The sequence below is a fragment of the Streptomyces spinosus genome, from assembly GCF_020400655.1.
GTDB classification, from domain to species: Bacteria; Actinomycetota; Actinomycetes; order Streptomycetales; family Streptomycetaceae; genus Streptomyces; species Streptomyces argyrophylli.
Window position 1 is genome coordinate 1 of record NZ_JAINRC010000033.1, and the last position, 57,671, is coordinate 57,671.

Genomic DNA, 57,671 nt, shown 5'->3' on the forward strand with positions numbered 1-57,671 from the left:
GCTGTCCACGCTGGCCGTGGCGGCCGGCGTGGCGATCGACAACGCCCGCCTGTACCAGGAGTCCCGGCTGCGGGAGCGGTGGCTGCGGGCGAACGCCGAGATCACGCACTGCCTGATGTCCGGCAGCGAACGCGCCGAGGCGCTGAGACTGATCGCGGAACGGGCCCGCGAGATCATGGGATCGGCGCTGGCGGCGGTCGCCCTGCCCATGCGGGACACCAAGTCACTCACGGTGGAGATCGCCGTGGGTGTGGACGCTTCGGTGCACCAGGGACTGGTGCTGCCCCTGTCGGGGACGCTGACGGGTCTCGCCTTCTCCGCAGCCGCTCCGGTCATCAGCGACGACGTGCGCCAGGACCAGCGGATCTCCCCCGAACCTCAGCGCTTCCACGGACTCGGCCCCGCCGTGGCCGTCCCGATCGGCACCGGGGAGGGCGGCGTACGGGGCGCGGTGCTGGTGGCCCGTGAAGCCGGCCGACCGGTGTTCACGGAACACGAGGCGGACATGCTGGGCGGATTCGCCGCCCAGGCCGCCATCGCCATGGAACTGGCCGAGCGCCGCGAGGACGCCGAACGCATCGCGGTGCTCCAGGACCGCGACCGGATCGCCCGCGACCTGCACGACCTGGCCATCCAGCGGCTCTTCGCCACCGGAATGACGCTGCAGAGCGCGGGCCGCTTCATCGAGCACCCGGAGGCGTCCGAGCGCGTCCTGCGGGCCGTGGACGACCTGGACGAGGCCATCCGGATCATCCGTGCTGCCATTTTCGGGCTGCGAGCGCACGAGGGCAGCGCCAAAGCCGGTCTGCGATCCCGGGTCGTGCGCATGGTCGGAGAGGAGGCCCCGGTGCTCGGATTCGCGCCCAGCGTGCGTATGGAAGGCCTCGTCGACACGGACGTGCCGCACGAGATCGCCGACCAGGTCGTGGCCGTCCTCTCCGAGGCACTCACCAACATCGCCCGGCACGCCCGCGCCGACCGGGCACAGGTCGTCCTGACGACCGACGGCCGCGAGGTCTCCCTGACGGTCTCGGACAACGGCGTCGGTATCCCGCCCTCCGGCCGGCGCAGCGGTCTGCGCGACATCGCCGAGAGGGCGGAACAGCTGGGAGGGCACCTCGATGTGTCCAGCCCTGACGAAGGCGGCTCCCTGGTGCGCTGGTGGGTGCCCCTTCCCCGTTCGTAGGCGACGGAACGGCGTGGCCGGGGGGCTCGGCAACGGGCCACTCGGCCCATGTCCGAACAGCGCTCTACGGTGCAGCCTAAAGGTGTCCCACTACGGCACCGTGCCCTGGAGGACGCCATGAGCGGCACTCACACCGTCGTGAACGACGTGATGACCCGCAGGGTCGTCGCCCTGCGCGCGGGAGCGGCCTTCAAGGACATCGTGCGGACCATGCAGGAGTGGCGGGTCAGCGCCCTGCCCGTACTGGACGACAGCGGACGCGTCGTCGGCATCGTCTCCGAGGCCGACCTGCTGCCCCAGGAGGAGTACGGCGAAGGCGGTCCGGATCGCGGGCTGATGCGGCACGCCCCCGACGTCGTCGAGGGTGATGCGGTGACCGCCGGCGACCTGATGACCGCTCCGGCCGTCACCGTGGCACCCGACGCCCCTCTCGCCCACGCCGCGCGCGTCATGGCCCACACCAGGGTCAAGCGGCTGCCGGTCGTCGGGCACGACGGCATCCTTGAGGGCATCGTCAGCCGGTCCGACCTGCTGAAGGTCTATCTCCGGGACGACGCGGACATCGCCGAAGAAGTACGGTGCGAGGTCGTCGCGCCGCTCATCGGCACGCACGCCGAAACCGTCCGGATCCAGGTCCGGGACGGCGTCGTGACTCTCACCGGCCGAGTGCGCGAGACGGCCGTGATACCGCTCGCCACCCGTCTCGCGCGCGCGGTGCCGGGCGTGGTGGACGTGCGCTGCGCCCTCACCGGCCCGCCACGCCATCCGGATCTCGACCCCGACCTGCCGGACTCCCGGCCGACGGCCCGCGCCTGAGGCTTGCTGCCGAGGACGTTACCCGGCGTCGGAGCCGGCGGCGGCAATCCGGCAGTCCACGCCCACGACCCCTTCCACGCCTCTGACCAGGCGTGCGGCCAGTGGAATCCGTGCGGCGTCCGCGACGCGGCCCGTCAGGGTCGCGACGCCGTCGCTGACGATGATGTGCACCGGCTCGACCGGCGCCGGGAAGAGCACGTCGATGATGTCCCGGCGGATCTCGTCCGCCAGATCGTTGTCGGGACGCAGGAACACCTTCAGCAGATCCCCGCGACTGACCACGCCTTCGAGGACGCCCTCGGCATTCACCACGGGCAGCCGCTTGACGTGCCGCAAGGCCATGATCCGTGCCGCCTCGGGGAGCGCGGCGTCGCCATGGACAGTGACGGCCGGGGTGCTCATCAGCTCCTCCGCGCGCACCGCCCCGGCCTTCGCCAGGTCGGGCAGCCGACGCAGTTGGGTGAACCGGTCGGGGTCGCTGTCCCGGAACTCCTCCTTCGGCAGCAGATCGGCCTCGGACACCACGCCGATCACCCGCCCGTCGCCCTCCAGCACGGGAAGGGCACTGACCTTCCACTTCTCCATGCGTTCGACGATGTCCTTGAACAGGGCCTTGCGGCCCACCGCCACGACGGCCCGCGTCATCACGTCACTCACCCGGTGCGGGCTGGTGTCCATGTTCTCCTCCCTCGGCCGTTCGGCCGGACGGAGCGGGTGCGCGGTCACACCAGGTCACCGCTGCCGTAGGGGGCGTACAGGTCGAGCAGCCGGACCCGGGTGGCGTGCAGCCGCTGGGCGACCACACATCCCACCCACACCGCCAGGGCCCGCCCGAACGCGGGGTCCTCGGCGCACATCGCGCGCACCGCCTCGGCGTCGAACTCCCAGGCCCGTACCGGAGTCATCGCCTCGGCGCCCAGGTGCCAGAAGTACGGCGGGAAGTGCCAGGACCAGCCGACCAGCTCGCCGTGCCCGAGCGACTCGACCACGGCCGGGCGTCGGCCGGGCACGTGCAGATCGAGGGCGACGGTTCCAGTGCGCACGATCCAGAAGCGGTCGGCATGCCGGCCTTCCTCGAACATGCGGGTCCCGGCCGCGAAGGAGACCTCGCGGGCGAGGCGCATCAGCCGTTCACGGTGCACGGGCTCAAGCGCCGTGCTCATGGTGGTCGCGGAACTCATCGCACCGGCTCCCTTCCTGGGCTGTCGATCCCAGCGTGCGCTCCCTCGGGGAGCCGGCGCCACGGGCCGCCGGACCCCGGACGTGGGCCTTTCGGCTCATACCGCGCCGGCGTTTCGCCGCGGCGGTGTCCGCAGACCCGATCCGTGCCGGCGCCACACACCGCAAGGAGCCGCCCCCGCGTATCGCCGTCGCCGTGGTCGGCGAGCGGTGCCGGTACGACGAGGGGGGCGGCCGGGGGTGCGTCCCGCCCGCGCGTGCGGGCGCGGAGAGGCGTCGCATCCGTGCTCCAGACCCCTCCCAGCCCCCGCTTCGCCGTGAGCGCCCGCGCCCCGGTGCCGCCCGCCCCTCCCACCGCTTCCGGGCCCCGACCTCCACAGACGATCCGAGGCGGCCATCGGCACGTCGTACCCGGACAGGTTCGCCGAACCGGGGAGCGCCGGCGGCGATCCGCTCGACAGCTCAAAGGGGGAACACCGGGCGAGCACGGCACGACGGGCGCCGAGGAGATCACCGAGACAGTCAGCTCCGAGGACCTGGACCCCCGGCCGCGCCTAGACCCCGGAGCCCCTCGCCGCACCTTCGCCCTGGAACGGGCGCGCCCGCCGTCCCGGCGCGGGACGAGGGTGCGGCCCAGATACGGCGCCCAGTGAACAAGGGGGACAGGGTGAACGCGCCCTGCTGGAAGTGATGGTGACGCCCACTCACGACAGCTGCCCGCACGATTGCCACCGGGGACCTCGCCGTCCGCGTGCCGTTCGCGCGCACCTGGTGTGGCTCGCCCAGCCCATCGCCGAGGCCCGCACCACGGTCCAGACCGCCCTCCTACCTGCCGGCGACGGGCGCCGCTCGTGCGCCTGGCCGGACGGCTTCGGCCGCCGTCCCGGCTCGCCCGTCTGCGCACGGCGCCGGAGGCCCCGGTATGACCGGGGTGCTCTGCGGTCTCGTGCGGGGGCGTTCTCCTGCCGGGGCCCGTCGGCGGGTTCCGGGGGTGGTCTCGTCTAGCACGGCTGGACTGGTGGTGTCCGCAGCGACGCGCCGTGGTCCCGGCAATGAGGAGGCGTCAGAATGTCACCTGAAAGGCCTAATAGTATGTCAATCCGCTTTTTGCCTGGCCCATATGACATGCCATCAGCTGACAGTGAAGGGGCGAAGAATACCCTGTTCGGAGCTGGAACCCGATCTACCGATATGCCCGCCATGTCGGAAGTAGGTAAGTTCATTCACGAGCCGGCCGAGGGGCCGGCGTCTCTCTGCGCGACAGGAGATAGTGAGATGAAGGTTCGTTCGACCGTAGTCACCGCCGTCGTGTCGGCTGCCGCCGCCGTGGCCGCGACCGGCATCACCTACGCCTCGGCCGCCTCCGCATCGGTGCCCCAGGAAGCCCCCGCCGCTGTCGCGGCCGTGACCGGCGGCAACGGCAACGGCAACGGCAACGGCAACGGTAACGGCAACGGCAAGGGCAACGAGGGCAACAACAGCAAGGGCAACGAGGGCCGCAACGAAGGCCGCGGCAACGAGGGCCGGGGCAACGACAACGACGAGGACAACGAGGGAGGACGCGGCGGGGAGGAGGGCCGTATCCAGGTCAACGAGCGCTCCTACTCCACCCACCCCGGTGACTGCATCACCGTGGTCAGCGGCCTGGGCGCCAAGACCCTGAACGTCCGCAACGAAAGCCGCAAGACCGTCGAGGTCTTCCGCGGCGCCGTCTGCGACAACGGCGCCCCCATCGCCACCGTCGGCCCGCACAGCTCCAGCTACGGCGTCAAGCCCGACTGCACCGAGGGCATCGACGTCGAGGACGGCGTCGTCGCCAGCTTCCGCGTCATCAAGCGTCACCACGACGAGTACTAGACCACGGCCCACCACACACACAGAGTGGAGCCCCGGCCCGCCGGAATCGGGCCGGGGTCCCATTTTGACCCATCCACGTGACACCCACCCCGCCCACCGACCCGCCGGGCGCGGATCCCGGGCGAGCCGCAGCCACCGCCCACACGGCCGCCCCTTCCCGTCCCCGGCCGCCCCACCAGCACCTTCGTGCCCACCGCTGTGCCCACAGCCCGCCACCCAGCAGCTGTCCGACCCGCGCTTTCCCGGCTCGCAAACGGGTGAGGAGTGACATGAGCATCCGCCTGGTCGAAGACAGGAGCGACGACACCTACATCCTGCACAGCCTCACCCTCACCCTCACCCCCGCGCTGCCCTGGCTCGGACACCAAGCCCGCTGGCAGATGCACGGCCACCTCAAAGAACCCGTCGACCTGACCCGGGTCACCTGCAACGTGATCACGAAATACGGGCCGGTCAAACTCCTCGAGCAGAACTACACACTGCCCGACCTCCTCAAAACCCTGGGCGCAACACTCTCCGGCAACCCCACACCACCCGCCGGACCATGGCAGCAGACCTGGCACCTCACACTCCCCGAAGCCATCCCCCTCGCCGAACTCCGCATCCTGCTCCGCGCCCGCACCCACACCGGACACAACTTCCTCGCCCTCGACATCGCCCTCAACTTCAGCCACAAATACCGCCCCACCACCACCAGCACAGCACGCTCACACCTACTCCAGGACTCACACCAACGCTGACCGAGATCAAGCGGATCGGCTGGCCCCGCAGGAGGCACAGAACCGGAGTCGGGCGGGCCAGATGCCACCCGAACGGCCTACACGCTCTCGCGCCGAACGAGCGCCGTTACCCCGTTCGGACCAAGCTTGATGAGAAGGCACGCCACCGCGTTCCCGTGACCTGTGCTCCACCGGGAGGCGTCATGGTCGTGATTGCTCTGCTCCTGCCGGTGCTGGTCGTGCTCATGCTGTTCGGGCTGGACGCCCTGGAGAACCTGTTGTTCCCCCGGCACACGGAACGGTCCCAGACCGACGCGGAAGAACACTGAAACCGCTTCGACCTGCCACACCGTCCAGGGCCCCCTGCCGTCGGCCGCCGCTGTCCCATCCGTCCCGCCGGCTCGGTCATCGCCCGCCGGCGGCGCGGTGTGCTCACACCGCCGTCGCCGTCCGGCCGTCGGGCTGTGCCGGTCCCGTCTGGTCCGTGCCGCACGCCGTGTCGTGGTCCCGCCGGAGCGCCGGTCTCCTCCCGTTCCCCGCCCGGGGCCGGCCGGGCGGTCAGCCCAGTGCGGTGCGGCGTGCGGTGTGTGCGGGCCGCCCGACTGCGGCGTACCAGACCAGGGCCGCACATATGAAGCCCGACGCCGCGGAGACCAGTGACCTTGTGAGGCTGTCGTTCCGTGCGCCGGAAACGAGCGCGACGGCCAGTGCCAGCGTCAGGGTGATGACGGACAGCGCTCGGGGGCTCCCTGTGGCGCCCGGCGCGGCGGCCGGAGGCAGCAGCCAGGTTGCGAGGCCGTACCAGGCACAGGCCAATAGTGTGGCCCCCAGCACTTCGCTGGGCCGGTGGCCGCCGTTGGTCGCGCTGTAGGCGGCGATGCAGGCGAGCCACAGGACACCGGCCGTGGCGACGTACGGGCGGACGCGGGGGGACACCACGAGGACGGCGGCGAGGGTCAGCGCGGCGGGGATGGCCGTGTGCCCGCTGGGGAAACCCTGATCAAGGAGATTCTCGGGTGCGCCCACCAGATCGGGGCGGGGCAGGTTCGATTTGAGCACCTCCTTGCCTCCGGTCGTGAGAATGACGACCCCGAGTGCCGCGCACCCCTGCCACCAGCACCGCCGCGCCAGGGTGAGGACCACGATGACGGCCAGGCCCACCATCAGGGTGGGCTTGGCGCTCAGTTCCAGCGGCGGCAGGGGCGTCGAGCCGTAGGCCGCTCCTGACAGGGGGTAGAGCCATGCTTCTTCGCCGCCCTGGTTACCGAGACCGAACAGGGCGTTCTCAGCTCGTTGCCCCCACGGGGTGCAGATGGCGAGCAGGTAGACCGTCAGGAACCCCAGGGCGTACAGCAGAGTCGGCACCCATGGCCGTGTCGTACGCGACAGGCTGGGGGCGTCCGGGGCCTGTCCTGAGGCGCCTGGTCGGTGCGCGGCCAGGGTCGGAGGATCGTGCTGAGTCATCGCTCTGTTTCCTCCGTTGAGGGGAGTGAGGTCACGCACGCCTGGTGGCACGACATGGACCGCCGGGCTCGGCCGGCCCACCGGGTGTCCGCTCCTATTCGGGGAGGGCCTGCCCCTGTCGGCGCTGGGCCGTGATCGCCAGGGCGGGGAGGGGCGCGATCAGCAGGAGGAGAACGACCAGGTCCGGAAAGGACTGCGTGAACGCGTCCGGCTGGACGACGATCGCCTGCGTGCGGACGATCGCGACCGCCGCGACGGGGATCAGCCACCGGTGGTCGCCGGTGGCCGCCGTCGCCACCCACGCGCCGAGCAGCGCGGCGGCCTCGATGACGAACAGGCCGCGCTGGAAAGTCGGACTGACGGAGATGATGTGCAGGCCCCCGGCCACGAACATGGCGAGCACGACGGGGGCCAGCCAGCGGTATGAGCGGCGTCGCAGACGGCCGGGTCGGCAGAGCGCCAGCACCGCGCACGCGGCGCACAGTGTCCCCGAGAGCGCCAGGTCACGGGCCGTTATCGGGGCGCCCAGCCCGTAGTAGCTCAAGCCCGCCTTGCCCTCGTCGCCGAAGACGGTGCGGCCGTGGGTCGTGGCGCCGGCCCAGATCATGGCTGCCGCGGCCGGCAGCGCGATCCACGCTCTGCCACGCAGCAGAGCGATCAGGCAGCCCAGCGGGAGCAGCCCGTAGGGCAGCAGCCGTATCCGCGTGGGACCCCCGGCCCACGGATACCAGCCGGAGAAGCGGAAGGCGATGGCGTGCTGTCCGGGGTCGATGTGCAGAGCCCAGTGCCACACATCCTGCAAGTACGGAACCAGAGCCAGCGCGGCGAGGGCCAGGGCGGCCAGATGGATTCCGTCCAGCCACCACGGCCGAGAGGCGTCGTCGACGGTGGCACGGGCGCGGGCCTGCACCCCGGCCCGCACCAAGGCGGCAACTTCCCGCGGCGGGGGCCAGGAGCGGCCGGGATACGCCTCGGCCAGGCAGGCCAGCACCTCCTTGCCCTGCCGGGAACGGTAGGACTCGGGATAGGCCGCAAGCAGCAGACGATTCATGCCGGGGCCGCCCCGGCGTTCCGTGAGCGTCCGATGACGACGGCCGCCGCCTGCTGCATCCTGAGCGCCTCCCGGCCGAGTGCCTCGGTGCCCTCCTCGGTGAGCCGGTAGTAGCGCCGCGCCCGCCCGTCCACGATCTCCTCATGGCCGGCGGCCACCAGCCCGGCCCGCTCCATCCGCTCCAGCGCGCCGTAGAGCGTGCCGACAGCGATCCGCAGCCGCCCGTGGGTGGCCTGCTCGGCAGCCTTGATGATGCCGTAACCGTGCAACGGGCCATCCATGAGCGCGGCCAGGATGAAGTACTGCGGTTCCGTCAAGGGCAGGTTCCGTCTGGTCATGGGACGAGCATATATCGAGGCGCGAAATATATCTGCCAGTCTCGAGTGATCACTCGCGTCCGAAGCCGGCGCGAGTCAGGTGGACGGATACTCCCGGCGGGGTCGGGCAGGGCCTGCACGACCAGGCGCGGGCACCGCTTCATGCCGGCGCCGTGCCGGGGCGTGAACGAGCGAGCCCGGCGGCCACCACGGGTTCGGCGGCCGCCCTGGCGTCGCTGACCGGCACCGGCCGGGCCCGGCAGCCGACCGGGCACGAGTGACCAGCGGCCTGTCCCGCCAGTAGAGCAGCGCCTTGACCGGGGGCCGCCGCGCCTGAGCGCTCCGCCTGGCCAACTGCTGCTCGGCGTTCAGGGTGTGGCCGCAAGCCGGGGGTGGCGCCGGCACCACCCCGCGATCGGGGGCTGGGTCGACTGCTTCCCGGGCGACCGCGGAGGAGAGTTGCCTTCATCACCAGGAGCCCGGCCGCAAGAGCCGAGGCCGGCGGCGGAACGGGGAGGCATGATGGGCAGTCGTACACGGCGGGAACTTCTCGGGGGTGCAGCGGCCGCTGCGGCGGGCAGTGTGGTCGGCAGTGGCCTTGGGCCCGGATACTCCACGGCCGCGGCACAGGCGAGCCGCTCGGCCGGCAAGGGCGGCGCGAGCGGGGCGACACCGTTCCTGACGGGGGCCTTCGCACCGGTCACCGAGGAGCTGACCGCCTTCGCCCTTGAGGTGACCGGCCGCATCCCGAAGGACCTGGACGGCCGCTACCTGCGCAACGGCCCGAACGCGCTGGGCCTCGAGGACGTCCGCGCCCACCACTGGATGCTCGGTGACGGAATGGTGCACGGAGTTCGGCTGCGCGGCGGACGAGCGGAGTGGTACCGCAACCGCTGGGTGCGCTCCTCGCAGGTGAGGGCGAAGCTGGGGGAGTCCGGTCCGGGCCAGGCACCGCCGGACGACTTCGCCTGCAACACGCACGTCATCCCGTACAAGGGGCGCATCCTGACGATGCAGGAAGGCGGGCCGCTGCCGTACGAGCTGGACGGTGAGCTCAACACCGTCCGCCCGTACGACTTCCGCTCCACGCTCGAGGGCGCCTTCACCGCGCACACCAAGTACGACACCGCGGCCGACGAGTTGCACGCGGTCGCGTACCACCCCACGTGGGACCATGTGCGGCACATCATGATCGACCGGACCGGCGAGGTGGCGCGGGCCACACGGATCCCCGTCGCGGACGCTCCGATGATGCACGACTTCGCGCTCACCGGGAAGTACGTGATCATCGTGGACGTACCGATCACCTTCGACGGTGCCGCCGCGGAAGCCGGCGCGGTGGTGCCGTACGTGTGGAACGACGGGCACCCCATGCGCATCGGTCTGTTGCCGCGCGCCGGCGGTACCACGCGCTGGTTCGACGTCGACCCGGTCTACTACTCGCACACCCTCAACGCCTACGACCAAGGCGATACCGTCGTGGTGGAGTACACCTCGTTCCCCGCCCCGTTCCACGTCGCCGGGCGGGGCACGGGCGGACCCTCAGCGACCGGTGCCCCGACGCTCGACCGCTGGGTGATCGACCTGCGAGCGAGCCGGGTACACAGCAGCAGGCTGGACGACCGTCCGCAGGAGTTCCCCCGCATCAACGAGACTCTGGTCTCGCACCGTCACCGCTACGCCTACACAGCGAGCACGGCCGAGATGTGGCGTGCGTACGAGACCGTCGACGGGCTGCTGCCGGACGAGAAGTTCACCAACTACCTGATGAAGCACGACATGCTGCGCGGCAGCAGGCAGGTCCATCGCTTTCCCGCGGACGCGGCGGTCAGCGAGCCGGTGTTCGTTCCGCGGCGCGGCGCGCGGGACGAGGACGACGGCTACGTCCTGTCGTACGTGAACGACCCCGAGCGTGGCGCGACCGACCTGTTCATCCTCGCGGCCCAGGACTTCGGCGGCCACCCGCTGGCCCGCGTCCACCTCCCCGGCCGTGTGCCGCTGGGCTTCCACGGAAGCTGGGTCGCGGACGCGTAGAAGGCCTCATCACGGCGAGGACGTCGCCTTCGAGTGCCGGACCGCGGAGTTCGCCTGCCGGGTCCCGCCCGTCCCGCGCCGCTCGTCACACGACGGCCCACTGCTTCGGCACCACTGGTTCGTGAGCTACCCGTCGAGCGGCCGAACCGGAGCCTTCGGCAGGTGTGTCCACCCGTCCCACGCCCCCGGTATCGGATCGGGATCGCGTCGGGAACCCGCTCCGGCACTCTCAAGTCATCGGAAGGCGGGGCCCGATGGGGAACCGTCCGAAGGACAGGGAGACCGTGGTGACCAGGATCGTACTGATGTCGGGCAGTCTGCGGCGCGGCTCGGTGAACAGCACCGCCGTCGCGACGATCGGCCGACTGCTGGCGCGTCGGGGCGCGCAGGTGCGCACTCCGCTGCTGGATCTGCGGACTCTGCCGTACTACGACCAGGACCTCGACACCGCCGACGGCCCGGCCGCGGTGGCACGGGCGCGGCGGCTGCTCGGATCGGCGGACGCCCTGGTGATCAGCACCCCCTCCTACAACGGAGGCGCTCCGGGTGTCCTGAAGAACGCCCTGGACTGGCTCTCCCGGCCGTGGGGCGACAGCGCCCTCACCGGCTTGCCGACGGCGCTGATGAGTGCGTCACCCGGGCCCCGCGGTGCGGCGGACGCCCAGCCGGGACTGCGGGTGAACCTCGAACGCTCCGGAGCGGTCCTCATCGACCACCGGCCCCTCGCGCTCGGAGACGCGGAAGCCCTGCCGCGTACGGACCAGGGGTTCACCGATCCGTCGGTCCTCGCCCTGCTGGAGGAACTGGCCGAGGCCGTATGGGAGGCCCGGCGCGGAGCGGCCGACGCCGAGGTGATCCGCCCGGCCGGTGACGGTGGGCTGCACCCCGCGGTCGTCGCCTGAGACCGCCGCTCCCGGCGCGGCGCCGTGACACGCCGCGCCCCTCACAGACTTGCCCCCTGCATGGCGCCCACAAGGCACGTGCCGGTGGCAGGAACGTCCGTCCGGCCATGGACGGCACTTCGCTTCGGCACCACGTCACGTGGAGCCCGGATTCAGGAAGGGGGGTGCCCCGCATGACGAAGCTCGTCCGCCGCGTGACCCGCGCCGCCATCTGAGGCGCCCTGTCAGTTCCCTTGCCACGAGGTAAGAATGCGAAGGAGGTGCAGTCCCATGACGAAGCTCGTCCGCCGCGTGACCCGCGCCGCCATCTGATGCGTCCTCACCCTGTAGCGCAGTGAGGATTCGCCCCCTGGGGCCGGGTCACCCCAGCCCCGGGGGGCACGTCCACGTTCGCGCGGCGCGGCTCGTAACCCGCAGGCGCGGCCATCTTTGTTGCTTCTCATTCCCTTGCTCACTTTTTTGTTGCCGCTTCAGCCCGTCCGACAGGAGTGGAGTCTCACCATGGAGATCCCCGAGATCCCCGAACGGGTCACACGGATCGTCAGCCTGCCCGGCCGCGGGCTCTTGGCCTGTGACGTCCGCGGTGGCCTGCACCGCCTCGACCACGACCTGACCCTGCGCCGGTCGTCCGGTCTGCCCGCCGTGGCGCAGGACCCGGCCGGCTGCCCGGTGTACGGTGTCGCCCTCGTCGGCGACTGGATCATCACCCGGGACAAGACCGGCACCATCTGCCGCTGGCACGCCGACACGCTGCGCCTGGCCGACCGCCTGGACGCCCGCGCCACCGCCGACCGCTCCCTGCTGCTGGAGGGCGAACAGCCGTCTCCCACGATGCTGCGCGGCATCGGCGTGTGGAACGGCAAGGCGTACGTGGACAACGGGTACTTCCAGGTCGTCGTACTGGACGTCGAGACCTTCGCCGTGGAGCGCATCGTCCCCTGGCCCCACGGCTACGACATGCTCGAATGGTTCTGCACCGACGCCCCGGGCGTACACGCCGTCGCCGACCGGCACGGGTGCGTGCACCTCGGCTCGCTGGAGGAGTGGTCGTTCCCCACCACGGTGCGCATCGACACCTCCAACGTGCACCGCGTCGTCTACGACGCCCGGCACCACCGCTTCTGGGCCATCGGCGACGCCGGCATCGGCGACACCCACAACGTCTCCAACGGCGTGGTCACCATCGGGCTCGACGGCACGGTCGACCAGCGCATGCACTTCGCCCGCAACGACGTCGAAGGACTCGTCTTCTCACCGGACTTCACCACCGCCTACATCGGCGGCTTCGACGGGGAACTGCTCCTGTTCGACAACACCACCCCCGAACTGACCGTCCGCAAGCGGGTCACCGGCTTCAGCCACCAGATCATCGACGTCACCATCGACGAGGAGGGGCGCGTCTACACCCTCACCCAGGACGGCGAGATCACGGCGCTGTCCCCCGAGGGCGAGATGCTGCACCGGCTCGGCTACTCCCGCCAGTGCGTATGGGACCTGCGTCCGCTGCCCGGCGACCCCACCACCGTCCTGGCCGCCACCGACGACGGAACCGCCGTGGTGCGCCTCGACACCCGCGGCGAGCACGCCCGGCTGGACCTGGTCGACGAGTATCACGGCGCGCCGGGCTTCGCCCGCCGGGCCGAGCCGTGTGGCGACGACCGGGTGGCGATCTTCTGGCCCGACACGGTGCGCCGGTTCACCGCCGACGGCACCACCGTGTGGGAGGCCCGCCTGCCCGGCATCGTCCACACCGTCTCGGTCTCGCCGGACCACGGCCGCGTCCTGGTGGCCTGCAACGCCGGCGGCTTCGAGTTCGACGCGGCCACCGGCCGGCAGCTGCTGCACGTGGACGATCTGCCCGCGAGCGCGTGGGCGTCGGCCTATCTGCCGGACGGCCGACGGGTGCTGGGCTGCCGTACCGGCCGGCTCGCGGCCTACGACGGGAGCGGTTCCGTCTCCTGGGAGACGGAACTGGAGAGCTACCCCAAGCGGCTGCTGGTCGACGGCGACCGGCTGTGCGTCACCGGGGGCGGCGGTGTCAAGGAACTGGTCGTCGGCGAGGACAAGCCGCGGCGGCAGTTCGTGGAACTGCTCGACAACACGGCCGAGAACTGCGCGCTGATCGACGGCACGATGTGCGTGGTCACCTACGGCATGCAGATCGCCGCCTACGATCACGGCAGCGGCGAACTGCTCGCCCTGCACGAGGACTTGCCCGACTTCCCCAAGGGGATGACCGCACTGCGCGGCGACGACGGCCGGGCGTACGTGGTGGTCGGCGGCCGGGGCGGCTACCTGCGCCTGTACCGGCTGGACCGCAGCGGCGAGGGTCCGGTGCTGACCGTACTGCGCGACCTGTGGCTGCCGCGCTCCTCCGGCGCCCGTCCCTTCCCCGCCGCGGCCGGCCCCGCCCAGCTGTGACCACGGCCGGCCGGACGCGCACCGGGCACGGCACCGCCCGCGGCGACGAGGTGGTGGAGCCCTCCCCGTTCACCGAGCGTCCCTTCCTCGTCTTCGCCGCCGGGAACGCCGTCAACAACGTCGGCGAGGCCCTCTACGCGACCGCGCTGCCGCTGCTGGCGTACCGGCTGACCGGCTCGCTGACGGTGATGGCGTGGCTGGCCGCCGCCGTGCCGATGAGCATGCTCCTCGCCCCCTGGTTCGGTTCGGTGGCCGACCGGCGCGGCACGTCCGGCCTCGTCCTGTACGGGCTGCTCGCGCAGGCGTCGGCGGCCCTGGCGATGAACCTGATGCTGTGGAAGGGCCATCCGCAGACCTGGACGCTGTTCGTGTGCGCCCTGGTGGTGGCGGCCGGCGGGGTCGCCTACCGGACCGGCTGGATGACGGACGTGCCAGTGATGTTCCCGCGCTGCCCGGCGCGGGCCCGCGGCACCCTCAACAGCCTGTTCCTCGCCACCACCCTGGCCGGGCCGGTCCTGGTCGCGGCGACCCTGCCGTGGCTCGGCTACCTGGGCGTGCTGTGGCTGAACCTGCCGACGTTCTTCGCACCGCTGGCGGTGTGGGCGGCGGGCGTGCGCCCGCCGCGCCGCGCCGCCGGGGGCGCCGGGCGGCGCGAGCCGGCGCGGCTGCGCAAGGTCTGGCACGACGTCACCGCCGACCGGCGCATCGCCGTCACGCTCGTCCTGCAGATGGTGCTGGAGGCCGTTTGCGGCACCGGCCTGACGTCCCTGGTCCTCTTCGAACTGCGCCACTCGTGGCGGCTGTCCGGGCAGCAGGCCGGCTGGGTCGTCGCCGCAGTCAACCTGAGCCTGCTGACCGGCAACCTGCTCGTCTCGCAGCGCCGACGGCTGCGCCCCAGGACGCTGCTGCCCGTGGCCCTCGCCGCCCGCGCGGTGTCCCTGGCCCTGCTGGCGTTGCCGGTGTGGCCGTTGTTCCTCACCGCACTGGTCCTCGGAGCCGTCGCCCAGGGCGCGCTGCTGGCCGCCGTGGTGATGCTGCGGGTGCGCTACCTGCCGCAGGCCGTCATGGGCCGCGCCTCGGGCCTGATGTGGCTGCTGACCGGATCCGCCGCGCTGCTGTCCCCTGTTGTGATCCCCCCGCTCGACCATGTTGCGGGCCCGCACGCCACGTTCCTGGCGCTCGGCGCCGTCTCGTCGGTGGTGATGGTCCACCTGCACCGCGCCCGCACCGCCTGGACCCCGACGAACCCGGCGACGACCGAGCCGGCCTAGGAGGAGGAAGACATGCCCCACATATCCGGCGACACCCGCACCACTGGCCTCCGGTCCCCCTCCGTGTCCGGGCCTCGGCACCGCGACGGCGCCGGTGACCCGCCGCCGCGGGCGGAGGTGCGCCAGAGCGTGCGTATCCCCCTCTACCCGGCGACCGGAGAGCCGATCACCGCCCGGGTCATGACCTTCCGCGGACTGGTGGACGGGCGTGAGCACCTGGCGCTGCGCCTGGGGACCGTCCAGGACGGCGTGCCGCTGGTGCGGGTGCACTCCGAGTGCCTGACCGGCGACGTGTTCGGCTCCGCCCGCTGCGACTGCGGCCCCCAGCTGCGCGAGGCCCTGCGCATGATCGACACCGCCGGCGGGCTGCTGCTGTACCTGCGACAGGAAGGGCGCGGCATCGGTCTGTACAACAAGCTCGACGCGTACGGGTTGCAGGACCGCGGCCTGGACACCTACGAGGCCAACCGGGCCCTGGGACTGGGCGAGGACATGCGCGACTACGCGGCGGCCGCGCAGATGCTGTTCGCCCTCGGCCACGAAGAGATCGACCTGCTCACCAACAACCCCAACAAGTGCGAGCAGCTGCGCCGTTACGGCATCCGGGTGCGGCGCACCGTCGCCACGGGCGTCTTCGTCAATCCGCACAACACCGGCTACCTGACGGCGAAGGTCGCCCGCACCTCGCACACCATCCGACTGGAGGAGTCAGCGTGATACGCCATCACGGGCCGATCAGCGGCGTCGCGGCCTTCGGCGGCGCGTACGTGGCCACGGCCGGCTACGACAACCAGGTCATCCTGTGGGACGCGGCGGCGCGTGCGCCGCTCGCCCGCGCGGTCCACGACCACCTGGCCAACCAGGTCGCCTTCAGCCCCGACGGGACGCTGCTGCTGACCTCGTCGAGCGACTACACCGCCCGGCTGTGGTCGGTGCCCGACCTGAAGCTGCGGGCCGTCCTGAGCGACCACAAGGACGACGTGGAGATGTCCGTCTTCCACCCCACCCGGGACCTGGTCGCCACCGCCTCCCGGGACCACCTGGTGCGGGTGTACGACCTCACCGGCACGCTGGTGGCCCGGTTCGAGGGACACACGGCCGACGTCATCTCCGTCGCCTGGCTGGGGGAGGGCGACGAACTGCTGACCTCCAGCGACGACGGCACCGTCAAGCGCTGGTCCCTGGCGGCCGGCGGCATGGTCGGCGAGGTCGACCTCGGTGGTGTGGAGACCGACACCATCGCGATCACCCGGGCCGGCGTGGTGTACGCGGGCAACGACGACGGCGAGATCATCACCATCGCCGACGGCCGCACCGGCAAGGCCCCCGCCCACGAGGCCGGCATCAAGCGACTGGTGTACAACGCGGCCACGGAGTCCCTGGTCAGCCTCAGCTACGACCGCACTCTGCGGGTGTGGGACGCCTCCGACGCGGACGCCGGGCTCCGGCTCACGCACACCGCCGAGTTCCCCGCCGAGGTGTGGGCCCGCTCATGCGCCTTCCTCGACGACTCCACGCTCGTCTTCGGCACCTTCGGCTCGTCCTACGCCGTGTACCGCGTCACCGACGGCACGTGGGACCTGACGGGAGTGGAGCCCACCGCGTGCGTCAACGCCGTCGTCACCACCGCCGACGGCGCGGTCTGGACGACCGGCGACGCCGGGATCGTATGGGTCGACGGACAGCAGCGCGCCGCCACCGGAAGCCTGTGCAACTTCCTCGTGGAGGTCGGCGGCCGTGTCCTGACCGGCGGCCAGCTCGGCCGGGTCTTCGACGCCCGCGACGGCCGCGTCCTGCACCAGCACCGCTCACCGCTGAACTGCGCGGCCGCGTTCACCCGCGACGGTGTGCCGCACGTGGTGGTCGGCGCCTACACGGGAGAGGGCCTGGTGTTCGCCGTCCGCGAGGGCGAGGACCCCGAGCACGTCGCGACGCTGCCGCTGCACACCAACGCGGTCAAGGGTGTCGCGGTCTCCGGTGACACGCTGTTCGCCGTGTGCGCGGACGCCTCGGTGTCCTGGTTCTCCCTGGAGACGTTCACCGAGACCGGCCGCGTCGACGAGGCCCACGCGCGCATCGCGAACGGCTGCGCCCCGCTGCCCGGCGGCCGCTTCGCCAGCGTCAGCCGGGACCTGACCCTGCGGATCTGGGACGGCCGCACCAGCCGCACCGTGCCCACGCCGCACGACCACTCCGTCAAGTGCGTCGCCGCCTCCACGGACGGCCGCCTGGTGGCGACGGGATCGTACGCGGGCGCGGTGGCCGTGTACGACGTGACCACCGGGGACTGGCCGCACGTATGGCGGCCCACCACGGCGGGCATCTCCAGCCTGCACTACGACGCCGCCCGCGGCCGGTTCCTCGCCTCCTCCTACGACGGCCGGGTCTACCCGCTCCAGCCGCAGCCGGAGCCGGCCCCATGACCACGGCCGACACCCTCGCGGTCAACCCCAACGAACTGGACGATCGCACGGCGATGGGGCTGCCCGCGGCCTTCACCGACCGCGTCGACCAGGACCGGCTGCGGCAGCTGACCCGCTCGCTCGCGGGCAAGGACCCGCGGGAGCTGGCCGCGCGGGTGGCCGACCCGGAGGCCGACTGGCTGCTCCGGCTGGCCGCGGGCCGACTCCTCGCACTGCTGGGCGATCCCCGCATCGACCCGGAGGCACCGGCGATGGCGGACGTCCCGGCCGCCCGGGTGCGGTTGGGTCTGGCGGCCGACCGGGTCGACGCCGTCGCCGCCGCCTGGCGGCACGTGGGCGTCACGCGCGCGTGGATCGCGAAGGAGGCACCGGAGTACGACGCCGACATCGCCGCCTTCCGCATCGCCCGCTACCCCGTCACCAACGAGGAGTACCGGCTGTTCCTGACCGAGAACCCGCAGGCCGGGCTGCCCACCTCCTGGCGCTTCGGCGTGTACCCCGCCCACCTGGCCAACCACCCGGTGTGGAGCGTGTCCCCGCAGGACGCCGACGCGTACGCGGCCTGGCTCGCCCGTCGCACCGGGCGGCTTTTCAGGCTGCCGACCGAGGCGGAATGGGAGTACGCGGCCTCGGGCGGTGACGGGCGGGCCTACCCGTGGGGCGAGGAGCCCGGCGAGGACCTGGCCAACACCGTGGAGTACGGGCCCCTGGCCACCACCCCGGTCGGAATGTACCCGGCAGGACGCAGCCCGTTCGGCGCGTACGACATGGCCGGCAACGTCGAGGAGTACGTCGCCGACGACTACCGTCCCTACCCGGGCGGTCAGTACGTCGACGACGACCTGCACGCGGACACCGACACCACCTACCGGGTGGCCCGCGGTGGCAGCTTCACCCGGTACGCGGACCTCGCCCGCTGCCGCCGCCGGCACGGCTGGTACCGGCGCGACATCTACGCCATGGGCTTCCGCCTCGCCGAAACCCCGCCCGCCCCGGGCGTCGCGGCGGGGTGAGGGTGGTGAGCCGCCATCCGTGCCCGGTGCCGCGCAGGGCGGCGGTGCGCAGGGGGCCGCCGTGACCGGCAGCCGGACGGGGAGAGGGTGAGCGGGGATGCCTCTGCCGTTACGCCGGGGCGCCGCCCCGCTGGTCGTGACCGGTGATCCGGTGGAGCAGCTGACCGACCCGGCGCCGGCCGCGCTCAGACAGCGGCTCGTCGACGCCGTCGCCGCACTCGACGGGGTCCGCACGGGTCCCTCGTACGTCTGCGTACGGGGGACCTGCGCGTTCCATCTCGCGCCGGTCCTCGCCCATGGGCCGGCCGAGGCGTTCCTGGCCGGTTCGGAGTTCGGGCACGTGCATCCGCCGTACGACGGGAGCGTCCACCTGATGCTGCCCGGCCGGTGGGCGCGGTGGGCCGTCGCGGCGGGGTGGGGCGTGACCGTCGTACCGCACGGTTCGCTGCTGCTCTACGGCCCGCGAGACGATGAGGAGACGGCCGTCGTCGAACTCCTTCTGACGCAGGCGTACTCGTACGCGCGCGGGGGAGCGTGCCACCTGCCGCCCTGACCCGGCTCCGGTGGTGGGGCAGAGCCCGGTTGCCGGTCATCCCGGCGCGTTCGACCGCGCAGACGGGCAGGAGTGCGGCGGCGCAGGCACCGGACATCCGCGCGGAAGGCTCAGGGAAGCCGTCCTCGTCGGTGACGGCGCCGAGGATGCGGCCGTCCTCAGCGTGCCACAGACCGCGCCGTGGACGTACGGCCAGGTGATCGCTCTGATGGCTGACCGTGCCCTCCGTGCCGGTGCGGGAACCGTGTTCGTCGCGGTCGGACACCAGGGCCGGCAGCTCCGACCTGCCGGGTAACCGGGCGGTATCGGACCGGGATGCCGACGGGATCAGCCGGTTGCACGGTGGTGGCACATCGAGAACGGGAAGCTGAAAGGAACGCGACATGCGGTGGTTGGGACGTGGAGCACTGGCCGTGGTCATGGTGGCGGTGATCGGCTGGGCAGGTGCCACGGCGGAATCCGCCGGCGCGCACACCGTCGACGGACGCAGCCTTGTCCTGGCCACCGATGTCGGCCCCACTCGCTGACAGCCGTAGCGCCCAGAGCCGGGAGGAGACCGTGATGACGGTGCACCAAGACCGGTTTCCGCTGGTTCTCCTGCCGGGACCGGACACCCCGGTGGCGGAGGTGAGCGGTCTGGCCCGTGCCCTGCCCGCCGCCCTGCGGCTGGTCGTGCTGCGCCCCGGCACAGAGGCGTCCACCCCGCCCGGCCCGCCTGAGGTCCTCGCCCGTCAGGTACGCGACGCGGGCGTGAGCGGCCCCTTCGCGGTGCACGGCTGGGGAACCGGCGCCCATCTGGGCCTCGCGCTGGCAGGAGTGTTCGAGCGGGCGCTCGGGCGCGCCGTCTGCACCACCCTGTTCGTGTCGGACGCGGTCGCCCCCGGTCGTACCACGACGTCGCCGGCCCCGGCCGACGTGCGCCGCACGGTCACCGAGAGCCGGCTCGTGGTCTGCACCGACCGGACGTCGGCGGGCTCCGACGGGGCCGGTCTGCGAGCGTGGTGCCGCCACTCCACGTCCGGCACGGAGTTCGTCACGCTGCCGTCGGGCCCGCGGGCGGCCCGTGCGGCAGCCCTGTCCCGGCTGATCGCCGCACGGTTGCTCCCGGCCGCGGGCCGCCCGTCCGCGACACGGGCGGCCCGGAGAGTGACAGCGCCTGTGCCGGGCGGTGACGTCGTGGCCGGCTCCGCGCCCTGACCGCCGAATCCGTCACCGCCCGCCCGCTACCGGCCGCCGCGCCCTGACGCGTCACACTCAGGGCCCGGCGGCCGGGTCCATCCCCGGCCTCGTGCCCAGCGCCATCGCCGCGGCGTGCTCCTGCGCCGCCAGGACGTGCCCGTCGGCGGCGGTCCCGTCGCCCAGGGCACGCAGCGACCGGGCCAGCCCCTGGTGCGCCCGGACCATCTCCGTGCGCAGCCCGATGCCCGTGGCCCGCTCCAGCGCGGCCCGGTGGCGGTCCACGGACCGCCGGTGCTCCCCGCGCGCACCGTCGATCCGGCCCAGCACGTTCTCGGCCGCGGCCTGTCTGGCCTGCGAGCCGTGGCCGCGGGCCAGGTCCAGCGCGTTCACCGCGTGCTCGTGAGCCGTGTCCGGGCGTCCCGACCGCAGTTCCGCCTCGGCCAGGTTGCACAGCACCAGCGAGGTCAGCGCCGGTGCGCGCAGCGATTCGCACAGCGTCCGCGCCCGGTCGAGGCACTCGGCCGCCGCGTCGAGCCGCTCCAGGCCGAGATGGGCGAGCGACAGATTGGCCAACGCGGTGACCTCGATCCCCGCGTCACCTGTGTCGCGGGCCAGTGCGGCGGCCCGCTGCCCGGCCTGCACGGCCTCCGGCAGATGCCCCAGGCGCTCCCTGGCGAAGCACAGGTTGGCCAGGGCCTGCGCCTCCTCCCGGGCGGAGCCCAGTGCGCGATGCGCCTCGCTCGCACGCGCCAGGTATCCGACGGCCTCCCGCAGGCGTCCGACGCTGGTGCACAGCACGCCGATCCGGCTCAGGCAGGCCGCCTCGATGCGGGGGTCTTCCAGCGTGGCGGCGATCTCCAGCGCCTCCTCGGACGAGGCGATGCCCTCCTGGAACAGATCACGCTGCCACTGGGCGACCGCCTGGTTGACCAGCGATACGCACAGCAGCTCCGGATCGCCCTCCTTGCGGGCGCTGTCCACGGCCAGCCGTGCCGTGTGCTCGAAATCGGAGAAGTGGTTCTGGGCGTGCAGATGAAAGCCGACGCCGCGACTGAGCCACGCGGCGTGCCGGTGCAGGCCGTGCTGGTCGGCGAGATGGACGACCGCCACAACGTTTCGCCACTCCTGGGCGAACCACTGCTGCGCCTCCTCGGGGCGCAGGGCCGGCGCCGCCACCGCCTCGGTCGGGGGAGCGCAGCCGTAGCGCACCCGTCCGGGAAACAGGGCGTCACACGCGCGTTCCAGGTCGGTCATCATGCGCGCGGCCAGTCGCCGCACCGCGGCGGAGCGCTGTGGGGCGTCGTCGGCCGGCAGGGTATGGGCGAAGCTGTGCACCAGGTCGTGGAAGGAGTACCGGCCGAACTCGAACTCCTGCAGCATATGCACGTCCAGCAGATACTCCAGGACCCGCTCGGCGCTGTGCGGATCGGTGTCCAGGAGGGCGGCGGCGACCGGCACCGCGAAATCGACTCCCGGGTACTGACTCAACAGCCTGAAATGCGCGCGGTGTTCGGGTGTCATGGCGTCGTACGACATCCGCAGGGCCGTCGCGACGCTGCGGTCTCCGGACTCCAGCTCGCCCATGATGCGTCCGTCGTCGCGGAGCCGCTCGGTGAGGTTCGCCAGCGTCCAGTGGGGACGCTTGCGCAGGCGGGCGGCGGAGACCCGCAGGGCGAGCGGCAGCCGGCCGCACAGCCGGACCAGGTGCGCGGCGGCGTCCGGTTCGGCGGCCACCCGGTCGGCGCCGAGGATGCTGCGCACCATCTCGACGCTGTCCTCCTCGGACAGCAGCCCCAGGGAGAGTCCTTCGGCGCCCTCCAGTTCGGGCAGCCGGACCCGGCTGGTGATCAGGACCAGGCTGCCGGGGGAGGCGGGCAGGAGCGGGCGTACCTGTGCCGCGTCGACAGCGTTGTCCAGGACCAGCAGCAGCCGTCGGCGGGCGCTGGTGACCCGCCACAGTGCGACGCGGCTGAGCACGTCGTCGGGCACGGACTTACCGGGCACCCCCATCGCCCGCAGCAGCACGCCGAGCGCCGTCGCGGGGGAGAGGGGTTCCTCCCCGGGGGTGAAGCCGCGGAGGTCGACGTAGAGCTGCCCGTCGGGATAGGTGTCGGCAAGACGGTGTGCCGCGTGCACGACCAGGGCCGTCTTGCCGCTTCCGCCCATTCCGTCGACGAGCAGGATGTGCGGGCTGGTGCGACCGCCCGTGGGGGACGGTGCGGTGACGAGTCGCTGTATCTCCTCGTGGCGGCCGGTGAAGTCCGCGAGGTCGTACGGCAGTGTGCAGGGGGCGGTCCCGGTGACGGCGAACGGCGGCTCGGCGGTGTCACGGGCGAGCGGTGGGGCGTCCAGTTCCGGGTCGGCGCGCAGGATCTGCTCGTAGAGGGCGGCCAGTTTGGGCCCGGGCATGATGCCGAGTTCCTCCGCCAGCGAGGTCCGCAGCCGCGTGTACTCCTCCAGCGCCTCCGCCTGTCGTCCGGCGCGGTAGAGGGCGAGCAGCAGGTGGCCGCGCAGCACCTCCCGGTAGGGGTGCGCGGTGACGGCCTCACGCAGTTCGCCGATGAGCCCACTCGCCTCGCCGAGTTCGAGGCGCAGTTCGAAGCACTGCTCGGTGGCGGTCAGGCGCTTCTCCTCCCACGCGGTCGCGGCGGCGTCGACGAGGGCGCCTCCCGTGCCGCCGAGGATGGGTCCACGCCAGGCGTCCAGTCCGGCTTTCAACTGCATGACAGCGTTTTCCAGAAGGCCTTCGGCGCGGGCTTCCTGCGCGCGCCGCATCCTGATGTCGAACATCCGCAGATCCAACTGGCCGTCCTCGAGCGTCACGCGGTAGCCCGGCGGTCCGGTGACGATGAACTCGTGCCCGGACGGTAACCGCCGGCGCAGTTCGGCAACCGCCTTGCGGACCTGGTGGACCGCCGTGGACGGCGGCTCCTCCTCCCAGACCGCCTCGACCAGCCGCGAGACGGGAACGATCCGTCCCGCCTCAAGCAGCAGCATGGCGAGTACGCGTTCGTTGATGGGGCCACCAGGTCTGATCCGCCGGTCTCCTGCCCAGATCTCGAGGGGGCCGAGTATGTGGAAGCGCACGTGAGGGGTGGAGTGCATGGCCAGTGCTCCAACTCGCGGTAAGTGCCACTGATTCCCCCGCAGGCCAGATGCCTCATATGTCCGAACTAATTGCTCGTTCAATCTACTTACCATTCCACGCTCCTGCCTCGGCCATGCACGCGCTGTTCGGACAGGTTGGTGACTGGTCGTTGCCGGGTGGCGGGCTGGGGCGGAGGTTGCGGGCACATCCACTTCAGGCGCCCATAAGGGTCGCGTTCGGGTTGTCCGTATCATTCACATCTTTTGGTGGCGTTGCCCGCGCGGCGGACGACACGTGTTCCTCCGGGCAGTCGGTATCCACGCGGGTCACCGCAGTGGTGCCTCTGGCGAACTCGGGCGAGGATCGCACGGCCAGCCGCTGTTCGTATCCGTTGAATCGACGCCTTGGCGCAACCTTCCCTTGCAGGGGAAGGCCCGGCGCCCAGGTGGGCGCCGGGCCAGGTCATGATCTGATCAGTGAGCGGACTGGGTGTGGTCCTGCTCCACGTACACCTTGAGGGCCTGGAACTCCTCGATCGCTCGCGGGCCGCACAGGTAGCCGTAACCGCTGCCCTTGACGCCGCCCTCCTCGAAGTCCTCGCTGATGGCTCCCCAGGTGTTGATCCATACGGTGCCGGTGCGGATGCGCCGGGCGATCCGGCGGGCCTTCATGGAGTCCGAGCTGAACACCGAGGCGGCCAGACCGTAGATGGTGGCGTTCGCCTTGGTCACGGCGTCGTCCTCGTCGTCGAAGATCTCGAACGTCTGAACTGGGCCGAAGACTTCTTCCTGCACGATCCGGACGTCGGTGCGGTCCAACTCGATCAGGCTCGGCCGGTAGAACGCACCAGCGGCAAGCGGGCCGTCGGTGACCACACCGCCGCGCAGCAGTACCGTGCCGTACGAGGTGGCCTCTTCCACGATCGCGTCCACCCGCTGGGCGGACGCCCGGTCGATCACCGGGCCGAGCTGGGCCTTCTCGTCGTCACCCGAGCCGAGCCGCACCTGCGCGAGCGCGTCGGTGAGGCGAGTGCGCACCTGGTCGGCGATGTCCCGGTGAACCAGTACGCGGGAGCCGGTGCAGCAGAACTGCCCGTTCATCAGCACCAGCGACTGCACCAAGGTCGGGATCACCATGTCCAGATCGGCGTCGGGGAAGATCACCATCGGCGCCTTGCCGCCCAGTTCCAGACCGAGCCGCTTGAGTGTGGGGGCGGCCGCGGCCGCGATGCGGCGCCCGACCGGCGTACTGCCGGTGTAGTTGATCACGTCGACCTTGTCCGAGGAGACCAGGAACGGGGCTCCGGTGTTGCCGGACTCGGTGAACACGCTGACCACGCCCGTCGGAAGTTCCGAGACCGAGGCCAGGACCTGTGCGAAGAGCTCATTGGTCAGCGCCGTCTGAGCCGGAAGTTTGACGACGACGGTGCAGCCGGCGGCCAGGGCCGGGCCCAGTGCCCGCACGGTCAGCATGATGGGGGAGTTCCAGGGAGAGATGATCCCGACGACACCGAGCGGCTCGGGCACCGAGTGGGTGTACTGGCCGGGTGCCGTCTCGGCGGCGCGCCCGGCGGTCTGGGTGCGTGCGGACGCCGCCGCGTACCGCAGCCACCCGACCGCACCGCCGACCTCCCACGTGGTCTCACCCAGCAGCTTGCCGTTCTCCCGGGACAACATGGCCGCAACCTCGGGCACCCGGGCCTCCAGGGCGTCGGCCAGCCGACTGAGCACGGTCGCCCGGAGCGAGGGAGTGCGCGCCCATTCGCTGGTCGCGAACGCGGCGGCGGCGGCGTCCACGGCGGCCGAGGCCTCTGCCTCGCCACCGTCGTAGAACGAGCCGACCACTGTGCCGTCGGCGGGGTTGATCGATTCCAGAACCGAGTCGGAGCCGGTCCACTGTCCGTTGATCCAGTGCTGCGCGATGGTGTTCATGACGTCGATCCTGTAATCGCTCCGATCGCGCGGGAAGGGACAGATCTTCGTCGTAACGCCAGTACCACCCTCAGACGGCGGAAGGTGAGGGACCATGGGGACATGAACGAACTCGGACAAGTCCTGCGAGCGTGGCGTGAACGACTGACTCCGGAGGCCGTCGGAATCCCTCACAACTCTCCCCGCCGCGTAGCGGGCCTGCGCCGTGGCGAGTTGGCGATGCTGGCCGGAATCTCCGTCGAATACGTGGAACGCCTGGAACAGGGTCGCTCCCTCACCCCCTCTCCCCAGGTCTGCACGGCCATCGCCCGCGTGCTTCGACTGTCCGACGACGAACAAGCACACCTCATGCGCCTGGCCGGGCACGCCGCGGGACCGGACCGGATTCCTCTGCTGATCCCGGCGAACCTGCACCGGCTGATGGAACAGCTCGCTGTCAATCCGCTGGCTGTCTACAGTGCCGCCTGGCAGTTGCTGCACTGGAACCCGCTTTTTGCTGCGACCTTCGGTGACCCGAGCTCCACCGACGATGACGGCCGCAACCTCGTACTGTCCCAGTTCGGGCCGGGGCCCGGACGAATGCGGCTGACCAAGGACGAACGGGACGCGTTCGAGGGCTCTCTCGTCTCCGACCTGCGTGCAACCACCAGCCGTTACCCGTCGGACCCTGCCCTGGCGGCGCTCGTCACGAAGCTGCGTCGTCTTCCGCGCTTCCTGTCGTTGTGGGCCCAGCCGACCGTGGGCGACCTCCAGAGTGCGCGCAAGATCGTGGTGCACCCTCTGGTCGGCGAGATCGCCCTCGAGTCCAGCGTCCTGACGATCCAGCCCGCGGACCTGCGCCTTGTGGTCTTTCTGCCACGCCCCGACACGGACGCCCGCAGCAAACTGGACCTGGCGGCCACGGTAGGCCTTCAGCAGTGGGTCTGAGCACCCGGGCCACGGTCCGCCGCGCGAGCCCGCCCAGCTTGGAGGTGCTGGGGCGGCTTCTCGTCGAGGAAGCGCCTCGGGTTGGCGAGGCGTAGCCGCGGGAGCCCGCTCCTGCAAGGTGGGTGTCGCCCAGCAGTCGGTGCTGCCGGCCACGGCGCTGCTGGTGATCGTCCGCACGTTCCCGGGTCACTGGGCGGTGCCCGCGGCGAGCCTGGTGGCGGCGACCGCCTCGGGCCGGGTCACCAAGAGTCGCTCGCCGACAGCCTCGCTCACCTCGTCTTCGGCGCAGGGCAATTGACGCGGATCCTTCGAAGCCGCACACGGCCCCGGGGAGCGGCGGATGACCGGGTGGCCACCGCGGTCCGTCAGCGCACGCACGGCACCAGGAACCCACCCCCAGAAGAGGGCCGAGACGCTCGCGTACAGCGCGGCTTGCGCCCCTGGCCTGGATCGCAGGCCCTCGCCCACAGGCAGCGGCCCTACCCGAAGACCGGATCATGCTCCCGAGTCTGTGCCGCCGCGGCACCCGGGGGCGTCGTGCCGTCAGGCAGCCCCGGCTGTCACAGGCGCCAGGAACGGATCCGGTCGGCCGCGCCGAAGACACCGTCCTTGCCCGCGATGAGGTCCTTGCACAACTCGACGAGTTCCCCGTACGGGGCGTCGAGTCCCTCCCCGCTGGCGTGCATGTAGGCAATGGTGACGGCGCACGCATAGCGCACGTTGAGGGACGGCAGCGGCCGCAGCAGGAGCAGCGTGTGCAGCAGCGCGGCGGCACGCCAGGACGCGTCCGGGTCGATACCGAGGCGGGGCGGGTCCACGCGGTGCCGGCCGACGGCTGCCACCAGGGCGGAGTAGTCGTTGATGTGAGGCTGGTCGGGCAGAGCGGTCTCGTGCTGCTCCAGGAGCCAGCGCACGTCGATGTGGATGGCGGGTGCCATGGATTCAGGCGGCCCTGCCCGTGGTGCCCGCGACGGGACCGTCGTCGATGCCCGCAGCGGCGATGGCATCGGCCAGCGCGGGGTCGGCGAATACCCGCTGGAACTCCTGCGCCGCGGCCTTGAGAGCCCGGTGGTGGGCTATGGCGTCAGCCGTGGAGGCCTTCACGAACGCCTTCATCGGCATCCCGTGCTCACGGGCGACCGCCCGGAGGTCTTCGAGCTCCGCATCGGAGAATTCCACGTTGAGTGCTGCCATGCCCTCAGGGTACCGCTGGGGTACCCAGGGCTCAATCCCCGCAGGTCAGAGTGGCCATCCCGGGTACCCGGCGGGGTCCAGGAAGGGATCTTGCGACGTCCGGTCACCACCGGCCGCCCGTGGCCGGCGTCCCGTTCGGAGCGTCATGCGCCGGTAGTACGGCAGGTCCGTGCGGCACCCCTTCGACCTGGCGCCGAGCCGCGCGCCCTCGGCGCCCGCCGGCCGGTGGTCATAGCGTGGCGTCCGTGCCACGGGACGCCGGGCAAGGGTGCAGTCCACCCGGTGGGAAGAGGGCCGGGGTGCTCTGCGGTCTCGTGCGGGGGTGGTCTCCTGCCGGGGCCCGTCGGCGGGTTCCGGGGTGGTCTCGTCTAGCACGGCTGGGTTGGTGGTGTCCGCAGCGACGCGCCGTGGTTCCGGCAATGAGGAGGCGTCAGAATGTCACCTGAAAGGCCTAATAGTATGTCAATCCGCTTTTTGCCTGGCCCATATGACATGCCATCAGCTGACAGTGAAGGGGCGAAGAATACCCTGTTCGGAGCTGGAACCCGATCTACCGATATGCCCGCCATGTCGGAAGTAGGTAAGTTCATTCACGAGCCGGCCGAGGGGCCGGCGTCTCTCTGCGCGACAGGAGATAGTGAGATGAAGGTTCGTTCGACCGTAGTCACCGCCGTCGTGTCGGCTGCCGCCGCCGTGGCCGCGACCGGCATCACCTACGCCTCGGCCGCCTCCGCATCGGTGCCCCAGGAAGCCCCCGCCGCTGTCGCGGCCGTGACCGGCGGCAACGGCAACGGCAACGGCAACGGCAACGGTAACGGCAACGGCAAGGGCAACGAGGGCAACAACAGCAAGGGCAACGAGGGCCGCAACGAAGGCCGCGGCAACGAGGGCCGGGGCAACGACAACGACGAGGACAACGAGGGAGGACGCGGCGGGGAGGAGGGCCGTATCCAGGTCAACGAGCGCTCCTACTCCACCCACCCCGGTGACTGCATCACCGTGGTCAGCGGCCTGGGCGCCAAGACCCTGAACGTCCGCAACGAAAGCCGCAAGACCGTCGAGGTCTTCCGCGGCGCCGTCTGCGACAACGGCGCCCCCATCGCCACCGTCGGCCCGCACAGCTCCAGCTACGGCGTCAAGCCCGACTGCACCGAGGGCATCGACGTCGAGGACGGCGTCGTCGCCAGCTTCCGCGTCATCAAGCGTCACCACGACGAGTACTAGACCACGGCCCACCACACACACAGAGTGGAGCCCCGGCCCGCCGGAATCGGGCCGGGGTCCCATTTTGACCCATCCACGTGACACCCACCCCGCCCACCGACCCGCCGGGCGCGGATCCCGGGCGAGCCGCAGCCACCGCCCACACGGCCGCCCCTTCCCGTCCCCGGCCGCCCCACCAGCACCTTCGTGCCCACCGCTGTGCCCACAGCCCGCCACCCAGCAGCTGTCCGACCCGCGCTTTCCCGGCTCGCAAACGGGTGAGGAGTGACATGAGCATCCGCCTGGTCGAAGACAGGAGCGACGACACCTACATCCTGCACAGCCTCACCCTCACCCTCACCCCCGCGCTGCCCTGGCTCGGACACCAAGCCCGCTGGCAGATGCACGGCCACCTCAAAGAACCCGTCGACCTGACCCGGGTCACCTGCAACGTGATCACGAAATACGGGCCGGTCAAACTCCTCGAGCAGAACTACACACTGCCCGACCTCCTCAAAACCCTGGGCGCAACACTCTCCGGCAACCCCACACCACCCGCCGGACCATGGCAGCAGACCTGGCACCTCACACTCCCCGAAGCCATCCCCCTCGCCGAACTCCGCATCCTGCTCCGCGCCCGCACCCACACCGGACACAACTTCCTCGCCCTCGACATCGCCCTCAACTTCAGCCACAAATACCGCCCCACCACCACCAGCACAGCACGCTCACACCTCCTCCAGGCCTCACACCAACGCTGATGTCCCGCCGGTTCCGCGTGAACTCGATCTCCTCGGGTTTGGCGTTGGGCTGCTGTTCGCCGGCCGTCCAGTAGAACGTGTCCCTCACCTGTCCTTTTCGCCGAGAGCGGCCTCCGGCCAGTCCAGCGATCCCGTCTGGGGGACAGCGTCCGCGAGGGCCTGACCGTTCCTGGTGGTGATCCGTGCGCGGCTGTTGTCGATCCACCGCTGCGCGTTCGCGTAGCCCTGGTCGCGGTGCTCAGACGCCCTGGATCATGCACTCCAGCTGGTCCGCGTCGCAGGCGCAGATCGCCTCAGGGGACTGTTGGTCTGATTCAGCGTCCCTGCCTCGTACAGGAAACGCGCCACCGCGGTCATCTCGTCGGTCACCGTCAGGCCTCTCTCGCGCCTCGGCGAGGCGGATACGGCGGCGCAGCCCGGCCCGCAGCGAACTGGCGCGCCGCGCCGCCTCACCCAGCGGGGCCGCCGAGAACCTCGTCGAGGTCGTCCTGCCGACGCGGGAACACGTGCGGTTGCTGCGTAGCGCACCGGGGGCCCTCGCCGCGGTGCTGAACGCGATCACGCAGTTCGAAGCTTGCTGGCGTTCCGGCCGATCCAGCAGAGCCCCGCCCAACCGGTGACGACGGTGCCGTCGAGCTTGGCCGCCGGTACGTGCGCGACGCCGCGTTGCTCCAGCCGGTACCGCAGCCGCGTGACCTGCCCCTACGCCTCGTCCGCGGTCACCCACGCGAACGGCACCCTAGCGGCAACTCGTCCGGGATGCCGGCCGCCCCGGGTCACCGCTCCCGGTCGTCTGTGCAGGCGTACGGCAGATGCGACATCCGGGTCCGCTTGAGTCGTCGACGAGGCACCGGCCGATGTCCGCCGCCCGCAGTGGCAGAGCGAGCCGCCCTTCGGCGCCCCCGGCACCGTTCGCGTGCGGCTCTTGCCGCGCCCTGTGTTCCCACGTTTCCGGTCGAAGGTATTGACGCTCACGACGGCCGGTGAGAACGTTCTCTCACTCCGCGGTGAGAGAACGTTCTCTCGCGGCGGAGGGACGTGCTGCACGTGTCATCGCTTCGGCCCCGTCGGCATCTGTCCCACCTGTCCTCTCGTCCGGGCCGGTCAGTCGGATCCGGACCTCAAGCACACGCGCGAGTGTCTCGGCATGCATGGAGGAGTTATGGGGAAGGCCCGTCCAGCGAAGAGAGGGGTTGCCGCGGTGGCCCTGCTGCTGCTCGCGGCGACCGGCTGCGGTTCCGGAGGGACGCCCACGGGGGCGGGCTCCGGAGGGCAGGCACAAGGGGTCGGCCGAGCGGGCGTACTGAAGATCGGCACCTCGAACAACATGAAGCCCTACGCCTACGAGGAGAACGGCAAGCTGACCGGCTTCGAGGTCGACCTGATCTCGGCAGCCGCGCGCGAGCTCAAGCTGGAGCCGCAGATCGTGTCCCTGGACTTCTCGGCGCTGCTGCCGGCGGTCGGCAACAGGCAGTTCGACGTGGCCGCCGCGGCGATCGGCATCACCGCGCCGCGCAAGAAGATGGTCGACTTCTCCGACGGCTATCTCGCCGGCTACTTCGGCGTCCTGACCAAGCCGGACAGCGGGATCACCTCCTCCGTCGCGAGCGTGAAGGGCAAGCGGATCGCCGTACTGCAGGGGTCCATCGAGGACGCCAACGCCGGCACGTTCCTGCCGGGCGCCGACATCGTCCGGTTCCCCGACGACAACTCCGCCGACCTGGCGCTGAAGAACAACCGGGTCGCCGGATTCTTCAACGACTTCGGACCCAATCTGGGCATCGTCAAGAAGTACTCGGACCTGCACCTGAAGCAGCCCATCACCCTCCCGGCCACCGACTTCCCCGCCGGCTGGGCGGTGCGTAAGGGCAACACCAAGTTGGCCGGTGAACTCGACGCCGCGCTCAGACAGCTGGTCGACGACGGCACCTGGCTGAAGCTGTACAAGAAGTACTTCCCGCAGGACCCGGTGCCCACCGGCAGCCAGCTGCCCCCCTACACCCCCAAGGGGTAGCCATGAACGCGTTCCTGCACAACTTCTTCGACTGGCGACTGATCGGCCAGGTGCTGCCGGACCTGCTCACCTACGGGCTGCGCAACACCCTGGTCCTCGCGGTGGCCTCCGCGCTGCTGGGCAGCGTCATCGGCCTGGTCCTGGCGGTCGTCGGCCTGTCGCACCGCTGGTGGCTGCGTCTGCCCGCCCGGATCTACACCGACCTCTTCCGGGGCCTTCCCGCGGCTCTGACCATCCTCATCGTCGGCGAGGGAGTGTTCTCCGCGCAGGTCAGCTGGCTGACCTCGCCGTACCCGGTGGCCATCCTGGCGATGAGCCTGATGTCGGGTGCGTACATCGGCGAGATCTTCCGCTCGGGCATCCAGAGCGTGGACAAGGGCCAGGGGGAGGCGTGCCGGGCCCTCGGGCTGACCCACGGCCAGGCACTGCGCCTGGTGGTGATCCCGCAGGGCGTGCGCAGGGTCCTGCCGGCCATGGTCAACCAGTTCATCGCCATCATCAAGGACTCCAGCCTGGTGTACTTCCTGGGCCTGGTCACCAGCCAACGGGAGCTGTTCCGCATCGGTCAGGACGACGCGATGACGACCGGCAACCTCTCCCCGCTGCTGGCCACGGGACTGTGCTACCTGCTGCTGACCGTTCCGCTGACCCACTTGGTCAACTCCATCGACCGGCGGCTGCGCGAAGGCTCCCGCCCGGCCGCCGCGGCTGACGAACCGTCCCTCGTGGACCCGAAAGAGGCCCTGGTATGACGACGCCGGATGTGGCGGTCCCCTCCCACTCGCACCGCTACGAGGGGACCTCGCTCGAAGCCCGCGACGTGCGGATGAGGTTCGGGCCCGTCGAGGTCCTGCGCGGCACGGACCTCCTCGCCCCGGCCGGCGAGGTGGTGTGCGTCATCGGTCCGTCGGGTTCGGGCAAGTCGACGCTGCTGCGCTGCCTGAACGGGCTGGAGACCCGCTCGGCGGGCCGGATCCTGCTGGGCGGCGAGGACACCTCGACCATGGACATCAACGTGCTGCGCCAGCGGGTCGGCATGGTCTTCCAGCACTTCAACCTGTTCCCGCACAAGACCGCGGCGCAGAACATCATGCTCGCGCTGCGGCACGTGAAGAAGATGCCGCAGGAACAGGCGGAGGCCATCGCCCGGCAGCGGTTGCGGGACGTGGGCCTGGCCGACCGCGCGGGACACCGTCCGGCCCAGCTGTCCGGCGGTCAGCAGCAGCGGGTCGCCATCGCGCGGGCCCTGGCCATGGAGCCGCAGGTGATGCTCTTCGACGAGGTCACCAGCGCGCTCGACCCCGAACTGGTCAAGGGTATCCTCCAATTGATGGCAGACTTGGCCCGGGGCGGCATGACCATGGTCGTGGTGACCCACGAGATGGGGTTCGCCCGGAAGGTCGCCGATACGGTGGTGTTCATGGACGCGGGAGTCGTGGTGGAGTCCGGGCCGCCCGAGCAGATCTTCGACGCGCCCTCCTCGCCGCGGCTGAAGACCTTCCTGTCGCAGGTGCTGTGATGCCGGCCGGCACAGGAGCCGCGCCCGGGCGCAGGCGTCCGACGGTGGCCGACGTGGCCCGCGAGGCGGGTGTCTCGGTGGCCACGGCCGGCCGGGCGCTGGGCAACTACGGTCGGGTCAGGGACGACCTGCGCGAACAGGTGCAGGCAGCCGCACAACGGCTCGGATACTCGCCCAACGCCGTGGCACGCAGCATGCGCTCCGGTGGCACGCGCAGCATCGGCTTCGTCGGAGCCGACATCTCCAACCCCTACTTCGCCACCGCGATGCGCGGCATCTGCGACGTGGCCCGCGAACAGGGATACGAGCCGATTCTCGCCAACAGCGACGACCGGCTGGAGGTGGAGCGCGCCGCGGTCAGCGTCCTGCTGGACAAGCAGGTCGAGGGCATCGTCGTGGCACCGACCTCGGTCACCGACGTCGCCCACCTGGAGCGGGCGAAGGAACTGGGCGTGCCGATCGTCCTGCTCGACCGGCACACCGGTGCGCTGGAGGCCGACAGCGTGGTCATCGACAACGAGGCGGCGGCGTACCAGGCGGTCGCGCACCTGCTCGGCCTCGGCCACCGCCGGGTCGGTCTGCTCGCGTGCGTCGACCCCGCGGAGGGCCCGGAACTGGTGACGCGGACCGGCACCGGGCGGCTGTCGGTCCGGGGCGCCGCCCGCCCGTCCATCGACCGTATCCGCGGCTACCTGGCGGCCGTGGACGACCACCGGGCGACCTCCTCGGCCGAGCTGATCCAGTACACGCCGCTCAGCGACGCGGCACAGGCCCAGCGCAGGGCGGAGGCCCTGCTGACGCAGCCGCAGCCGCCCACGGCCGTCTTCGCCACCGACAACGTCACCACGCAGGGCCTGTTCATGGCGGCACGCCGGCGTGGACTGGCGATCCCCGAGGACGTCTCCCTGGTCGGCTTCGACGACCTGGACTGGACCACGCTCGTCGATCCGCCGCTCACCGTGGTGGCCCAGTCACCGCTGGACATGGGCCGCGCCGCCGCGGCGCGCCTCTTCGAGCGGATCAAGGGCGACGACCGCCCGGCCGAGCGGATCGTGCTGCCGACCGAACTGGTCGTCCGCTCCAGCACCGCCGAGCACAGCCACGGCGTGCGCGCGCATTCCGGCTGAGCCACTCCGACCCCGGCTGATCCCCGTACCGCGACCCCCGGCTGCGCCCCCGTACCGCCTCCCCGGCTGATCCGCCGCACCCGCGTCGTCGGCCGGACCACCTTCAGGGCGCCGCACCCGATCCACGAGCGAACGAGACGCACTTGGGCGTCCCGTCCATGCCCTTCTCCCGAACACCGAGAGGTTTCTCCATGCGTACTTCCCCTTCCCGCCCCCGCGTCGCCGTCCTGGGCGGCGGTGTCATCGGGGTGGCAACCGCGACGCGGCTCGCCCTCCGCGGAGCACAGGTCGTCCTGGTCACCGAGTCCGAACTGGCCGACGGCGCGTCGGGCCGCTCTCTGTCCTGGCTCAACTCCTTCGGCGGCATGCGCTCCGAGGCCTACCACCACCTGCGGGTCCTCGGCATCGACCGCTACCGCACCTTCGCCACCCGCGTGCCGTCCTCCGACTTCCTGAGGTTCGACGGCGGACTGACCTGGGCGGCGCCGGGGGAGGACTCGCACCGCGCGGCGTTCGAGCACATGCGACGCAACGGCTACGACGCCGTGTGGCTGACCCGGGACGAGGTCCCGCGGTGGGCGCCCGGCGTCAACCCGGCCGCGGTCCCCGAGGAGGGCGCCATCTTCAACCCCGGTGAGGGCTGGGTGGATCTGGTCGCGCTCGTCCGGCACCTCGCCGGTGTGTTCACCGAGGCCGGCGGTGTGATCCGCGCCGGTGGTGGCGCCGCCGACGTGGTCGTCGAAGGCGGCCGGGCGGTCGCGGTGCGCACGGGCGCGGGGGAACGGATCGACGCCGACGCGGTCCTGCTGGCGACGGGCGCCGACGTACCGCGCATGGTTCGCCCCTACGGGGTCCGGATCCCGGACGCGACGCCGCGGGCGCTGCTGGTACGCACCAAGCCGGTCGACACGGCCCTGCGTGCCACGCTGAACACCCCCCGTGTGGCGCTGCGGCCCGCCCCGGGCGGGGCGCTGGTGATGGACTCCGATGCCTCGGCGGCCGAGGTGGTCGACCACGGGGACGGCAGCTACGAGGTCAAGGACTCCACCGTCGAGCAATTGCTGCGCGAGGCGACGGCGGTGCTGGCCGGCGATCCGCGGCTGGAGCTGGACTCCTACGGTGTGGGCCGCAAGCCGATCCCCGGCGACGGCGAGCCGGTCCTCGGTGAACTCGACGAGGTCCCGGGCCTGTTCGTCGCGTTCACGCACAGCGGCGCGACCCTCGCCCTCATCACCGGCGAACTGCTAGCCGACGAGATCACCACCGGCGAGCGCAGCCCGCTGCTGGCCGCGTTCAGGCCCGGCCGCTTCCGCTGACCACCGCCCCGGCACAGCAAGGGCCACGCATGACCACGCCTGTACGCATCGGTCCGGTCGGTCACGGCTTCGGCGGCCGACACTTCCACGCGCCGACGATCGCCTCCGCGCGGGACTGCGCGCTCCTCGGGGTGGTCACCACTTCGCCCGAGCGCCGCACCCAGGTCGCCCGCGACCTGGGCGCGCGGAGCGCACGCCGAACCCGTGCCGTCCACCCATGAGCGTTCTACCCCGCCTCCGCCGCGGCGCTCCGCGGCACCGGTGCGGTGCCCGTCGGTCCATGGGACACGGCGGTGACCGCCACCGTGCTGGACGCCGCCCGTACCAGCGCCCGCACCGGCCAGGCCGTACGCCCGCCCTGGCCCCGCACCCATTGCCCCCATCGACCCGGTGAAGGAGTCCAGCCCCGTGCGTGTCAACGACCCGGTCCTGCAACCCCTGCGGATCAACAACCTGACCCTCAAGAACCGGATCTACAGCACCGGGCACGCGCCGTCCGGCTACCTCGACGGCGGCGTGCCGGGCCTTCGGTACGAGCTGTACCACGAGGAGAAGGCCAAGGGCGGCATCGCCCTGACGATCATCGGGGGTTCGAGCAACGTCGCGGCGGACTCCGCCAACGTCTTCGACCAGATCAACGCCGGGGACGACGCCGTCCTGCCGTTCTACCGCTCCATCGCCGGCCGGGTGCACCGGCACGGGACCGCCATCATGATCCAGCTCACCCACCTGGGCCGGCGCTCCAGGTGGGACATCGACCAGTGGCTGCCCGCCCTCGGCCCGTCCCCGGTGCGCGAACGGGCCCACCGCAGCTTCCCCAAGCAGATCGAGCGCTTCGACATCGACCGGATCGTCACGGCTTACGGCACGGCCGCGCGAAGGGCACGAGAGGGCGGCCTGGACGGCATCGAGATCGCGGCCATGGCCGGCCACCTGATCGACCAGTTCTGGTCGCCGCGGACCAACCACCGCACGGACGAGTTCGGGGGAACCCTGCGGAACCGGCTGCGGTTCGGCCACATGGTGCTCGAAGAGGTCCGCAGACAGGTCGGCGACGACTTCGTCGTCGGCATGCGCGTCCCCGGCGACGAGGGCGCGGCCGACGGCCTCACAGCCGCCGACTGCGCCGACATCGCGACGGCCATGGCCGGCACCGGCAAGCTCGACTTCCTGTCCGTCGTCTACGGCTCCGGCAACACCGACCGAGAACTCGCCGACGTCATCCCCGTCTTCGGCCGGCCGCTGGGCGCCCACCTCCCGGTGGCGGCCGCGATCCGCGAGGCGGCCGGCGGCATCCCGATCTTCCACGCGGGCCGGATCGCCGACCTGCCCACCGCCCGGCACGCCATCGACGGCGGTCATGCCGACATGGTCGGCATGACCCGGGCGCACATCGCCGACCCGCACATCGTGGCCAAACTCCTCGCCGGGCAGGAGGAACGTATCCGCCCCTGCGTCGGCGCCACCTACTGCGCCTCCCGCGTGGAGACCTTCTGCCTGCACAACCCCGCGACCGGCCGGGAAGAGGTGATCCCACAGCTGGTCGGCCCCGCACCGGCCGCCAAGCGGGTGGTCGTGGTCGGCGGCGGTCCGGCGGGACTGGAGGCCGCCCGCGTCTGCGCGGCACGCGGTCACCAGGTCACGCTGCTGGAGGCCGCCGACCGGCTCGGCGGGCAGGTGATGCTCGCCGCGCGCACCCCACGGCACGCCGAAAAGGCCGGCATCGTCCACTGGCTGGCCAAGGAGGTGGAGCACCTGGGAGTGACCGTCCGACGTGGCTGCCTCGCGGAACCCGCCGACGTCCTCGCCCTGCGGCCCGACGTCGTGGTGGTGGCCACCGGCGGGCTCCCGAACACCGCCGTGGCCCAGAACGGGGAGGAACTGGTCGACTCGACCTGGGATGTGCTCGGCCGCAGGCCCCGGCCGGGCCACCGGGTACTGATCTTCGACGACCACGGAGGGGAGCAGGCACTGACCGCGGCGGAGTACCTGACCACCGCCGGCGCGCACGTGGAGCTCGTCACCCCCGACCGGACGGTCGGCGCCGATGTGACCGGTACCCTCTACCCGGACTACCTGCATGCCCTGTACGCACACGGCACGGTGCTGACCCCGGACCATCTCCTGCGCGCGGTCCGCCGCGAGGGCGGCGCACTGGTGGCCACGCTGGCCAACGCCTACACCGACGCGGTCTGCGAGCGGACCGTCGACCAGGTCGTCGTCGAACACGGCACCACCCCGGCCGACGACCTGTACCACCAGCTGCGGGCGGGCTCCCGCAACCTCGGCGAGACCGACGTGACCGCGCTGGCCGAGGGCCGGCCACAGGACCGGGTGACCCATGAGGGCGGGACCTACCAGTTGTTCCGCATCGGTGACGCGGTGGCCCACCGCAACGTCCACGCCGCGCTCCTCGACGCCCGCCGGCTGTGCGGCTCCCTGTGAAGGCCCCATCGCACCGGGGCGTACCGACCTGCGCCCAGGGACGGCCCGCCGGGACCGCCGAGGACGTGTCGCGCGAGCGCCCGTCGGCGGCCCCGGGCGGAAGGGTCAGCTGGTCGGACTGTTCTCCGCGCCCGTGAGGATGGTCCCGACCCGGTGAAGATCACCGGCAGAGCCGGCTCCTGGCCGCGCAGCGGTGGACCGGCGCACCGTGGCAAGGAGCCAGGCGCCCATCTCCGCACCTGCTCCGACCCCGCGAGCGGGGGCGGGGCGGGGTGGATTGTCGGCCAACATCAGGCCCGAACAAGGCATCACGTCACACAGGCCTCTCTCGTCGGGTCCGGAAGCAGTTGGATGACTTCCACTCGGCACTGTCATCCGGGTGCCGTGCCAAGACAGGAGTGGAAGATGTTCCCAGTCAAACGAAGCCTCGCCGCAGCGGCCGTCGCCGGAGGGGTTCTGCTCAGCATGGCCGGTCCCGCCGTTGCTGCTGACGCCCCTCGGTCGAAAGCATCACCCCACGCCTCCGTCGTCTGCTCCGTCGTACCCATCGACGCCACCATCCGGAGCACACCCGGAGGCCAGACTGTCGGAACCATGCACTCCGGCGACCGGTTCCGCGTGGACAACTTCAACGACAACGTGTGGGTGATCGGCGCGGGGTACCGCCTGGAGAGTGGCTACCTCATTGCCGCCGGGTACACCCTGCGCAGCAATCTCATCTGCAACCTCTGAGCCCAGATCACGGACGCGGGAACCTCTCACCTGCCGGTGCACAGCCCAACTGGGGGAGAGGAAGGCCTTCGACCTCCACGGCTTCCGGCTCGCCCGGAACATCCCGTTGACGGGTGGCGCGCATCCTCACGCGGGTGCGGGCAGCGTGTCGAAAACGGACTCCATGCGACGTGCCAGGTCCAGGAGCTCCCTGTCATGCCCATAAGCGCCATCGATCTCCAGCCCGACAGGCAGGCCGTGAGCGCTCAGACCGATGGGGATGCTGATACCAGGCAGGCCCGCGCCACTGGCGGGAACGGTGTTCTTTGCGAGAAACAGTTCACTGACTTCTTCGCCCGCGACCTCGAACCTCGCCCGGTGCTCGATCAGCGGTGCGGGACAGGGCGTCGTCGGAAAGAGGAGCGCATCGAACCCGTGCGTGAAGACCTCACCGAGCCGGCGCTGGAGTTCCGGGCGCTCGACGGACAGTGTCGCCTCGTAGCTCTCCCGCGACAGATATCCCTGCCCACTCGGCAGCACGAGATGGCTCCACACCTCTTTGAGCTCGGGCTTGAGCCCGTTGTAAATCTCATCGAAGGAAACCGGGAAATTGTTCTGCCGCAGGAATTCTGTTACGGATTCCATCGTCTCCCGGAAGAACAGGTTCCACGTCAGCCGGTCCGCCAGCGACGAGAAATCCTCACCGAGGTCGATCTCGACAACCTCGGCACCAGCGTCCCGCAGACGCAGGAGCGCATCATCGAAATGCTTTTCGGTCTCGGGGTCGATCAACTCCATGTACTGCCGGGGAGCGTAGGCGAACCTCGCCCCCTGCAGACCGGACCGACCGGAACGGGGAGCGACCGCATCCTCCGTGACGACCTGGTCGATCAGCGCGCAGTCTTCTACGCTGCGCGCCAGGACGCCTGTCGTGTCGAGCGTGTGCGAAACCGGCGCGACGCCACCCCTCGGCCACCGTCCCGTGGTCGGCTTGAAGCCCACCACCCCACACAGTGAAGCGGGAACCCGGATGGAACCGACCGTGTCGCCCCCCAGCGCCGCAGGCACGAGGCGGGCCGCGACGGACGCTCCGGAGCCACTCGAAGACCCTCCCGGCACGCGGTCGTGGCCGTAGGGATTCTTCACCTGTCCATAGCGGCTGTTGTGTCCGGTCAGCCCGAACGACATCTCAACAAGGTTGACTTTGCCGAAGACGATACCGCCGGCATCCCTGATCGAGCCGACCACGTCGGAGTCCTCGGCCGGCACGAAACTTCCCAGAGCCCCGACTCCCAGCGTCGTGCGAAGACCACGTGTCGCGTAGCTGTCCTTCACCCCGATCGGGACCCCGAGGACGGGAGCGCGGGAACCCGACGCACGTGCCTTGTCCGCATCCCTGGCCGCGGTCAACACGGCGGATTCGTCCATCGTGATGAAAGAATTGAGATCCGAATTCTTCCGCGCGCGCCGCAGAAGTGCGGCCGCGTACGACTCGGACGTGATGTCGCCGTCACGGATCGCGGCGGCCGCAGCGGCCACACCCAGTTCGGCCAGTTCGTCGTCCCCTGGAACCGGCACCGAGCCGACGGGGAACACCTTGTCCTGCATGATCACCTCTCTTGTGTCGGAAAGTCCATCTGCCCGAACGGTTGCAATAGCGCGTCGGGGCCGATGTGCACCGGACCGAGCCTTACCGGCCGTCCGCCGCGCCTGCGGAGAGGGCGGGGGGCACCGGCACGTCCAGGACTCGGAGGAGGTGGACGACCTTGCGGTCCAGTTCCAGCCCCACGGCAGCGATGTCCGGAACGCCGAAGCTGGCGAATCGGGTGCTGGGCTGGTCGAGGGAGAACCGCGTGACGCCCTGCGCGTCTTGGTGAATCGTCGTGCGCAGCGGGGCGTAGAGCATCACCGCCGGGTCGTGCCGGTACATGCGCTCGGCAATCGTGTGGTTTCCCATCAGGTAGGTGACGCAGGATCCCGGATCGCCTGCGAGCTGCATGGTTTCGCCCACATCGGTGCTCCAGAACCGCATGAATCCGTGCGGTGCGTTATCCGCGGCGGCGGCCAGTACGGCGTCCCAGCTCGCTCGCTCGGCGCGAAGCTGCGCCATCCGGTCCAGGTCCAGAGCCGGCACCGCAGCTTCGTACCGGGCCCTGAAATCGTCGAAGGACGTTCCGGTGTCGATCGACCACCGGACGACCTCGTGGGGGACTGCGACGAAGTTCTCGATGGACATGCTTGATCGTCCTTTCCGATGTGCCAGTCGTGAGAGATGAGGTCCGTCCGGCCGCGGATCATGGACCGGTGGCGCCCGGGCCTCCCGGCCAGGGCTCCCTTACGGCCGCTCGGCGTGGGCCGTGAGCTGCCGTATGCGGTCCGATCGCGACGGCTGCCGCGGTGGCCCCCAGATCGGTGCACCACCTGAGCCGAACCCGCCGGCATCAGTGTCTGCCTGTGGATACCGCCGCGCTCGGCGGGAGCGACCGACGGGGCAGGACCAAGAGGCCGGAGGAACCTCCATGAAGTAAAGTGATCGCTGTACTTAATCGACCTTAGCGCGCCTGCCAGGGGAAGTAAAGCGATCGGTATACTTGTCGCATGGCGACGAGCGAAGCAACGGCAGGTACACCCCGCCGGGGCGGGCGCGGGGCGCGGGAGCGCATCCTGCGTGCCGCGGTCGAGCTGTTTGCGCGTGACGGCATACACGTCACCGGTATCGCGAAGCTGACAGACGTGGCGCAGGTGTCGACCCGCACGTTCTACCAGCACTTCCCGAGCAAGGAGGCGTTGGTCAGCGCGTACCTGCAGCGTGTCGAGTCAGACCCGGAAGGCCCTGTGCACGGTGAGACCGTTCTGGAGCGCAGCGGCCTCAGCGCGCGCGAGCGTCTGCTGGCGCTGTTCGCCGACTCTCCGCCGGCAAAGGTCGTGCGCGGCTGTCCACTGCACAACGCCGCCGTAGAAGCGGCTGGGACGATGCCCGAGGCGGCAGCACTGGTCGAGCGTCACAAGAGAGAGTTCACCGAGCGCCTGGTCAAGACCGCCGCCGAGGCGGGTGCGCACGAGCCCGAAACTCTCGGACGCCGGCTCGCTGTCTTGTTCGAGGGCGCCAACGCCCTGTCCACCTCGCTCAACGACACGCTTCCGTATCAGGACGCCCGGGAACTGGCCAGAACGCTGATCGACCAGGCGACAGAAGGCGTACCGCTGTGACCACCTCCGCAGACGCGGACTGATGTCGGGCTCGTGGTGGTGTCGGGCTGATGGGCGGCGGTCTCCTGCGGTATCGCCGGGGTGAGGCGGGTCCGGTGATCGCCAGGGGCGTGCGCAAGCTGCTGGTGCGCAAGGGCTGGTCCTGCCGGACCCCCGCCCGCCGGGCCCTGCAACGTGACGACGTGGCCGTCGCGCTGCGTGGTCTGGCCGTCGTCGCGCCCCTCGAAACAGGCGCCGCAGCAGCCTTCGCCCAGCCGGACGCGTCCGGCTCCACAACCACCCGGAAGGCCGTCACGCACGGAGCGGCGGGTGGGGACCGCGTGCCGCCCGGACAGACCCGGGGCGCCGTCACCCGTGACTGCCCGGCGGGCACGCTGATCAGCGGCGGCGGCAACCTGGCCACCTCGGACAGCACCTTCGTCACGAGCCGCAGCGGTCCCCGCATCCCCTACGACGGCCGACCCCTGCACTGGCCGGTCGCGCGGAATCGGTTCGCTCGGTCCTGGCCGGGTGACGGCGGGGGAGGGGTGGCTCGGTGGGCGGGCGGGGGTGGTCCGCCTGGTGGGGTGGCGGTCAGGTCAAGAGGTCAAAAGGTCCAGCAGGGTTCGCGCTTCGGCCCTGGCGATGGTCACGGCGGGCTCGGTGAGGCCGCACAGGCGCAGGCAGGACGATGCGATGGCGTCGGTGTCGGCTGCTTCCGGCTCACGGGAGCGTCGTATCTGGATGACGACCTCGACCAGCTGGATCAGCAGTTCGCCGAGGTGGTCGGTGCTCAGTCCGCGGGTGACGGCCTGGGCCGCCGCCAGGGTGCCGAGGGCGCCGTAACTCGCCTGGAGCCGGCCTCGTTCGGCGCGGAAGGCGTCGAACCGCTCGGCCTGTACCTCCGGCAGGAGATAGAGCGTGCCGATGTTGTACGGGGTGCGCAAGAGGGTGCGTACGTCCATCGCGGCCACCGCGTAGAGCGCCGCTGCCGGATGCGCCCGCTCCGGTACCAGCGCCCGGATCTGCTCCACCATCCGCAGGCTGGGCCGCACGGACGTGGCCAGCAGCTCGGCGAGGATCTCCTCCTTGGTGGCGAAGTGGTAGTAGAGCGAGGCCTGTCTGATGCCGACCCGTTCGGCGATCATCCGGGTGCTGGTACCGGCGATCCCGCGTTCGACGAAGAGCGCTCCGGCGGCGTCGAGGATCTGTTCCCGGGCGGAAGTGCCCGGGTCGGACGGCGGCGTGTGCCGGGGTCTGCCTTGGCGGGGACGCGTCACGGTCATGGTTTCCATGCTGCCATCCCGCCGCGTCCCCTCCCTTCGGGTGGTCCGGTCGCACGGTGCCGTCACGCGGACCCCGTATAGGCCCGCCAGCCGCCGAAGCGGGTGATGTCGGGCGCGCCCCGGACGGCGTACGGCTCCACCAGGAAGCCGCTGACCTGCCGTCCGTCGGCCAGTTCGACGGTGCCGATGGCCATCGGTGCGGGAACGGCCGCGACGAACGCTGCGAACCCGGCGGCCGGCAGACGCCAGATCTCGCCCTCGATGCCCCCTCCGGGACCCTGGCCCGTCCCGCCGTCGGCGACCCGGACCAGGCCGGGCTTGGGCGGGTCGGTGGGCAGGGCGTACAGGCGGTAGCCGGTGGCGGTGCGGTCGGGGCCCGCCAGGGTGCCGCCCGCCTGCACCAGTTGGACGTTGAGCGGCTGTCCCGTCAGGTGGGCGCCGGCCACGAAGAGGTCGAGCTGCGGCGCGGCGAGGCGTTCGGCCAAGACGGCCAGGGCGCGGTCGGAGAACGCCGGGCCGGTGAGCATCACGCCGAAGGGGAGACCGTCCACGCATCCCGCGGGGACGGCGAGCGAGGCGTAGTCCAGCAGGTTGGCGAAGTTGGTGAAGCGGCCCATCCGGGCGTTGGCGGCGACGGGGTCGGCCGCCACCTGCGTCAAGGGTGGGATGCCAGGTGGTCGTAGGGGTGAGCAGTGCCGCGCAGCCGTCGAGGGCCGCGCGTCCGGCGGCGCCGAGCGCGGCGAGCCGGGCGGTGTCGGCGGCCCAGTCGGCGGCGGTCTTCTCCCGGCCGGCCAGCACGATGGAGGCGACGGTGGCATCGAGATCCGTACCGATCAGGTCCCGGTGCTTGTCCACGTGTCCGCCCACGGCGGCGTACCGTTCGGCGACGAACGCACCGCCGTACAGCAGTTCCGCGGCCCGGAGCAGCGGGGTGACGTCGGTCTCCACGATGTCCGCGCCGGTGGCCGCCAGGCGGGCGACCGTGGCGTCGAAGGCCTCGCGCCAGCCGTCGGCCATGCCGTCCAGGTGCTCCGCGGCCGGGACGGCGATCCTGGGGCGCGCGGGCGGCGGCGGGAGCTGGGTGCCGGTGCGGGAGAGCGGGTCGGCCGGGTCGGGGCCCTCGACGATCTCGGCGGCGGTGCGGGCGAGCCGCAGGTCGCGGGCGAAGACGGTGACGCAGTCGAGGGTGTAGCAGGCGGGGACCACGCCGGTCACCGGCACCAGGCCCTTGGTGGGCTTGACCCCGACGATGCCGTTGAGGGCGGCGGGCACCCGCCCGGAGCCGGCCGTGTCGGTGCCCAGCGCGAGGTCGGCGATGCCGAGGGCGACCGCGACGGCCGAACCGGAGGACGACCCGCCGGAGATGCGGGTGGTGTCCCAGGCGTTGCGTACGGCGCCGTAGGGACTGCGGGTGCCGACCAGGCCGGTGGCGAACTGGTCCAGGTTGGTCTTGCCGAGGACGACCGCGCCGGCCGCGCGCAGCCGCGCCACCGCGGGCGCGTCGGCCGCGGGCCGGTAGGCGTACGACGGGGCGCCCGCGCTCGTGGGCAGGCCGGCGACGTCGATGTTGTCCTTGACGGCCGCGACCAGGCCGGCCAGCGGCAGCGCCGGATCGATCCCGGCGGCCTCGGCGAGCACCTCGTCGCGGGGTCTGAGGTGGATCCAGATCTCGGGCCGGCCCGCGCTGCGGATGCGGTCGTAGGCGGCCTCGACGCGTGCGGCCGGCGTCATGGCGCTCATGCCCGCACCGCCGCCAGGACCTGGCCGGGGGCGACCTGCTGACCAGGCTTCACGTAGATCTCCAGCAGCGTCCCGGTGGCGGGGGCACTGACCTTCGACTCCATCTTCATCGCCTCCAGGGAGAGGATCGGGTCGCCCTCGGTGACGGTGGCGCCGGGCTCGGCGACGGTCTGCCAGACGGTGGCGGTGAACGGCGCGGTGACCGCGACGGCGCCGTCCGGGACGGTGACGGCGCCCGCGCCGGTGGCCGTGTCGGGTCCGGGATCGTCGTCCCGGTCGAACTCGCCGGCGGCCCGCCAGCGCTGCCGCTCCATCTCGAACGCGGCGCTCTGCCGGGCGCGGAAGGCGGCGATCGAGCCGGCGTTGGCGGCCAGGAAGGCGTTGTACTCGGCGATCGAGAAGGTGCCCTCCTCGGTCGGGAAGGCGCCGCGGCCGGCGTCCGTCTCGGCGCGCAGTTCGAGCAGTTCCTCCGCTGCGACGGGGTACCACTCGATGCGGTCGAAGAAGCGCAGCGCCCACGGGGAGTCCTGGAAGAGGCCGCCGGTGCGGAAGCGGTTCCAGATCTGTACGGTGCGGCCGACGAACTGGTAGCCGCCGGGGCCCTCCATGCCGTAGACGCACAGGTAGGCGCCGCCGATGCCGACGGAGTTCTCCGCGGTCCAGGTGCGGGCCGGGTTGTACTTGGTGGTCACCAGGCGGTGGCGCGGGTCGAGGGGGGTGGCGACGGGGGCGCCGAGGTAGACGTCGCCGAGGCCGAGGACGAGGTAGGAGGCGTCGAAGACGGTGCGGTAGACGTCGTCGGCACTCTCCAGGCCGTTGACCCGGCGGATGAACTCGATGTTCCACGGGCACCACGGGGCGTCGTCGCGCACGCCCGCCATGTACCGCTCGATGGCCAGCCGGGTCGCCGGATCGTCCCAGCTGAGCGGCAGCCGGACCGTGCGGGAGGGAACCACCAGCTCGTTGCTGGGCGGGACCTCGTCCTCCAGCTCGCGCAGCAGGACGGCGAGGTCGCGGGCCTTCAGCCGGCGGGCGTCGGTGTGGATCTGCAGGGAGCGGATGCCCGGGGTGACGTCGAGGACACCGGCGGGCGCGTGCGCGGCGAGCGTCTCCTGGAGGGCGTGCACCCGCATGCGCAGGCCGAGGTCGAGCACCATGGGGCCGTACTCGACGAGGACGTTGTCGTCGCCGTCCCGGCGGTAGGTGACGCTCGGGCGGGCGTCGGTGGCCGCCAGGCGGCCGAGGACGCCGTCGTCGCCGTCTCCGCCGCCGCTGATCAGCGTGGGGGAGGCACGGCGGGCGTCGAGGGCGGCGGCCTCGGCCTCCTTGACCGGTACGAAGCGGACGGTGTCGCCGGGACGGAGCTGGCCCAGCTTCCACAGCTCGCCGCTGGCGACCACCGCCGGGCAGACGAATCCGCCGAGGGACGGCCCGTCGGGGCCCAGGATGATCGGCGTGTCACCGGTGAAGTCCAGGGCGCCCACCGCGTAGGGCGTGTCGTGGATGTTGGACGGGTGCAGTCCGGCCTCACCGCCGTCCTGACGCGCCCACCGGGGTTTGGGCCCGATCAGCCGGATGCCGGTGCGGGCCGAGTTGTGGTGCACCGTGTAGTCGGTGGCGTAGAGGGTGTCGATGTCCTCGCGGGTGAAGAACTCGGGTGCCGCGTGGGGTCCTTCGGTGACACCGATCTGCCAGTGGGGGGTGATCGCGGGGCGGCGGTGGGGCGGGGTGGGGGTACCGGTGGTGGCGATGGCGTCGGTGGTCGCGCGGGTGGTCGTGTCGGTGGTTGAGCAGATGGTCGTATCGGTGGTGGTGTCGGCGGCCGTACGGGTGGTGGTGCCGGTGGCGGTGTCCGCGTCCGCGTCGGCCCTGGGCCGTAGGACGTCTCCGGCGAGCAGGGCCCGGCCGCCGTGGCCGCCGAAGCCGCCGAGGGTGAAGGTCGAGGCGCTGCCCAGGTATTCGGGTACGTCGATGCCGCCCCGGACGGCCACGTAGCTGCGCAGGCCGGGACCGTGGCAGGCGCCGAGGACGAGGGTGGCGCCGGCCGGGACCGGTACCGGCTCCCACAGGGCCGCCGCGGTGCCGTCCACGGTGACCGGGACGGGCGCCCCGGTGACGGCGACCACGGTGGCGTCCGAGAAGCGCAGGGTCAGCCCGCCCGCGGTGACCTCCAGTGCGGGCGCCTCGGCCGGGTTGCCGACGGCCAGGTTGGCCTCGGCGAAGGAGACGGGGTCGAAGGGGCCGCTCGGCGGTACGCCCACGTGCCAGTAGCCGAGCCGGCCCGGAAGGTCCTGGACGGTGGTCATCGCTCCCGGCACCAGGACGTCGATGCGCGGATCGGGATCGGCGGTGGTGGCGAGGGTGCTGGTGCTGTGCACGGCCTCGCGCACCTCCTCCCGTACGGTCAGCGCGCGCAGCAGCCCCAGGTTGGTGACGACGCCGTCGACCCGGCTGGCGGCCAGGGCCGCGCCCAGGACGTCGAACGCGGCGTCGCGGCTGGGGCCTTGGGCGATGACCTTGGCGAGCATGGGGTCGTAGTACGCAGAGACCTCCAGGCCGGTCTCGGCGAAGCCGTCGACGCGGACGCCGGGCATGCCGTCGGCGCCCTGGCCGGGGAAGACCGCCCGGGTGATCAGGCCCGAGGAGGGCTGTGAGTCCCGGCCGGGGTCCTCCGCATACACACGTGCTTCCACGGCGTGCCCGGTGGGCGTCCACTCCCTCGTGAACACCGCGTCGTCGACCGCGCCGTCCCGGGCCAGGGTGAGCATGAGTTCGACGAGGTCGACACCGTACGCCTGCTCGGTCACCGGGTGTTCGACCTGGAGCCGGGTGTTGACCTCCAGGAACGCGGCCTCCTCGCGCAGGGGGTCGTAGACGAACTCCACGGTGCCCGCGCCGCGGTAGCCGACCGAGGCGAGCAGCCGCCGCGAGGAGTCGTGCAGCAACGCGCGGACACGGGCGGGCAGGGCGGGAGCCGGCGCCTCCTCGATCACCTTCTGGTTACGGCGTTGCAGCGAGCAGTCGCGGTCGCCTATGACGGCGATACGGCCGGTGCCGTCGCCGAAGACCTGGACTTCCACGTGGCGGGCGGGGCGTACCAGGCGCTCCAGGAAGACCCCGGCTGACCCGAAGTTGGACTCGGCGAGGGCGGCGACGCGGGCGAAGGCATCGCGCACCTCGTCCGCGGTGGCGCAGGCCTGCATGCCTATGCCGCCGCCACCGCCGGTGGCCTTGACCATCACGGGCAGCCCTATCGACCCGGCCGCGGTGACGGCCTCCTCCGCGGTCGCGAGCAGCTCGGTACCGGCCAGCAGCGGCACTCCGGCCGCCTTGGCCAGGGCGCGGGCGGTGTGCTTCTCGCCGAAGGCGGTGATCTGGTCGGCGGTCGGTCCCGCGAAACGCAGTCCGGTCTCCTCCACGGCACGGGCGAAGGCGGTGTTCTCGGAGAGGAAGCCGTAGCCGGGATGGATGATGCCGGCGCCGTGCGCGAGCGCGGCCGCGATGATCGCGTCGCCGCGCAGATACGACTCCCGGGCCGGACCCGGCCCCAGACGGACCGCATGGTCGGCCTCGCGCACGTGCGGGGCGGCCCGGTCGGCGTCGGAGAACACGGCGACGGTGCCCAGGCCCATCTTCCGGGCGGTACGGATGACACGTCGGGCGATCTCACCGCGGTTGGCGACGAGAACAACGGTGGGGCGGGTCACGCGGCGTCCTCCGAGGTGGTGCGGGCGGTGTGCGGGCACGGTGGGGCAAACACGCCGAGGCCGGCGGGGGCCGCCAGGTCCGGGCCCCCGGCCACCGGCCGTTCCCCGCCCGGACCAGCCGGACCACCCGCAGCCGGGCCAGCCCGACCTGGGCCGTCTCCACCGGGACCGGTTCCACCCGGACCACCGACAACCGGGCCACCCCCCTCTGGGCCGGCCTCACCCGGCCCACCCCCCACCGGCCCACCCTCACCCCGGCCGCCCGGCTCGTCGCCCCCCGTCGGGTCCGTGACGATCATGCGCAGCGGGGTCGGGTTGAAGTCGTTGCACGGGTTGTTCATCTGGGGGCAGTTGGAGACGATCACCAGGACGTCCATGTCGGCGCGCACCGCGACCCGGCGGCCCGGTGCGGACATGCCGTCCACGATGCCCAGCGCGCCGTCCGCCTCGACGGGCACGTTCATGAACCAGTTGAGATTGGAGACGAGGTCGCGCACCCCCAGGCCGCGCCGGCTGGCCTCGGCGAGGAAGTTCTCGCGGCAGCCGTGCTGGAACATCACGTGATGGCCGTAGCGCAGGGTGTTGGACTCCTTGCCGCAGGCGCCGCCGATGGTGTCCTGGCGGTCGATCTCGTTGGCCACGACGGTCATCAGCGGGCGCCCCTCGTTGCTGCGCAGCACGGTGCCCGTGCGCACGTAGGCGTTGCCCTGCCAGACCAGGGTGTCAGGGACGCTGTAGCGCTCCCCGGGATCGGCGGCGTTGTAGAGCAGACAGTCGGCCGACTGGTTCCCGCCGACGTCGACGATGGTCAGGACGTGTCCCTTCGCCACCACCGCCGACCACGGCGCGTTGGGAGCCACCACCTCGTCCAGGACGACGGCCCCCTCCAGGAGGCTCGTTCCCCAGTCCAGGACGGAGCCCTCCGCGTACACGGCACCCACCGGCACGGTGGAGGCGAGGGTGCCGCCCGCGGCGGTCGGACGAGTGGTCGGTGCGTTCTCGGTCCGAGTCGTGGTCGCCATGTCACAGCCCCCTGGCTTCGCAGTAGTCGGCGGTGTTGAGATACGCGCGGTGCAGTTCCGGCGTGGCGGTGAACCGCGGGTCGTCCGGGCCGGTCGGCTCGCCGCGCCAGGCGTGCACCCGCAGCGGCCCGACGACATAACCGGGCCGCGGATCCAGCGGGTGGGCGACGTTGGCGACCAGCACCAACAGGGGGAGTTCCGCTACGAGTTCGACATGCGTGCCCGGACCGGCGCTGCCCTGCCAGGCGAGGGTGCCGTCCGCCTCGACGCGTACGCCCTGGAAGAAGGAGACGCCGGGCGGCAGATCGCGGCGGCTCAGACCGTGCTTGGCGGCGGCCTTGAGGAAGAGTCCGCGGCCGGACGGCGACGGCCCCTCGGGGCGGGCGTCACCGTACTTGCGCGCGTTCCACGCGTCGGTGCTCGTACCGCAGAAGGCGTCGTGCCGGCCGGAGGAGTCACCGCCGACCACGGCCAGGACCCGGCCGTCGCCGGACAGCAACGGATGATTCTCGCCCAGGTACGCCTGCCACGGGATCTTCTGGGTGTCGGCGACGTTGAGCCGCTCGACGGGCTCCAGCGCGTTGAAGAGCAGCAGATGAGCACAGGCGTCACCGGTCGGGTCGTCGAAGCGCAGCCGGGTGCCGCGGGCGAGGACCTTGTGGGTGTAGCCGCCGGGTGCCACCGTCTCCGCCCACACGAGAGCGGCCGGGTCCACCCCCGGCGGGCAGTACGGGCTGCCGGACGCGGGCAGGTACGGCATCCACGTGCCGGCCTGCCCGCCCTGCGCACGGGCGTCGACGCGGGCGCTGCGGACACTGTCGGTCAGGTGCAGATCCCGGACCCGGGCGCCGGCCCGCCCCTCGGTCGGCTGTCCGAAGAGCGGGGCGGTGAGCGCTGCGGTGGGGTGCTGGTCGTACGGCGGCGCGCCGGCCGTCGACCCTTCGGCCGTGTTCATGGATGTCCCGTCATCCTCTCGTCGGTGAGTCATCTGTACGTCGTGCGACCAGGCGGGCGGTCGGCGGTGGGCGGTCGGGGTCACGCCGGCTCGGTGACGGCCCGGGCCTCAGCCGGCATCTCGATGTGCGTGTGGGGTACGTGCCTCAGCTCGATACGGCGGTGCAGCCGGCGGACGAGGAAGTAGCCGCCGCCGGCGGCCAGGCTCAGCCCGATGAACAGCAGGGCGCTCCACCGCAGCCACCACGTCCCGCCGGTGAGGTCGTAGATCTCCGGGCGGGGCCAGGCCAGGTTGACCGTCATGCCCGTCTGGTAGAGCACGGCGAGCGTGTTGACCGCGATCCCCCTGCGGCCCAGCGAGAACAGCGGCCGGCCGGTCTCGTCGACGCCGCCGGGGAGGCCGCCGGCGCGCCGGTGCCGGATCCGGGTGATCAGCAGCGGCAGCGTCACGCCGAGATAGGCCAGGTACAGCATGGCGATGCACAGGCTGGAGAGGGCGGTGAAGATCGCCGACTGGCGGACGTTGACCAGCAGGGCGATCGCGGCGCCCACGCCCACGACGACCGACGCGACGACCGGTGTGCCGGTACGGGCGGAGACCTTGCCGAGGTGCCGGTGGAACGGCAGGGCGCCCTCGCGCGCCATGGAGTACATCATCCGGGCGCCGGAACTCTGCACGGCCAGGGTGCAGGCGAACACGGCCACCGCGACGCAGCACAGCAGCAGTCGGCCCAGGACGCCGCCGAGCCGGTCGGTGAGCACCCAGGACAGGCCGCCGGCGGCGAGCTTGCCGTCGGTCAGGCTGGGCGCCGCCAGCAGCCCCGCGAGGATCAGCAGCGCCCCGCCGGCACCGGAGGTGATCAGCGCCCGCAGGATGGTCCGGGGGGTGGTCCGGCGCGGGCTGTGGGTCTCCTCCGCCAGTTCGCCCGCCGAGTCGAAGCCCACCATGACGTACGCGGCCATCAGCGAGGAGGCGAGGAAGGCACCGGCATAGCCGCCGTGGCCGGACCAGCCGGTGTCGCGGAGCACGGCCTGCGGGCCCCGCTCGGGCAGGAAGAAGAGCACCAGCACCAGTACGACCACGCCGATGATCTCGACGGTGACACCGAAGCTGGTGGCGGCGGCCATCTGGCGGATGCCGAGGACGTTCACCACGGTGGTGACCACCAGCAGCAGGCAGCCCAGCAGGACCGCGTTCCGCGCGCCGGTCGGGGAGCCGAGCGAGGGATCGGCGCCCGGCCCGCCGACGAGCTGGAAGCCGGACCAGATGCCCGGCAGCACCGCCTGTGCCGCGATCGCCGCCGCCGCGACCGTCAGGACCTGCCCGATGATCATGATCCAGCCGGTGAACCAGCCCGCCGTGGTGCCGGCGAGCCGGCTCGACCACTGGTAGATCGCCCCGGAGATCGGCCAGCGCGCCGCCAGCTCGGCGAAGCAGAGCGCGACCAGCAACTGGCCCGCGAAGACCAGCGGCCAGGTCCAGAAGAAGGCCGCGCCGCCGAGGCCGTAGCCGAGACCGAAGAGCTGGAAGACGGTGGTGAGGATGGACACGAAGGAGAAGCCCGCGGCGAAGGACGCGAAGCCGCCGACTCCGCGACGAAGTTCCTGCTGGTAGCCGATGTCGGCGGGACTGGTCGTGACGTCACCGTCAGGGCGCTGCCGAGAGACGAATGCGGGCCGGCTCATCGCCGCACCTCCGATCGGTCGCGGTTACCTGTCGTTTGACAGGTATGGCGATGCTCGACCGCACCGGTCTCGCGCCCGAGTCCCGGGCGTTAACTTCATGTATCCGGCGCCGGGCGGGGCGTGACCCGGTCAGCCCGCCGCGAAACCGGCGCACATGCCACTGCGCCTACCGCTCACCGGCTGAGGCAGGCCATGACCACGGCCGCGTGACCTCGCCACTGGTAGGCACTACGGCCTTCCGACCTGCCTCGTCCTCGGGGCCGACACCCCCACGGCGTCGACGAACCGTACGGACGCGGCCGACTGCGCGCTGCTTGAGGCATTCCAGGCCCCCGGCGTGCTGGGCGCAGGTTCCGGTGCCGCTGTTTCCGTGGCGGTGGCAGTTGCGGTGACCGTGGCAGTCGGCCGTACTTTCTCGGCCGTCGGCTATGCATGGCTGCCGGTGTTCTGGTCGTTCGCGCCTACGCCGATGCCGAGGAAGAAGACGAGGCCGATCGTGGGTAGGACGTACCCCTTGCGTGCCCATTTCGGGGCGGTTCTGACGGGCGGCCGCTACGGCGTGGTGTACGGATCGGTCACCGGCAGCCGCAGAAGATACCCGCTGAAGCACACTTCACCGCCCGGCGCGACTTCTACCGCGACGCAGTACGGCGCCACCTGCTCGCCGTCACCTGGTGGACCGACTCAAAGGCAGTGCCATATGCGTCGGCTGCGGCCGTGCCGATGGTGGCGGGCCGGGCGGTGAGAGCGCGAGCCTGTGCCGGGGGCTGATGCGGTGGCGGGCCAGGCGCCGATGCCGGGTATCGAGGTCAGGACCTGGAAAGGCAGGGCCTCGAGCAGCGCCAGCCGGGCGGTGGGTGATTCCGGGCGGGCCGAGGCAGGCTGGGCGGAGAGACCCATCAGTACCTGACGTCAAGGAGCGAGGCACAATGCCCGCGACGTATCGCTAGAACTTCCGTTCCTTGGATGCGAGTTGCCGGAGGGCAAGGTCGAGAAGAGGGGGAGAGGTGCTCGGGACCGAGTTCCGCAGCAAGGATGTGCCTGCACAGGACAGGTTCGAGTACTGGAAGGAGGTGATGGGCCGAACGCGTCCTTGCGACATGGGCAGCGTTCACGCGGATGACTTCCAGGCGGAGGGCCGACTGATGGAGCTGGGACCAGCGACCGTGTTGACGGCTACGTTCCTGCCCACGCGCTTCCAACGCAGTCCCGTGATGGTGCGTCGCTCCGATCAGGAGGTCTATCACCTCAGTCTGCTTGTCGAGGGAAAGATGGCCCTGGAGCACGCCGGACGGGCTGACAGCTTCGGCCCGGGGGACCTGCATCTGGCCGATAGCTCACGACCGTTCGACCTACGGTCGGTGGACGACCCACGTTGTCGCACCCTCACTGCGCTGGGTGTGGATCTACCCAAGGCACTGCTGCCTTTTCCATCGCACAGGGTTCATGAGTTGCTGGGCCGGGGCATGTCCGGCAAGGATGGCATGGGGGCCCTGCTGGCGGAATTCCTCATCGGCATCCAGCGCCATGCGCCGACTCTGCGGCCCTCAGACGCACCGCGTTTGAGCACAGCCCTGGTGGACTTGGTGTCGGCCTGGCTTGCCCAGCTGTTGGACACACCGGCCGTCCTGGAACCAGAAACGCATCGACGCGTCACAGTACAGTCCGTCAAGGCATTCATCAGGCAGCACCTGCACGACCCGGCACTGACGCCGTCCGTGATCGCTGCCGCACACCACATCTCCCTCAGTTATCTCCACCGGATCTTCCAGCAACAAGCCCAGGGCGAGACAGTCGCCGCCTGGATCCGTGCCCGACGGCTGGAGGGCGCCCGCGGTGACCTGGCCGACCCCTCCCTGCGCGGCACCCCCGTTTACGCCATAGCGGCACGCTGGGGCTTCCTGCGCGCTGACGACTTCGCCCGCGCCTTCCGTGCCGCTCATGGAGTCTCACCCCGCGACTTCCGGCACCAGAGCATGGCCGAGTCCGCGTAGACCCACAGCCAAACAAGCGTGCACGGATCGCCGGTGACCGCAAGACAGTGGCCACGGCATTCTCAACCACGCGCAGGCCGAGGAACCCGGTCGCGCAGTCGGTTACTCCGTCACCTCGAAGCAAGAGACCAGAAAGAAGGCCACCCCCTATGCGTTTGACGGCTCTGCGTCCCAAGGCCCTGCTCGTAGCCGCCATGACGGGCGCCGCCCTCGCCGCCACCAGCGCGTCGGCCAGCGCCGCCCAGAACTGGCAGACCGTAACCTCCACCCCCAACATGACCTGCAGCGCGTACAAGCAGCACAAGGTCTCCAACAACGTCAACTTCAAGGTCTGCATCGTCGTCAACAGCAACCTCGACGCACAGGCTGTGCTGGTCGTACAGAACAACGCCGGCGTTGCGGTCTCGATCGGGGGCGAGGTCGCCACCAACTTCGGAAGCAACGTGGACTGTGCCTCCTCGACGCTCAACCCCGGCTTCACCCGCGGGTGCTACTCTCCCACTGTCCATGTCGGATCAGGCCAGACTCTTATCGCGGACGCGCGGCTTCGCCTCAACGGCGTTGACGAGTGGTGGAGCGCCTCCTGAGCTGCCGCTCCGGCAGGATCTGGCTGCGGTGGACACCAGCGCGGCCAGATCCGTGTGCCTGCGGTCGACCCATCGCCCCGGATGCTCCCCTCACACGGTCCCGTCACTACCTAGCCGCCGGCCCGTGGGCCACGGACGATCACCAGGGCTGATGCACTGTCCAGCAGCCGAAGCCCCCTGCAGGGCACCGTTTGACCCTCACCCGCTGGAACACCCACGACCCCTTCCAACCGGCGGGATCGTGGGAACGTGGAGCGGGGCGCTCGGAAAGCACGCGGCATGCGGTGATCGGGGCGACCGGCCGCCGATAAGGCGGGGCCCAGCGGCCAGAGTGGCCACGCCGTCCAGGAGGCGCCTCAGGGGGCGTTGTTGCGCAGGCCGTGGGTGGTGTCGCTGAGCGGTAGGAAGGCAGGTCGCTATTGGTGCCGCCCTCGCGTCCGACGCTGACGTGCCGGCCGAGGTAGTTGGCCTTCTGGTGGACGCGTGCGGGACGGCTGCTGTTGTTGATGACGGAGCTGCCCGTGTCGCGGATGTAGTCGGGCAGGTGTCGCTCGAGCCGTCGACGGCGCGTTTGACGCAGGGCCGGCCGTTGAAGTTGATGTCGGGTAGATGCAGACGAACCCGCGCGGGCACGCGATCTCGCGATCTGGTCCCGGGCCACGGCGAGGACGCGCGAAGCGGTTGTGGCGCGGGCGGGCACGAGGCCGGTCAGTGATGCGGCCCGAACGGCCGGGAGGGCGGCGGCGAGCAGTACGGTCCTGCCGGGGCGGCGTTGTGTAGGCAGAAGTCTGATGGCGTCGGCCCGTCCTGGCGGAACGGTTCGCCATTCCGCTGTGCGTCGATGTCCATTCAGACGAGCGAGTCGACGCCGGCCGGCTCTCGACGGCGCAGGCTTCGCCTGCCGCCGGCCTCCCGGACGTGGGCGTGGTCGACGGAAGGGGCTCCGGACGCCCTGGTCGCCGGCGTCGTGCAGGGCGGTGCCGTTCTCGCTGCATCGGCGTCCGCACAGGGCTGTGCGAGTCATCTCAGGGGGTGAACGGGTCTTTGACGAGAATGCTGTGCGTTCCGGGCACCTGCGTAGCCAGCCCCGGGGGAATGATCTGGACGACGTTGCCTTGGCACCCCGGGACATTGTGGACACGGACGGGAACGTCCGTGAAGTTGAGTACGGTGGACAGCTGAGCGACCTCGTAGCAGCCGAGCGGGTGGTTGTGAACGACTCCGTCGATGCGGAGGAATCCATTCGTGGCGAACGCCGATCCGGGAACGGCGAGTGCAAGCATTCCGGCGGCCGCGAATATGGTGAGTGTCGAGCTCATGCGACGCATGGCGCGCCTCCTCGTGGGCAGGTCGGAGGGCGTTCCAGCCCTGCAAACGACCGTACGGAAGTGTGCGGGTACTGCATCCCGGGGTCGTCCGGTTGGGCGACACCGGTCCGTGAACCACCGGGGCGGGGCATGCGGCAGCGTCCGGTCCGCTCGCCGAGGACAACGGGTCGCAGTGGTCTGAGCCCTCACTGGCTCGGCGTGCACCAGCCCTGGTGCCGGACGCTGTGGCCGCTGATACTGATGAGGTCGCCTGGTATGGCTGGCTGACCGGGCCGGAGCTGCGGTCGGCCTGCTGGAGTGGCGCTTCACCCCCGACAGCCACGAAGCCTTCAGCCGGTACCTCGCGTTCCGGACCGCGCGGTCCTGACCATGCCCGCTTCTCGGCTTGGGGTGCCCACTTGCAGCCTAAGCATGGAACACGTCAACGTCGATGCGTGCTCAGTGATGCAAAACGCCGCGTCCGGGTGGGAGATTGACGACATGCATCGCGATAGCCGGCACCGTTGGGGCACACCACCAGGAGGAGCCAGTGTCATACCTTCAACCGCTCACCCCCGAAGAGAAGCTCGCCGATGCCAAGAAGCAGCTGAGCCTCCCGCGTATCGTCGTGATCTGCGGCTCCGCCCGTTTCATGACTGAGATGGCCGAGGTCGATCTGCAGGAGACCGTAGCCGGGAAGATCGTCGTCAAGCCGGGTTGCGACATGAAGTCGCCGCACGAACTTTGGTCTGATCCTGTCGAGGCCGAGGCGCTGAAGGTTCGACTCGACGATCTGCACCGAGCGAAGATCCGGCTCGCTGATGAGGTGCTCGTAGTCGGTGACTACATCGGAGACAGCACCCGAGCCGAAATCGCTTACGCCCGGTCGCTGGGCAAACCCGTACGGTTCACGCACCCCGAGGTCGACCCCGCCCCCTGACCGCCCATCCCCACACCCTCCCTGCCGACGTGGGGGTGTTCCGCTCCCACACAGGGGTGTTCCTCGCCGAGCAAGCTCCCGTCACCTACGGCATGGTCCGAGCGCGCATCGCCACCTTGCGCGGCACTCCGTCCGTCGCACCGCCACGGCCCCCGACGGTACGGCAGGTGACCGGCTGGCTCACCCGCTGCCCCGAACTGGACACGGCAGCCGGACACGTCCGCGATCTCGGCGAGGTGCTCACTGGCCCCCTCGGCGTCACGCTCCCTGCCTGGATCGACGCAGCCGACGCCGGCCATCTGCCCGGTCTCACCGGCTTCGCAGTCCATCTGCTCCGAGACCTCGACGCCGTGACCGCCGACCTCACCCTGGACTGGAGCTCAGGCAGCATTGAGGGCGCCGTGAACCGCTTCAAGAAAATTGCGAGAACGGCGGGCACTCCTGCGGCGGCGCCCCCTGGTACGTCCTGGCGAAGCCTGCTGGAAGCCGCCCGCTCGGAGCACGAACGAGTGGATACAGCTGTCGCCGCACTCCGGCGTGGCCGCATCCGGGGAGACTGCTCCCGCGGCAGTGCAGCCGCCGACCAGGGCGGTCACCGCCGCAGCGGCCAGCGCCTTCTCCCTGCCAGACGTGATCAC

48 protein-coding genes and 2 pseudogenes are annotated in these 57,671 nt (G+C 71.1%); 31 read left to right on the forward strand and 19 right to left on the reverse strand.

The features are described 5' to 3' along the window. Both LG395_RS38955 and LG395_RS38960 read left to right on the forward strand, forming a co-directional pair. A partial coding sequence (locus tag LG395_RS38955) for a GAF domain-containing sensor histidine kinase (RefSeq protein ID WP_225814050.1) occupies window positions 1-1,186 on the forward strand: 1,186 nt, incomplete at its 5' end. 117 nt (window positions 1,187-1,303) lie between these two features. After that, entirely contained in the window at window positions 1,304-2,002 is a 699-nt protein-coding gene (locus LG395_RS38960) for a CBS domain-containing protein (protein ID WP_225814052.1), read from the forward strand. An 18-nt stretch (window positions 2,003-2,020) separates the two neighbouring features. Here the strand turns inward: LG395_RS38960 and LG395_RS38965 are convergent, their stop codons facing one another. Together LG395_RS38965 and LG395_RS38970 are read right to left on the reverse strand one after the other, a co-directional pair. Continuing rightward, window positions 2,021-2,680: a CBS domain-containing protein gene (locus LG395_RS38965; RefSeq protein ID WP_171150063.1), complete on the reverse strand. Its 660-nt coding sequence runs from the start codon at window positions 2,678-2,680 to the stop codon at window positions 2,021-2,023. Between the two features lie 44 nt (window positions 2,681-2,724). Then, window positions 2,725-3,183, reverse strand: coding sequence for a cyclic nucleotide-binding domain-containing protein (locus LG395_RS38970; protein ID WP_171150062.1), 459 nt, complete (start codon window positions 3,181-3,183; stop codon window positions 2,725-2,727). A 1,273-nt stretch (window positions 3,184-4,456) separates the two neighbouring features. On the opposite strand from LG395_RS38970, the gene LG395_RS38975 reads away from it, so the two are divergent. From LG395_RS38975 to LG395_RS41380, 3 genes are all read left to right on the forward strand, one after another. Continuing rightward, the gene (locus LG395_RS38975; RefSeq protein ID WP_225814054.1) at window positions 4,457-5,038 is read left to right on the forward strand and encodes a hypothetical protein; all 582 of its coding nucleotides are present in this window, start codon (window positions 4,457-4,459) and stop codon (window positions 5,036-5,038) included. A 269-nt stretch (window positions 5,039-5,307) separates the two neighbouring features. Next, window positions 5,308-5,778 carry a hypothetical protein gene (locus LG395_RS38980; RefSeq protein ID WP_225814056.1) on the forward strand — a complete coding sequence of 157 codons (471 nt, stop codon included), beginning with the start codon at window positions 5,308-5,310 and terminating at the stop codon, window positions 5,776-5,778. A gap of 182 nt (window positions 5,779-5,960) precedes the next feature. Continuing rightward, window positions 5,961-6,086, forward strand: coding sequence for a hypothetical protein (locus LG395_RS41380; protein ID WP_263983595.1), 126 nt, complete (start codon window positions 5,961-5,963; stop codon window positions 6,084-6,086). A 229-nt stretch (window positions 6,087-6,315) separates the two neighbouring features. On the opposite strand, the gene LG395_RS38985 is transcribed toward LG395_RS41380, so the two are convergent. The 3 genes from LG395_RS38985 to LG395_RS38995 all read right to left on the reverse strand — a co-directional run bounded on the left by LG395_RS38985 (window position 6,316) and on the right by LG395_RS38995 (window position 8,610). After that, the gene (locus LG395_RS38985) at window positions 6,316-7,221 is read right to left on the reverse strand and encodes a phosphatase PAP2 family protein (protein ID WP_225814058.1); all 906 of its coding nucleotides are present in this window, start codon (window positions 7,219-7,221) and stop codon (window positions 6,316-6,318) included. Between the two features lie 94 nt (window positions 7,222-7,315). Next, window positions 7,316-8,272, reverse strand: coding sequence for a hypothetical protein (locus LG395_RS38990; RefSeq protein ID WP_225814060.1), 957 nt, complete (start codon window positions 8,270-8,272; stop codon window positions 7,316-7,318). Further along, a complete protein-coding gene (locus LG395_RS38995; protein WP_171150057.1) occupies window positions 8,269-8,610 on the reverse strand; it encodes a PadR family transcriptional regulator in 342 nt (113 codons plus the stop codon). The genes LG395_RS38990 and LG395_RS38995 overlap by 4 nt, the downstream gene beginning before the upstream one ends. A gap of 501 nt (window positions 8,611-9,111) precedes the next feature. Between LG395_RS38995 and LG395_RS39000 the strand changes: the two genes are divergently transcribed. The 10 genes from LG395_RS39000 to LG395_RS39045 all read left to right on the forward strand — a co-directional run bounded on the left by LG395_RS39000 (window position 9,112) and on the right by LG395_RS39045 (window position 20,403). Next, window positions 9,112-10,623, forward strand: a complete 1,512-nt coding sequence (locus LG395_RS39000) for a carotenoid oxygenase family protein (RefSeq protein WP_225814062.1) — start codon at window positions 9,112-9,114, stop codon at window positions 10,621-10,623. Between the two features lie 287 nt (window positions 10,624-10,910). Continuing rightward, on the forward strand, window positions 10,911-11,525 hold the full coding sequence (locus tag LG395_RS39005; RefSeq protein WP_225814064.1) for an NADPH-dependent FMN reductase: 615 nt from the start codon (window positions 10,911-10,913) through the stop codon (window positions 11,523-11,525). Between the two features lie 501 nt (window positions 11,526-12,026). Further along, a complete protein-coding gene (locus LG395_RS39010; protein WP_225814066.1) occupies window positions 12,027-13,946 on the forward strand; it encodes an outer membrane protein assembly factor BamB family protein in 1,920 nt (639 codons plus the stop codon). Continuing rightward, window positions 13,943-15,217, forward strand: coding sequence for an MFS transporter (locus LG395_RS39015; protein ID WP_225814068.1), 1,275 nt, complete (start codon window positions 13,943-13,945; stop codon window positions 15,215-15,217). Before LG395_RS39010 ends, LG395_RS39015 begins: the two co-directional genes overlap by 4 nt. 129 nt (window positions 15,218-15,346) lie before the next feature. Next, complete coding sequence (locus LG395_RS39020; RefSeq protein ID WP_372463525.1) at window positions 15,347-15,934, forward strand: GTP cyclohydrolase II; 588 nt, start codon at window positions 15,347-15,349, stop codon at window positions 15,932-15,934. Then, complete coding sequence (locus LG395_RS39025) at window positions 15,931-17,640, forward strand: WD40 repeat domain-containing protein (protein ID WP_225814070.1); 1,710 nt, start codon at window positions 15,931-15,933, stop codon at window positions 17,638-17,640. The genes LG395_RS39020 and LG395_RS39025 overlap by 4 nt, the downstream gene beginning before the upstream one ends. After that, on the forward strand, window positions 17,637-18,653 hold the full coding sequence (locus LG395_RS39030) for a formylglycine-generating enzyme family protein (protein WP_225814080.1): 1,017 nt from the start codon (window positions 17,637-17,639) through the stop codon (window positions 18,651-18,653). Before LG395_RS39025 ends, LG395_RS39030 begins: the two co-directional genes overlap by 4 nt. Window positions 18,654-18,750: 97 nt before the next feature. Beyond that, window positions 18,751-19,206, forward strand: coding sequence for a luciferase domain-containing protein (locus LG395_RS39035; RefSeq protein ID WP_225814082.1), 456 nt, complete (start codon window positions 18,751-18,753; stop codon window positions 19,204-19,206). A gap of 383 nt (window positions 19,207-19,589) precedes the next feature. Then, a complete protein-coding gene (locus LG395_RS39040; RefSeq protein WP_225814087.1) occupies window positions 19,590-19,733 on the forward strand; it encodes a hypothetical protein in 144 nt (47 codons plus the stop codon). Between the two features lie 34 nt (window positions 19,734-19,767). Next, window positions 19,768-20,403, forward strand: a complete 636-nt coding sequence (locus tag LG395_RS39045) for a hypothetical protein (protein ID WP_225814089.1) — start codon at window positions 19,768-19,770, stop codon at window positions 20,401-20,403. A gap of 57 nt (window positions 20,404-20,460) precedes the next feature. Here the strand turns inward: LG395_RS39045 and LG395_RS39050 are convergent, their stop codons facing one another. Next, window positions 20,461-23,490, reverse strand: a complete 3,030-nt coding sequence (locus LG395_RS39050) for an AfsR/SARP family transcriptional regulator (RefSeq protein ID WP_225814090.1) — start codon at window positions 23,488-23,490, stop codon at window positions 20,461-20,463. Between the two features lie 456 nt (window positions 23,491-23,946). Then, window positions 23,947-25,404, reverse strand: coding sequence for an aldehyde dehydrogenase family protein (locus tag LG395_RS39055; RefSeq protein ID WP_225814092.1), 1,458 nt, complete (start codon window positions 25,402-25,404; stop codon window positions 23,947-23,949). Window positions 25,405-25,506: 102 nt separating this feature from the next. Between LG395_RS39055 and LG395_RS39060 the strand changes: the two genes are divergently transcribed. Together LG395_RS39060 and LG395_RS39065 are read left to right on the forward strand one after the other, a co-directional pair. Beyond that, a complete protein-coding gene (locus tag LG395_RS39060) occupies window positions 25,507-26,331 on the forward strand; it encodes a helix-turn-helix transcriptional regulator (protein ID WP_225814094.1) in 825 nt (274 codons plus the stop codon). A 118-nt stretch (window positions 26,332-26,449) separates the two neighbouring features. Then, window positions 26,450-26,629 (forward strand): hypothetical protein, encoded by a 180-nt coding sequence (locus LG395_RS39065; protein ID WP_308071487.1) that lies wholly within the window; start codon window positions 26,450-26,452, stop codon window positions 26,627-26,629. A gap of 262 nt (window positions 26,630-26,891) precedes the next feature. Here the strand turns inward: LG395_RS39065 and LG395_RS39070 are convergent, their stop codons facing one another. Together LG395_RS39070 and LG395_RS39075 are read right to left on the reverse strand one after the other, a co-directional pair. After that, on the reverse strand, window positions 26,892-27,269 hold the full coding sequence (locus LG395_RS39070; RefSeq protein ID WP_225814096.1) for a toxin Doc: 378 nt from the start codon (window positions 27,267-27,269) through the stop codon (window positions 26,892-26,894). A gap of 4 nt (window positions 27,270-27,273) precedes the next feature. Then, window positions 27,274-27,525, reverse strand: a complete 252-nt coding sequence (locus LG395_RS39075) for a hypothetical protein (protein ID WP_171150042.1) — start codon at window positions 27,523-27,525, stop codon at window positions 27,274-27,276. A 642-nt stretch (window positions 27,526-28,167) separates the two neighbouring features. Here LG395_RS39075 and LG395_RS39080 point away from each other — a divergent pair. Together LG395_RS39080 and LG395_RS39085 are read left to right on the forward strand one after the other, a co-directional pair. Continuing rightward, window positions 28,168-28,749, forward strand: a complete 582-nt coding sequence (locus LG395_RS39080) for a hypothetical protein (RefSeq protein WP_225814054.1) — start codon at window positions 28,168-28,170, stop codon at window positions 28,747-28,749. Window positions 28,750-29,018: 269 nt separating this feature from the next. Next, window positions 29,019-29,489, forward strand: coding sequence for a hypothetical protein (locus LG395_RS39085; RefSeq protein ID WP_225814098.1), 471 nt, complete (start codon window positions 29,019-29,021; stop codon window positions 29,487-29,489). A gap of 84 nt (window positions 29,490-29,573) precedes the next feature. Here the strand turns inward: LG395_RS39085 and LG395_RS41845 are convergent. Further along, a pseudogene (locus LG395_RS41845) lies at window positions 29,574-29,796 on the reverse strand (HD domain-containing protein); the annotation flags it as partial. A gap of 894 nt (window positions 29,797-30,690) precedes the next feature. On the opposite strand from LG395_RS41845, the gene LG395_RS39095 reads away from it, so the two are divergent. From LG395_RS39095 to LG395_RS39130, 8 genes are all read left to right on the forward strand, one after another. Continuing rightward, entirely contained in the window at window positions 30,691-31,503 is an 813-nt protein-coding gene (locus LG395_RS39095) for an ABC transporter substrate-binding protein (RefSeq protein WP_225814100.1), read from the forward strand. 2 nt (window positions 31,504-31,505) lie between these two features. After that, on the forward strand, window positions 31,506-32,255 hold the full coding sequence (locus LG395_RS39100; protein ID WP_171150039.1) for an amino acid ABC transporter permease: 750 nt from the start codon (window positions 31,506-31,508) through the stop codon (window positions 32,253-32,255). Next, window positions 32,252-33,022 (forward strand): amino acid ABC transporter ATP-binding protein, encoded by a 771-nt coding sequence (locus LG395_RS39105; RefSeq protein WP_308071488.1) that lies wholly within the window; start codon window positions 32,252-32,254, stop codon window positions 33,020-33,022. Before LG395_RS39100 ends, LG395_RS39105 begins: the two co-directional genes overlap by 4 nt. Then, window positions 33,022-34,149: a LacI family DNA-binding transcriptional regulator gene (locus LG395_RS39110; protein ID WP_225814102.1), complete on the forward strand. Its 1,128-nt coding sequence runs from the start codon at window positions 33,022-33,024 to the stop codon at window positions 34,147-34,149. The genes LG395_RS39105 and LG395_RS39110 overlap by 1 nt, the downstream gene beginning before the upstream one ends. Window positions 34,150-34,340: 191 nt before the next feature. After that, entirely contained in the window at window positions 34,341-35,465 is a 1,125-nt protein-coding gene (locus LG395_RS39115; protein ID WP_225814104.1) for an NAD(P)/FAD-dependent oxidoreductase, read from the forward strand. A 29-nt stretch (window positions 35,466-35,494) separates the two neighbouring features. After that, entirely contained in the window at window positions 35,495-35,686 is a 192-nt protein-coding gene (locus tag LG395_RS39120; protein ID WP_225814106.1) for a hypothetical protein, read from the forward strand. Between the two features lie 187 nt (window positions 35,687-35,873). Further along, entirely contained in the window at window positions 35,874-37,910 is a 2,037-nt protein-coding gene (locus tag LG395_RS39125) for an oxidoreductase (protein WP_225814107.1), read from the forward strand. A 594-nt stretch (window positions 37,911-38,504) separates the two neighbouring features. Further along, window positions 38,505-38,642: a hypothetical protein gene (locus tag LG395_RS39130; RefSeq protein ID WP_171150036.1), complete on the forward strand. Its 138-nt coding sequence runs from the start codon at window positions 38,505-38,507 to the stop codon at window positions 38,640-38,642. A gap of 126 nt (window positions 38,643-38,768) precedes the next feature. On the opposite strand, the gene LG395_RS39135 is transcribed toward LG395_RS39130, so the two are convergent. Next, the gene (locus tag LG395_RS39135; protein WP_225814109.1) at window positions 38,769-40,229 is read right to left on the reverse strand and encodes an amidase family protein; all 1,461 of its coding nucleotides are present in this window, start codon (window positions 40,227-40,229) and stop codon (window positions 38,769-38,771) included. A gap of 82 nt (window positions 40,230-40,311) precedes the next feature. After that, complete coding sequence (locus LG395_RS39140) at window positions 40,312-40,857, reverse strand: DUF302 domain-containing protein (RefSeq protein WP_225814111.1); 546 nt, start codon at window positions 40,855-40,857, stop codon at window positions 40,312-40,314. A 362-nt stretch (window positions 40,858-41,219) separates the two neighbouring features. Between LG395_RS39140 and LG395_RS39145 the strand changes: the two genes are divergently transcribed. Beyond that, window positions 41,220-41,831, forward strand: a complete 612-nt coding sequence (locus LG395_RS39145; RefSeq protein WP_225814113.1) for a TetR/AcrR family transcriptional regulator — start codon at window positions 41,220-41,222, stop codon at window positions 41,829-41,831. 578 nt (window positions 41,832-42,409) lie between these two features. On the opposite strand, the gene LG395_RS39150 is transcribed toward LG395_RS39145, so the two are convergent. From LG395_RS39150 to LG395_RS39180, 6 genes and pseudogenes are all read right to left on the reverse strand, one after another. Next, window positions 42,410-43,096: a TetR/AcrR family transcriptional regulator gene (locus tag LG395_RS39150; protein WP_225814115.1), complete on the reverse strand. Its 687-nt coding sequence runs from the start codon at window positions 43,094-43,096 to the stop codon at window positions 42,410-42,412. Between the two features lie 62 nt (window positions 43,097-43,158). Then, window positions 43,159-44,827: pseudogene (locus LG395_RS39155) on the reverse strand (allophanate hydrolase). Window positions 44,828-44,832: 5 nt separating this feature from the next. Then, window positions 44,833-48,543 (reverse strand): urea carboxylase, encoded by a 3,711-nt coding sequence (uca, locus tag LG395_RS39160; protein WP_225814117.1) that lies wholly within the window; start codon window positions 48,541-48,543, stop codon window positions 44,833-44,835. Further along, window positions 48,540-49,565: an urea amidolyase associated protein UAAP2 gene (locus LG395_RS41565; RefSeq protein ID WP_308071489.1), complete on the reverse strand. Its 1,026-nt coding sequence runs from the start codon at window positions 49,563-49,565 to the stop codon at window positions 48,540-48,542. The genes uca and LG395_RS41565 overlap by 4 nt, the downstream gene beginning before the upstream one ends. Before the next feature lies 1 nt (window position 49,566). Next, the gene (locus LG395_RS39175; protein ID WP_225814127.1) at window positions 49,567-50,520 is read right to left on the reverse strand and encodes an urea amidolyase associated protein UAAP1; all 954 of its coding nucleotides are present in this window, start codon (window positions 50,518-50,520) and stop codon (window positions 49,567-49,569) included. An 80-nt stretch (window positions 50,521-50,600) separates the two neighbouring features. Further along, window positions 50,601-52,205: an amino acid permease gene (locus tag LG395_RS39180; protein ID WP_225814129.1), complete on the reverse strand. Its 1,605-nt coding sequence runs from the start codon at window positions 52,203-52,205 to the stop codon at window positions 50,601-50,603. Between the two features lie 1,007 nt (window positions 52,206-53,212). Between LG395_RS39180 and LG395_RS39185 the strand changes: the two genes are divergently transcribed. Both LG395_RS39185 and LG395_RS39190 read left to right on the forward strand, forming a co-directional pair. Continuing rightward, entirely contained in the window at window positions 53,213-54,199 is a 987-nt protein-coding gene (locus LG395_RS39185; RefSeq protein WP_225814130.1) for a helix-turn-helix domain-containing protein, read from the forward strand. Window positions 54,200-54,348: 149 nt separating this feature from the next. Next, window positions 54,349-54,786, forward strand: a complete 438-nt coding sequence (locus LG395_RS39190) for a hypothetical protein (RefSeq protein ID WP_225814132.1) — start codon at window positions 54,349-54,351, stop codon at window positions 54,784-54,786. Between the two features lie 1,025 nt (window positions 54,787-55,811). Here the strand turns inward: LG395_RS39190 and LG395_RS39195 are convergent. Then, a complete protein-coding gene (locus LG395_RS39195) occupies window positions 55,812-56,105 on the reverse strand; it encodes a hypothetical protein (protein WP_225814134.1) in 294 nt (97 codons plus the stop codon). 538 nt (window positions 56,106-56,643) lie between these two features. Between LG395_RS39195 and LG395_RS39200 the strand changes: the two genes are divergently transcribed. Then, window positions 56,644-57,033 (forward strand): hypothetical protein, encoded by a 390-nt coding sequence (locus LG395_RS39200; RefSeq protein ID WP_225814136.1) that lies wholly within the window; start codon window positions 56,644-56,646, stop codon window positions 57,031-57,033. Window positions 57,034-57,671 lie beyond the last annotated feature (638 nt).

Excerpts from the sequence above, each read along its gene's own strand:
- LG395_RS38960 (WP_225814052.1), top strand. The coding sequence starts at position 1,304 with ATGAGCGGCACTCACACCGTCGTGAACGACGTGATGACCCGCAGGGTC.
- LG395_RS38965 (WP_171150063.1), bottom strand. The coding sequence starts at position 2,680 with ATGGACACCAGCCCGCACCGGGTGAGTGACGTGATGACGCGGGCCGTC.
- LG395_RS38970 (WP_171150062.1), bottom strand. The coding sequence starts at position 3,183 with ATGAGTTCCGCGACCACCATGAGCACGGCGCTTGAGCCCGTGCACCGT.
- LG395_RS38975 (WP_225814054.1), top strand. The coding sequence starts at position 4,457 with ATGAAGGTTCGTTCGACCGTAGTCACCGCCGTCGTGTCGGCTGCCGCC.
- LG395_RS38980 (WP_225814056.1), top strand. The coding sequence starts at position 5,308 with ATGAGCATCCGCCTGGTCGAAGACAGGAGCGACGACACCTACATCCTG.
- LG395_RS41380 (WP_263983595.1), top strand. The coding sequence starts at position 5,961 with ATGGTCGTGATTGCTCTGCTCCTGCCGGTGCTGGTCGTGCTCATGCTG.
- LG395_RS38985 (WP_225814058.1), bottom strand. The coding sequence starts at position 7,221 with ATGACTCAGCACGATCCTCCGACCCTGGCCGCGCACCGACCAGGCGCC.
- LG395_RS38990 (WP_225814060.1), bottom strand. The coding sequence starts at position 8,272 with ATGAATCGTCTGCTGCTTGCGGCCTATCCCGAGTCCTACCGTTCCCGG.
- LG395_RS38995 (WP_171150057.1), bottom strand. The coding sequence starts at position 8,610 with ATGACCAGACGGAACCTGCCCTTGACGGAACCGCAGTACTTCATCCTG.
- LG395_RS39000 (WP_225814062.1), top strand. The coding sequence starts at position 9,112 with ATGGGCAGTCGTACACGGCGGGAACTTCTCGGGGGTGCAGCGGCCGCT.
- LG395_RS39010 (WP_225814066.1), top strand. The coding sequence starts at position 12,027 with ATGGAGATCCCCGAGATCCCCGAACGGGTCACACGGATCGTCAGCCTG.
- LG395_RS39030 (WP_225814080.1), top strand. The coding sequence starts at position 17,637 with ATGACCACGGCCGACACCCTCGCGGTCAACCCCAACGAACTGGACGAT.
- LG395_RS39035 (WP_225814082.1), top strand. The coding sequence starts at position 18,751 with ATGCCTCTGCCGTTACGCCGGGGCGCCGCCCCGCTGGTCGTGACCGGT.
- LG395_RS39040 (WP_225814087.1), top strand. The coding sequence starts at position 19,590 with ATGCGGTGGTTGGGACGTGGAGCACTGGCCGTGGTCATGGTGGCGGTG.
- LG395_RS39045 (WP_225814089.1), top strand. The coding sequence starts at position 19,768 with ATGACGGTGCACCAAGACCGGTTTCCGCTGGTTCTCCTGCCGGGACCG.
- LG395_RS39050 (WP_225814090.1), bottom strand. The coding sequence starts at position 23,490 with ATGCACTCCACCCCTCACGTGCGCTTCCACATACTCGGCCCCCTCGAG.
- LG395_RS39055 (WP_225814092.1), bottom strand. The coding sequence starts at position 25,404 with ATGAACACCATCGCGCAGCACTGGATCAACGGACAGTGGACCGGCTCC.
- LG395_RS39060 (WP_225814094.1), top strand. The coding sequence starts at position 25,507 with ATGAACGAACTCGGACAAGTCCTGCGAGCGTGGCGTGAACGACTGACT.
- LG395_RS39070 (WP_225814096.1), bottom strand. The coding sequence starts at position 27,269 with ATGGCACCCGCCATCCACATCGACGTGCGCTGGCTCCTGGAGCAGCAC.
- LG395_RS39075 (WP_171150042.1), bottom strand. The coding sequence starts at position 27,525 with ATGGCAGCACTCAACGTGGAATTCTCCGATGCGGAGCTCGAAGACCTC.
- LG395_RS39080 (WP_225814054.1), top strand. The coding sequence starts at position 28,168 with ATGAAGGTTCGTTCGACCGTAGTCACCGCCGTCGTGTCGGCTGCCGCC.
- LG395_RS39085 (WP_225814098.1), top strand. The coding sequence starts at position 29,019 with ATGAGCATCCGCCTGGTCGAAGACAGGAGCGACGACACCTACATCCTG.
- LG395_RS39100 (WP_171150039.1), top strand. The coding sequence starts at position 31,506 with ATGAACGCGTTCCTGCACAACTTCTTCGACTGGCGACTGATCGGCCAG.
- LG395_RS39105 (WP_308071488.1), top strand. The coding sequence starts at position 32,252 with ATGACGACGCCGGATGTGGCGGTCCCCTCCCACTCGCACCGCTACGAG.
- LG395_RS39110 (WP_225814102.1), top strand. The coding sequence starts at position 33,022 with ATGCCGGCCGGCACAGGAGCCGCGCCCGGGCGCAGGCGTCCGACGGTG.
- LG395_RS39115 (WP_225814104.1), top strand. The coding sequence starts at position 34,341 with ATGCGTACTTCCCCTTCCCGCCCCCGCGTCGCCGTCCTGGGCGGCGGT.
- LG395_RS39120 (WP_225814106.1), top strand. The coding sequence starts at position 35,495 with ATGACCACGCCTGTACGCATCGGTCCGGTCGGTCACGGCTTCGGCGGC.
- LG395_RS39130 (WP_171150036.1), top strand. The coding sequence starts at position 38,505 with ATGCACTCCGGCGACCGGTTCCGCGTGGACAACTTCAACGACAACGTG.
- LG395_RS39135 (WP_225814109.1), bottom strand. The coding sequence starts at position 40,229 with ATGCAGGACAAGGTGTTCCCCGTCGGCTCGGTGCCGGTTCCAGGGGAC.
- LG395_RS39140 (WP_225814111.1), bottom strand. The coding sequence starts at position 40,857 with ATGTCCATCGAGAACTTCGTCGCAGTCCCCCACGAGGTCGTCCGGTGG.
- LG395_RS39145 (WP_225814113.1), top strand. The coding sequence starts at position 41,220 with ATGGCGACGAGCGAAGCAACGGCAGGTACACCCCGCCGGGGCGGGCGC.
- LG395_RS39150 (WP_225814115.1), bottom strand. The coding sequence starts at position 43,096 with ATGACCGTGACGCGTCCCCGCCAAGGCAGACCCCGGCACACGCCGCCG.
- LG395_RS41565 (WP_308071489.1), bottom strand. The coding sequence starts at position 49,565 with ATGGCGACCACGACTCGGACCGAGAACGCACCGACCACTCGTCCGACC.
- LG395_RS39175 (WP_225814127.1), bottom strand. The coding sequence starts at position 50,520 with ATGAACACGGCCGAAGGGTCGACGGCCGGCGCGCCGCCGTACGACCAG.
- LG395_RS39180 (WP_225814129.1), bottom strand. The coding sequence starts at position 52,205 with ATGAGCCGGCCCGCATTCGTCTCTCGGCAGCGCCCTGACGGTGACGTC.
- LG395_RS39190 (WP_225814132.1), top strand. The coding sequence starts at position 54,349 with ATGCGTTTGACGGCTCTGCGTCCCAAGGCCCTGCTCGTAGCCGCCATG.
- LG395_RS39195 (WP_225814134.1), bottom strand. The coding sequence starts at position 56,105 with ATGAGCTCGACACTCACCATATTCGCGGCCGCCGGAATGCTTGCACTC.